We start from the raw sequence: 54,920 nt of genomic DNA on the forward strand, positions 1-54,920 counted from the left end.
TGTTCCGCGAGGTTTTTGTCTCGGGCCTGCGTGAATTTCTGGGCGATGTGGCGGGGACGCTGAAGGTTACGAAGCTGGCCAAGTGGAAGACCACAGCACAGATGGTCGCCATCGCGGTTCTGTTTTCGCAAGGTATCTTTGAACACTATGCCGTTATGGCGAGCTTCGGAATGGATGCTGAACTGGTTGAGCAGATCATCACGGGACAGGTTGAAGACGTGAACCATCTGCGCTGGAATGTCGAAGGCATGTATTGGGCTGGTCAGATTGGGCTGTGGCTGCTGTGGATCGCCGCAACGCTGACATTGATCACCGGTTATGACTACTTACGTAAAGCCATGCCGCATCTGAAGGAGAGCTAAGCGATGGATGTGTTGTACTTTGCATGGGTGCGCGAACGCATCGGTTTGCCAAAGGAAAAAGTCGAAACCAGCGCTGCCACGGTCAGCGATCTTGTGGCAGAGCTGAGCGCAAGGGAAGAACGTTACGCAGCGGCTTTTGCCGATTTGTCAGCCCTGCGCGTGGCATTGGATCAGGAGCTTTCAGATTTTGATGCCTCGCTGACCGGTGTGCGTGAGGTTGCATTTTTCCCACCGATGACAGGTGGTTAAGCGATGAAGATCTCCGTTCAGGAAGAGGCTTTCGATCTGGGCGCTGAGGCCAACGCCTTTGCCGCCGGGGATGATGCCAACGGTGCCATTGTCACCTTCACCGGCGTCGTACGCGATCTTGCAAGCGGTGATCTGGATGTGATGGAGATCGAACATTATCCGGGCATGACCGAACGTGCCCTGACCAAGATTGCTCAGGAAGCCAAGGATCGTTGGTCACTGGGTGATGTGTTGGTGATCCACCGCCATGGTCGCCTGGCCCCGGGCGAACGGATCATGATGGTGGCCACCGCAGCGCCGCACCGCAAGGACGCGTTTGAAGCGGCTGAATATCTGATGGATTACCTGAAATCCCGCGCACCCTTCTGGAAGAAAGAAATCACTGGGGCCGGTGCGGAGTGGGTTGCCGCCAAGGACGAAGACGAAGACGCACTAACCCGGTGGTAGGAGCGTCCGGCACCCAAGTTCAGGTGCCGGAGTTGAACACAAGACTTTAGCTGCTCTGTTCGGAATTACATGTGCGAGCGGCTTCAATGGCCTTCAGCGTTCCGTCCAGGCTTACAGTGAACGCGAACTCTTTTTCGGGGAACACTGTCATTTCGTATTTTTTCATAACGTCATCAACGAATTGCGCGTTGTTCGCCAAGATATAGCCTCCGGTATATCCTTCAGCCAAATGCTTGGTTTTCTTGCGTGCTTCGGCCTCATAAACGTTTCCGTCAAGTGACAAGAAGATTTTCTCCTTCTTACCTTTCAAGCCGATGTCATTTTGCGTGAAGACACCAAGATAGCCCATTTCCTGATCCTTGGTCAGGCCCATTTGAACGACATTGTTGTTCTCATCCACGCGCTCAATCAAGCATGATCCGCGGGTTTCATCGACAAAGATAGTCCAACCAGATTCTTCGCCCCATTTTGTAAAGGTGTCGTTCTCGGATGGTATAACATCGCTTGAGGCAAAAGCGGATGTCGCGAAAAGTGCTGTTAATGTTGCGGCAGTCTTCAATATTGGCTTGAGATACATAGTTCACTCCAGTTTTGTTGAATAGCGGACTTAAGTATGTGCAGGCAAAATCGCACCAATTCATATTATTGAATTTATTAATGAAGTTGAAGTCGAACTGGGCGTGTAGGCCAAAACACGCCGATCAATTCGTCTCTCGCCTATCGTTTGTTCAGAACTACAAATTAGCCTGTTCCGCTGATCCTTCCTCCAGTGTCGTAGTCTTCATGTTGGTCGACGTATTGAACCGCTATTGATGCTAAGCAAAAAGTGCGGGGTGAATGTTGTGGTCGTTTTTAAACTATACTTGGCACATTTCCCCTCTAGACGTTGGCGTTTGGGCTCACGCTTAATCCGATCAACCGGATCAAGAGGACATCCCCATGCAAAACGATTTGAGAAACAAGGGTCTTGCGACGCGCGCTATTCATGCGGGCGAAGAACCGGACCCGACCAATGGTGCATCTGCACCGGCTTTGCATATGTCCTCGACTTTTGTCACTGGTCAGGTGGCCGGGTTCTCGGCCCATGATCTCGAGGAAGAGGCCCCCTACCTTTATGGGCGCTGGGCCAACCCCAACGTGCGAACGCTTGAAACCAAGATCAGCGCCTTGGAAGGCACCGAGGATTGTATCTGTCTGGCGTCAGGCATGGCGGCTGCAACTGCGATTTTCCTGACCTTCCTGTCTGCCGGGGATCACGTGATCGTCTCTGACGTGTCTTATGCGGGCGTGGCCGAGCTGGCGCGGGACACGCTGCCGCGCTTGGGGATCGAGGTCAGCACCGTCAACATGTCTGATCTGGCGGCGGTGTCAGCAGCGATCAGGCCGAACACGCGGCTGATCCATACGGAAACACCGGTGAACCCAATCGGGCGATTGACCGATCTGGCTGCGGTTTCAGCCATTGCACAAGATGCCGGGGCTTTGTTGTCCTGTGATGCCACCTTTGCGTCTCCGCTTGGTCAACCCAGCAAAGATTTGGGCGTCGATCTGATCATGCACTCCGTGACCAAGTTCATAGGCGGGCATGGTGACGCCATCGGCGGAGCGGTAGCGGGCCGCAAAGAGTTGATCGAGAAGATCCGCAACGAGTCGGCCATTCATCACGGCAGCATCATGTCACCTTTCAACGCGTGGATGATCGCCCGCGGTATGGCAACTTTGCCGCTTCGAATGAAGGCGCATCAGGCGGGGGCCATGGCGGTTGCCGAATGGCTTGAAACACGCGGGGCCGTCACCAAAGTTGTGTATCCGGGCCTGAAATCACACCCACAATACGAACTGGCACAGCGGCAGATGCGGAATTCATCTGGCATGATCACCTTTCAGGTGGGCGACAATGCCACCGGAGAAGCACTGGCACAGCAGATGATCGACAAACTGAAGATCGTCCATTACGCCGTGTCATTGGGCCACCATCGCAGTCTGATTTTCTGGATGGGAACAGAGGCTTTGATGCAGACCTCATTCCGTTTGGAAGGGGCGCAGCTGCAAAGCTACCGGGATTACGCCGGGGATGGTGTATTCCGGCTGTCGGTTGGTCTGGAAGACCCCGAGGATCTGATCACGGATCTTGAACAGATACTGTGACCCGATCAGGTCGCGGGCGCATCAGTCAGCGTTGTTGATCCGCCCGCGCAATTCTTCGGCCTCTTGCCGTGCGGCACGCAGACCGTCCATGGCGGCGGCCAGCTCAGCCTCGGTCTGGGTCAGCTGATTGGTCAGCTCTGCCTCGCGCTGCTGAAGATAGGTGATGGCCTGATCACGGGTTTCTTCGGCCTCGTGCAGTTCCTGACTCATCCGGTCCAGATCGGCCACATCGCTTTGGCGGACGCGGGACAGGCGGTGTGCCAGCCAGTTGGCAAACCAGCCCATGCAGAAGGCCGCAAACAGAATGATGGCCGTGGCGATGATGAATTCTATTCTGTTCAACTTACTGGTCCTCTGCATCCGCATCTGATGCGGTCGTGTCGGTCTGGTCTGCTTCAGGCGCGTCAGCCTCTGCCTCAAGTGCTTCGAGACCCGTTTCATTGGCCTCGACAGGCTCGGGGCGGATCAGGCGGAATTCAATGCGACGGTTTTCTTCCCGGCCTTCTTCGGTGTCGTTATCCGCGATGGGCTGCGTTTCGCCGTAACCGACTGCCGTGTAGCTGCTGGTGGGAATGCGACGCCCGCGCAGTTCGTTCAGGATGGACTGGGCCCGAGCCTGACTGAGCTGCTGGTTCATCTCTTCCCGGCCCTGGCTGTCTGTGTGACCCTGAATCTCCAGCCGGATGGGGCCGCAGTCCCGCAGGATGTCTGCGATCTGGTTCACGGTGTCGCGTGAATCCGACGCAATCGTGGCCGATCCGGGTTCGAAGGCGATTTTGCTGGCGGCCTGGAGTTCAGCGATCTGTTGTTCACAGACTTCCGGGTCTGGCAGGGCGTCTTCGGGTTCCGGCGGAGGCTGATATGTGATCGTCAGAATGAATTCCTGCCCCTCGCCCAGCTTATCCGACAACTGACCTGCGATACGGGCCTTGGCGTCTTCTTCGTGGCTGAGCCCTGTCAACTCCACTGTATCAGGCGTCACGGTCAAAGCGCCATTATGCAGCTGCGCCAATGCTTCCAGCCCGGCCAGAACACGGACAGGCCAGTCCGAAGGCAGATCGGTCACGATGCGGGTGGCTGTGTAAACTTGATTGGACCCAAACGCGGCACGAGCATAACTGTCGACCATGTCACGCAGGGTTTCATCGCCCAGACGCCCGCGCAGCTGTACCAGGCCTTCGGGGCTGCGGGTGGCCGAGAACTCAACCGGGCCGGTCGCATCCGTGTCTTCGGGTTCCGGCAACACGGCATGCAATGCAAAGACAGGTGGCAAGGCGGTTTCAAGTTCACCCACAACCCGGTCAAACTGAGCAGGGTCCGTTCCCTGTGCGGCAACCAGCGTAATGTCTGCATCTGACAAGGTGACGGTACCCTTACCGATTTTTGACAGGGCCTGAATGCTTTGTTCGGCAGCTTCCGGCCAACGTGGCGAAGGCTCTCCCAGACCGATTGTGCACGTATAGGTGCCCTGCAACCCTGCATCACGTGCGGCGGCCACGATCCGGTCGCGCGCCTTTTCATCCTGCGCGGAACAGGCGTCAAACTGCCCGCCGTCTTCGTCGATCAAGAAACGCAGAGTGAATGGCGTGATGACGGGGCGTGGTGCCGAGATTGCCAATCCAATCCGCAGACTGGTCGGCGCGGCGCGCGTCAACTCTTGCTCGAGCCGTTGTTTTTCGTCCTGGCTGTCTGCAATCGCGGTGATCTTGACCAATCCCGAACTGGCGGAAATCTTGGCGCGAGGCAACCGCGCTAGGGCTTCGATGGCGAAGGACATCGCTGCATCCCAGCCGTCGGGCTTGGGATAATCTGCTGTTTCCATCAAATCTGAAATTGCAACGCTTCGGTCCAGATTGCTCAGCCGGTCGATCAGATCAGCCCTGTCCTCGCTGGCAGGGATCAGACCGATGATCGAGATACCGCTGTCGTTACGCAGGATCTCTGCCGAAAAGCGGGGTGGGGCCAGCGCCGAGGTGGCCGCGACCTCCATTTCGTCGATCACCCGGGATGTATCGACCTCGGTTCCGGCAGCGGTCAGCGCGTTGAAACGGGTGGCTTCATCCGGCGCGGTGCCTGTCAGCACCACACGCAGCCCGTCGGATTCGACCTCGGCCCAGTCATGTCCTTTAAGGTCCAGTGATCGACGCACAGCGAATTCGGATGTCTCTTCGATCTTTGTAACAGCGTAGCTGGCGGCCACGAGGGACAGTCCGGCCGAGACCAGAAAAATAAGCAATACAGCAATAAAGTACGGCAGACGCATGCTTGGGTTTGACACTCCTCAGGCGTTTGGGCCGATCTTTACAGCCCCCATTCGGCAGGTGCAATCAGAGCAGCAAAGCGACGCAAAGGAAGATCAGCGGAATCAAGCCGGTGTCGCGGTTGACGCGGAACAATTGCAGCAGCTTGGCATTGTCTTCCAGATCCAGACCGCGCAGCTGCCACATCATGTGCCAGCCCATCGCCCAAGGGCCGCATAGCGCAACAACCAGCGCCAGAATCGAAGCGTCCGGCACGCCTGCATCGATGATGGCCAGCCCCATAAATGAAATTGTTGCCACCAGAAAGTATTTCAGCCACTTCGCCGTATCTTTGCCGAACAGGCGCGCCGTGGACTTTATCCCGATCAACTCGTCATCCTCGGCATCCTGATGCGCGTAGATCGTATCGTAGAACAGGGTCCACGCGATGCCCGCCAGATATAGTGAAATTGCAGGCCACCCGACCGAGCCGCTATGTGCTGCCCAGGCCAAAAGCGCGCCCCAGTTGAAGGCCAGCCCAAGGAACACCTGCGGCCACCATGTGAACCTCTTCGCGTAAGGGTAGATTGTCACCGGCAGCAGGGACAAAACGCCCATTGCAATCGCCGCCTGATTGAAGCTGAGCAGGATTCCCAGCGCCAGCAGGCATTGCAGGATCATCCACACCGCAGCCTGTCGGACGCTGACCTGCCCCGAAGGGATAGGGCGTGAACGGGTGCGCTCAACCTGCCCGTCGAAGTCCCGATCCGTGATGTCGTTCCAGGTACACCCGGCCCCTCGCATCAGAAACGCACCCAGTGCGCATCCAACGGCAATCCACAGATCTTCCCAACGGGGCTGACCGTCGTGCAGGATGGCCAAGGCCAAGCCCCACCAACATGGAATCAGCAACAGCCACGTTCCAATGGGTCGGTCCGCTCGGCTGAGGCGCAGATAAGGGCGGGCAAAGGCCGGTGCATAAGTGTCGACCCAATTGCCGGTTACGGCATCGGCGACTTGACCGTCTGGTGTTGGGGCATTGCCTTGCATATGTAAGGTCTCATGAGTGCGAAGATCAGACTGTATGTAGAGCAGCCCTTGGGTCAGGGGCAATCGGTTCCTTTGACGCGCGACCAGGCGCATTACCTGTTTGGCGTGATGCGCCTGTCGGTTGGCGGGGCTGTGGCCTTGTTCAACAGCCGGGATGGCGAATGGTTGGCTGAAGTGGCCGAAGCGGGCAAGCGGGGTGGAATACTGACCTGCCTTGAACAGACCAAACCTTTGCAATTGCCGCCTGATCTGTGGTTCCTGTTTGCGCCGATCAAAAAGGCCCGCACCGATTTCATCGTCGAAAAAGCGACCGAGATGGGTGCGGCCCGCATCCTGCCCGTCCAGACCGAGTTCACCAATTCCGAACGTATCCGACAGGACCGATTGCAGGCCCATGCGGTCGAGGCTGCAGAACAGTGTGGCGGCACCTTCGTGCCCGAAGTCACCGATTTGCAGCGGCTGGATCGGGTTTTGGACAGTTGGCCCGAAGACCGTCAGTTGATGTTCTGCAACGAGGCCGAGGTCGGCTCGGCCCTGCGATTGGCCGCTAGTGAAAAAGGACGGCCATGGGCGATTCTCATCGGCCCCGAAGGTGGCTTTTCCGACAAAGAACGCGCCCGACTGACAGCATTGCCCTATGCGCATGTGGTCAGTCTGGGCCCGCGTATCCTGCGGGCGGATACGGCAGCCGTTGCAGCGCTGACCATGTGGCAGCAGGCGCTGGGGGATTGGGCGTGACACCACCGCCCCGATTGCACGTATTGACGGCTTTGGGGTCAGATCAGGCAGTTGTTTTGCGCCGCGGTCCGACCGACCATGTTGCCGTTTTGATGTGGGACCGCCGCACGGGTACTGTCAGACTTGGGCAATGGCTTGCGGCCCGAATCCACGAACACAGATGCGATCTGTCCCCGTCAGGGCAACATCTTGTTTACTTTGCGTGCAAGGGTGGTCGCTGCTGGACGGCCGTGTCCAAAGCGCCGTGGCTGACGGCTGTTGCGTACTGGCCGCAATCCGACAGCTGGCTCGGCGGTGGCGCATTCACGGCGGACGGCAGGCTCTGGTTGAACGGGGCAACGCCGACTGAGGACCTGCCGGATGATCTGAGAGCAGCCGAAACCGACCACTTCCCGCATTCGACTGACGGGTTTCACATGGGCGATCTTGTCGTGTCTCGCTTGCAGCAAAGGGGTTGGGTCCGCACGGGCGGCGAAAGATACGAGGTCGAGTTAAGGCTGAAACTCGCTGAAAACTGGACCTTGAGCCAGAAATTCACGGTCGGAAAAAAGGCCAGAGCACTAATATCCAGTCATTACACATTGTTGCCACCCAATGGTGGACAGGCAATGAATTGTTCGGGATGGGAATGGGCGGACCGCTTTGGCGACAGCGTGCAATGGGCGGAAAACGGCAAGTTATATCAGATGCGAATGTCCGATGTGGATGATATTGAAAATCGTCAATTGGTGCACGATTTCACGTCCATGCAGTTTGAGGCAATTCAGGCACCGTATTCGGGCGTTTCTGCAGGGGAATACAGATGAGTTTTTTTCGACCCGAAGCGAAACTTGCCCTGTGGCGTTGGCGCGAAGTTCTGGTTGCGGCATTTGTCCTGATTCTGGGCCTTAGCTGGGTCAGCGGGCCGGGTGGGTTGCTGGCTTGGGTAGGCTGGTTCCTGATCTTGGTGTCCGCGGCGCTGGCCGTCATTGGTGTGCAACGCGCCCGGTTCAGAACGGGTGCAGGCGGGCAGGGTGTGGTGACCGTCGACGAAGGTCAGATCACCTATCTGGGTCCTTTGGACGGCGGCATCGTTGCCACACGTGAGATCGAACGGCTCGCGCTTGATCCGACTTCGAACCCTGCGCATTGGGTTTTGGATCAGTCGGGACAGCCGGCGCTTCACATTCCTGTGAATGCAGAAGGGGCGGAAGCTTTGTTTGATGTATTCTCCAGCCTTCCGGGCCTGAAAACCGAACAAATGCTGTCAGAACTCAACGGCAAATCGCGGCATCCGGTTGTCATCTGGGAACGCACCCCATCGCGCCCGGCGCATATGCGGTTGCATTGACACTGGCGTCATTTACGACCACGACTGACCTTCAAGACAGACACATCAGGATCGGAGCACGGTTCATGTCCATCCCTCAGTCCGGCGGCGGTCCGATCGAACGCCATGAGCAACTGGCCGAATATCTGGAATCAGGCTGCAAGCCCAAAGAAGACTGGCGCATCGGCACCGAGCACGAAAAGTTCGGCTATTGCAAAGACACGCTGAAGCCGCTGCCTTTCGAAGGCAAACGCTCGATTGTGGCCGTGCTGGAAGGTCTGCGGGATCGCCATGGCTGGGGCGAAGTGCGCGAAGGCGATAAGCTGATCGGTCTGGAGAAAGATGGCGCGAATGTCAGCCTGGAACCCGGTGGCGCGCTGGAGCTGTCCGGTGCCCCGCTCGAGACGATTCACGAGACCTGCGATGAGGTAAACACCCACCTGCGTGAGGTGAAGGACATCGCCGACGAGATCGGCGTAGGTTTCATTGGTCTGGGCGCGGCCCCGATATGGACTCACGAGGAAATGCCCTTGATGCCCAAGGGGCGTTATCGGTTGATGAACGACTATATGGAAAAGGTCGGCACTATGGGCCGCGCCATGATGCGGCGGACCTGCACGGTTCAGGTCAATATCGACTTCGGGTCCGAGGCCGACATGGTGCAGAAACTGCGCGTTGCGCTGGCGCTTCAGCCTGTGGCGACGGCGCTGTTTGCCAATTCGCCCTTCTTTGAAGGCAAGCCAAACGGTCAGAAAAGCTGGCGCAGCCATATCTGGCGGCATCTGGATGATGCGCGCACGGGCATGCTGCCCTTTGTGTTCGAAGACGGCTTTGGATTCGAACGCTATGTGCAATATGCGCTCGATGTGCCGATGTATTTTGTCTATCGCGATGGCCAGTATATCAACGCGCTGGGCATGTCGTTCCGCGATTTCCTCAAGGGTGAGCTGCCTGCTTTGCCCGGTGAAACACCGACCCTCAGCGATTGGGCCGATCATCTGACCACGGCCTTCCCCGAAGCGCGGATCAAGAAATATATGGAGATGCGCGGGGCCGATGGTGGCCCATGGCGTCGCCTGTGTGCGCTGCCTGCCTTCTGGGTTGGTTTGACTTATGATCAGGGCGCGCTGGATGCGGCGTGGGATCTGGTCAAGGGCTGGGATGCGGAAACACGCGAAGAGCTTCGCGTGCAAGCTGCGGTCCATGGCCTTCAGGCGCAGGTCGGCGACATCAACATGCACGATCTGGCGCGTGAGGTTGTTGCGATCTCTGAGGCCGGGTTGAAGGCCCGCGCGCGCCCCGGTGCAGGGGGTCTGGTCCCGGATGAGACGCATTTCCTGAATGCGCTCAAGGAAAGTATCGACACTGGTAAGGTTCCGGCAGATGAGTTGCTGGATCACTACAATGGCGACTGGAATGGCGACCTGACCCGGATTTTCCCGGAATACAGCTATTGATCCGCACCGTCCCGCTTGCATTCGCAGGGCGGGGCCGATAGCAGGTTCTCGACCAAATTCAGAGGGCCGTCATGGACGATCTTAAGGCAAAATATCTGGGCCAAATCGCCGAAGCAGGCGACGAAAACGCGCTTGAGGCGATCCGCGTCGCGGCTGTCGGCAAAAAAGGCGAGGTCGCGTTGAAGATGCGCGAGCTGGGCAAGATGACGCCCGAGGAACGTCAGGTTGCAGGCCCCGCGCTGAACGCCCTGAAGGATGAGATCAACTCGGCCCTGTCCGCAAAGAAAGCCGCGCTGGCCGATGCTGCGCTGGATGAACGACTGCGTACCGAATGGCTGGACGTCACCCTGCCGACCCGCGCACGCCGTCAGGGCTCGATCCACCCGATCAGCCAGGCGACCGAGGAACTGACCGCGATCTTTGCTGAACTGGGCTTCTCGGTGGCCGAAGGGCCGCGGATCGAGACCGATTGGTACAATTTCGACGCCCTGAACATCCCCGGCCACCACCCCGCGCGGGCCGAGATGGACACGTTCTACATGCACCGTGCCGAGGGCGACAACCGCCCGCCGCACGTGCTGCGGACCCATACGTCCCCTGTGCAGATCCGGTCGATGGAGAAACAGGGCGCGCCGATCCGCGTGATCTGTCCGGGCGGCGTGTACCGCGCCGACTATGACCAGACCCACACGCCGATGTTCCATCAGGTCGAAGGGCTGGCCATCGACAAAGACATCTCGATGGCGAACCTGAAATGGGTTCTGGAAGAGTTCGTGAAGGCGTTTTTCGAGGTCGACGATGTCGAGCTGCGCTTCCGCGCCTCGCACTTCCCCTTCACCGAACCGTCGGCCGAGGTCGATATCCGCTGTTCCTGGGACAACGGTCAGCTGAAGATCGGCGAGGGTGACGACTGGATGGAGATTCTGGGCTCCGGCATGGTCCACCCCAAGGTGATCGCCGCCGGTGGGATTGATCCCGAGGTCTATCAGGGCTTTGCGTTCGGGATTGGGATCGATCGTCTGGCGATGCTGAAATACGGCATTCCGGATCTGCGGGCGTTCTTTGACAGCGATCTGCGCTGGCTGCGGCACTACGGGTTCGCGGCGCTGGATATGCCGAACCTGCATGGTGGTTTGTCTCGGTGAGCCAAAACTTGTTGAGGTATGCCTCTCAAGTGGTTTTCGGGCTTGTGCTTGGTGCAATCCCAAGCCTCTCCTCAGCAGAGCAAGTCGAAAAAGACCACCTATGTTTCAAGGTTTGGCAGGACACGGTTGCGGAGATCCGAAGTGCTTTCCCTGACGGGTTTTCATCGAACCAGGTTGTCTATTTTGCTGGGAGTGATGGCAGGACTTTTGACTGCCTAGATGTCAATGCTCCCTCTAGCGTTCTTGAAGAATCAGAGCGTTGGTCGCAGCAAATCGCACCGCACGCTGATGACATGGCGAGAGAGTCAGGTGAGATTTCTGTCAACTTCTGTAACCTAAGTCGCCAACGGATAGGTGGGTTTCAAGTTGTGAATGTACACTTGCCATATGAAACAGGGGAACTGACTTCGGCAATGTGCCAGAAGAGGCTTCGTGACCTCCCGGGCCGTATCAAAGACAGCTTCAAGTAATTAGGACGTGGTGCCTGTCGAAGCCAATGGGTTCATAGTTTTTGGCGCCGAGCAAAGACCGATAGGCCGCCGCGCCATCGCCAGACCGCCCGCACGGGCTGGCGATTTGTCTCCGCCAGCGCAACGCTCGAACAGCGCGCGGATTTGGCTGGCATAAAGTGTGCAGCACAACCCTTGGATCGCCACCCCGCGGTCTGGAAATGGCGCGGCTTGCGGTCTGATCTGATGTTGGGCGGGTGTAGGGCGGGCTTCAGCCCGCCATGTGCGATGGATGGGTGCCGGGCTGAAGCCCGGCCTACGCCCGATCAACGGCCTTCTACACTGATATGTTATGTGACAGCGCGGAAAGTCTCGCTAGGGTCACGCGTATGATCTATCGACTGCTTTGCCTTCTGCTGCTGACCGCCTCCCCCGCCTTCGCCATGGGGCCTTGGAACACCGACTGCCACGGCGATACGGCTTGTGAGGTCGGCGACCGCTCGTACCACGTGCTGGAGCCCGAGGGCTGGGACGGTGAAACGCCTATGCCCGTATTGCTGCATTTCCACGGCTGGGCGCGGCAGGGGACCGTGGTGGTGAACCACGAACGCATTGCCGGGGCCACGAAGCTGCGTGGCGTGTTGTTGGTTGCCCCGAACGGGCTGGGCAAAAGCTGGGATTTCTGGACCTCGGACACTGGCGATGTGCCTTTTGCCGATGCGGTGCTCAAGGATGTGGCCAAGCGCTATCCGATTGACCCTGACCGCATCTATGTCTCGGGTTATTCCTTCGGCGGCGCGATGGCGTGGCGCTATGTCTGCCAGTCGGGCAATGACATTGCCGCTTTGCTGGCCGTTGCGGGCAGCATCCGCCAGACCGAAAACTGCCCCGAAGGCCCGCGTGAGGCGCGCCATGTGCATGGCCTCAGCGATACGGTGATGGATTTTCCTTTTGGCGCAAATGGAGACACGACCTATCCGGTGGCCCTGTGGCGCGAAAAGTACAACTGTAACGGAGCAACACCGCGCGGTGATTGGAGCGTGGTGCCGATCCTGACGCTCAGCCGCGTGGAATGGACTGATTGCGCGCAGGGGCAGGTGGTGCTGGACACCCATCCGGGCGGGCATTTCATCCCGCATGGCTGGATCGGGTGGCAATTGGACGAGCTTTTGGGCCGCACCCCCACCTATCCGTGACGCACAGCGCTTGCACCTTGGTCCATTCTTTGCCATTGCCTGTGCCGACTGGATATCTGCCAAAAAAGGCCCCGTGCAATGAAATTCACTCTGTCCTGGCTGAAAGACCACCTCGACACTGACGCTTCGGTTGATGAGATCGCCGAGGCGCTGACCGACCTTGGCCTGGAGGTCGAAGAGATCGTGAACCCGGCGGACCGTTTGGCGGGCTTTACACTGGGCCATGTTAAACATGCCGAGAAACACCCCGACGCTGACAAGCTGCGGGTTTGCACGGTTGCGACGGACGAGGGTGATCTGCAGATCATCTGCGGGGCCCCGAACGCGCGTGAAGGCATCACCGTCGTGGTTTGCAAGCCGGGCATGTACATCCCCGGTCTGGATATCACCATCAGCGTCGGCAAGATCCGGGGCGTCGAAAGCTTTGGCATGATGGCCTCCGAGCGCGAGCTGGAGCTGTCGGAGGAGCATGACGGCATCATCGAGCTGCCTTCCGGTGAAGTTGGCGACAAATTTGTGGACTGGCTGGCCGAGAACGATCCGTCGAAGGTCGATCCGATGATAGAGATTGCGATCACGCCGAACCGGCCCGATGCGCTGGGCGTTGAGGGGATTGCCCGCGATCTGGCTGCACGCGGTATCGGCACGCTGAAACAGCGTGACTATGTGCCGGTTCCCGGGGATTTCGAGTGCCCGATCAAGGTCAGCATTGACGAGGACACGTTGGACGGCGCGCCGCATTTCACCGGGCGACTGATCCGCGGGGTCAAGAACGGCCCCAGCCCGCAGTGGTTGCAGGATCAGTTGAAGGCTATTGGCTTGCGTCCAATCTCGGCGCTGGTGGACATCACCAACTATATGACCTTCGACCACAACCGCCCGCTGCACGTGTTTGATGCGGATAAAGTGCAAGGCAACCTGCGGGTGCATCGCGCCAAAGGTGGCGAGACGCTGGTGGCGCTGGATGAGAAAGAATACACCTTACAGCCCGGTATGATGGTGATTTCGGACGACAAAGGCCCGGAATCGATCGCCGGCATCATGGGCGGCGAGGAAACAGGCTGCACCGAAGAGACGGTTAACGTCTTCCTCGAAAGCGCGTTCTGGGATCATGTGCAGATTGCCCTTACGGGTCGTGCGCTCAAGATCAATTCGGACGCACGCTATCGGTTCGAGCGCGGTGTTGATCCGGAATACACCCGCGAAGGGTTGGAACACGCTACGCAGATGATCCTGGATATCTGTGGCGGCGAAGCGTCCAATGTGGTCGAAGCGGGCAAGGCCCCGAACCACGGGCGGGCGTATAAGCTGGATGCGGCACGGGTGCAGTCTCTGGTCGGCATGGACATTCCGGAAAGCGAACAGCGTCAAACCCTGACCCGGCTGGGTTTCCGCCTTGAGGGTGAGATGGCTCATGTGCCTAGCTGGCGCCCTGATATCATGGGTGAGGCCGATCTGGTGGAAGAGGTTGCCCGGATCGCGTCGCTGACCAAGTTGCAGGGCAAACCGCTGCCGCGCGTGACGGATGGTATCCCCAAGGCGGTTATGACGCCAACGCAGCGCCGTCAGTCCATGGCGCGTCGGACCTGTGCCGCGCTGGGCTATAATGAATGTGTGTCCTACACCTTCATTGATCAGGCGTCCGCAGCGCTGTTCGGCGGCGGTGATGAAGCGACCCAACTGGAAAACCCGATCTCGTCCGAGATGAGCCACATGCGCCCCGACTTGCTGCCCGGCCTGTTGCAGGCGGCGGCCCGCAATCAGGCGCGCGGTTTTGCGGACGTTGCATTGTTCGAGGTTGGCCCGGTCTTCCATGACGGAGAGCCCGGCGATCAGAAAACCCAGATCACCGGCCTGCTGGTCGGTCGTGATGGGCCAAAGGATGTGCATGGCGCGTCTCGCCCGGTCGACGTGTTCGACGTCAAGGCGGATGCCGAGGCGGTGCTGGCCGCGATCGGCGCGCCCGTGAAGGTGCAGATCCTGCGCGACGGTGATGCCTGGTGGCACCCGGGCCGTCACGGCAAGATTTGTCTGGGCCCAAAGAAGGTACTGGGCGTGTTTGGTGAATTGCACCCGCGCATCTTGCAGGCCATGGACATCAAAGGCCCGGCGATGGCATTCACCATCTGGCCGGACGAGGTGCCCATGCCCCGTAAATCCGGTGCCACCCGCGCCGCGCTTGAGTTGCGTGACCTTCAAGCGGTTGAACGTGACTTTGCCTTTGTCGTCGATGAGGGCGTCGAAGCCCTGACGCTGGTCAATGCCGCAGCCGGTGCCGACAAGGCGCTGATCGAGGACGTGCGTGTATTTGATGAATTCATCGGCGGCAGCCTGGGTGAAGGGAAGAAATCTCTGGCCATCACCGTGCGGTTGCAGCCGACGGACACGACGCTGAAGGAAAAGGACATCGAAGCGGTGGCCGAAAAGATCATCTCGAAAGTCACCAAGGCGACCGGCGGCGTCCTGCGCGGGTAACTCAGGATCGCCTTCGGCGAGAGTATTTTTGAAAAGATGAAGGGGCGGCGGCGCCCTTTCTGTGTTTGCGGAGGACTGAAGATGCTGAACGTTTACCTCTCGGGCGAAATTCACACCGATTGGCGGGAACAGATCATTGAGGGGGCACAAGGATTGGATGTGACATTCAACAGCCCTGTGACCGATCATGCCGCCAGCGATGATTGCGGTGTTGCCATTCTGGGGACCGAGCCGAACAAGTATTGGCACGACCATAAAGGCGCGATGGTCAATGCGATCCGAACCCGTAAGGGGATTGCGGATGCGGACGTTGTGGTTGTTCGGTTTGGAGACAAGTACAAACAGTGGAACGCCGCCTTTGACGCGGGCTATGCGGCGGCACTTGGCAAGTCGATCATCGTTCTGCATGGCCCGGATCATCAGCACGCGTTGAAAGAAGTTGACGCGGCCGCGCTTGCCGTGGCGGAAGAGCCAGCTCAGGTGGTGGAAATACTGCGCTACGTACTGACAGGTGCGCTGCCTGGCTGAGACAAGCAAATAGGGTGCCACCACAGGCACCCTTGCAAGCATTCAATCGTTTAGCCGCGCGCGGGTATGTTCTTGCCGCGCTGCACCGCCGGGCGCTGCATGAAGCGGTCAACATAGGCGACGACATTGGCGTGGTCGTCCCAACCGACAACGTCTTTCGCGCCGTAGAAATCCAACGCATTCAGCCACGGCGCCAGGGCAATGTCGGCGATTGAATAGTCGCCTGCGATCCAGTCCCGCCCTTCAAGCTGGGTGTTGACCACGTTCAACAGGCGTTTGGCCTCGTTGATATAGCGGTCGCGGGGGCGGGGGTCTTCGATCTCGCTGCCCGCAAATTTGTGGAAAAAGCCCAGCTGACCGAACATCGGACCGACCCCGCCCATTTGAAACATCAGCCACTGGGTGATGCGGTGTTTGTCGGCTGCGCTCTGTCCCAGCAACTGTCCTGATTTCTCTGCGAGGTAGAGCAGGATCGCCCCGCTTTCGAACAGGGCAAGCGGTTCACCATCGGGGCCGTTGGGATCGATGATCGCAGGGATCTTGTTGTTCGGGTTCAGCGACAGGAACTCGGGGCTTTTGACGTCGGCATCCGCCAATGTCACCAGATGGGCCTCGTACGGCAGGCCGGTTTCCTCAAGCATGATCGACGCTTTGACGCCGTTTGGGGTTGGATACGAATAGAGCTGGATCTTGTCGGGGGATTGGGCGGGCCAGCGGGCCATGATCGGATGAGGTTTGTTGTCCAGCATTGGGGGCTCCTGCTTAAGTGTCTTTAGAAAGTTAGGTGTCAATGCGTGGTCATGTAAGCCCTTTGGGATGTGCATTTTCGGTCAGGCCGTGTTTTCTGACGAACAACGGGGAACTCCAGCCAAACTCGCACCTAGACCGGAACGCAATCTTGGCTCACAATCCGGTGACCCCCGCGAAAACCTCGCGGGTTTCTTGCTGTTGAAAGGAGATGCGCGTGGATGAGGTCGTAACACAGGTGGGTGCATACGCCCCGCTGATCATGAATGCGGTCAAGGCGCTTGTCGTTCTGATCCTGGGCTGGATTGTGGCTGGTGCAATCGGTGGCATGGTGCGCCGCCGGATCAATTCGACGCCACATATCGATCCCACCCTTGGGAACTTTATGGCGAGCCTTGTCAAATGGGCCATTCTGGCCATGGTTCTGGTTGCCGTTCTGGGCATCTTCGGGATCGAAGCGACAAGCATTGTTGCCATATTGGGTGCCGCTTCGTTGGCCATCGGTCTGGCGCTGCAAGGCACGCTCAGCGATTTGGCTGCCGGGGTTATGCTGGTCGTCTTCCGGCCCTACAAACTGGGTCAGTACGTGGATATTGGCGGTACAGCAGGAACTGTGAAGGATCTGAACCTGTTCACCACAGAACTGGTGACACCAGACAACGTGCAGATCATCGTCCCGAACGGTCAGTCCTGGGGATCGATCATCACCAACTTTTCGGCGCATGACACGCGTCGCGTCGATCTGGTGTTCGGTATTGATTATGGTGACAGTGCTGACAAGGCGATGCAGATCATCTTGGACGTGGCCAAAGCGGACGACCGCATTCACAGCGATCCCGAGCCTTGGGTCAAGGTCACCAATCTTGGGGACAGTTCAGTGGACCTGACGGCGCGGCTCTGGTGTGATGCGGCGGATTATTGGGATGCCAAATTCGAACTGACCAAAGCTGTGAAAGAAGCCTTTGACGACAAGGGTATCTCGATCCCTTACCCACACGCAGTGGAAATTCAGAAACAGGGGTGACGGATCCCGCCTGTCGATCGGGCAAGGAATATGCCCACCAACTGTTGGGCTGGGCACCGCGCGAACGCGCGGTGCCTTTTTGGTTTACAAACTGAGGTTTAAAACCATCCAAGCTTAGGATTTGACGACCACGTTGGGCGAAACCACGTCGATACCAAGGGCTTTGCCGACGGCATAGTACGTCAGCTGCCCTGCATGAACGTTCAGACCTTCCAGAAGATGCGGATCGTCCTGACACGCCTGTTTCCAGCCCTTGTCGGCCAGAGACAGCATGAAGGGCATCGTGGCGTTGCCCAATGCGATGGTCGAAGTACGCGCCACAGCGCCGGGCATGTTTGCCACGCAGTAATGCATGATGCCATCGACGTCGTAGATCGGGTCGGCATGGGTGGTGGCTTTCGAAGTCTCGAAGCACCCGCCCTGATCGATGGCAACGTCGACCAGAACCGCGCCCGGCTTCATCGTCGACAATTGAGCACGCGACACAAGTTTCGGAGCCGCAGCGCCTGGGATCAGAACGGCACCGATGACCATATCGGCATCCCGGATCAGCTCGGCCGTGGCACCCGCCGTGGAATATTGGTTCTTGAAGGTCCCACCAAAGACATCATCCAGATAACGCAGCCGCGGGAGAGAGCGATCCAGAACGGTAACATCCGCACCCATGCCAGCCGCGATCTTGGCTGCGTGCGTACCCACGACACCGCCACCGATCACAACGACTTTTGCCGGGCCAACACCGGGAACGCCGCCCATCAGAACACCGCGTCCGCCATTGGCCTTCTGCAGGGTCCAAGAGCCAACCTGAGGCGCCAGACGACCCGCAACTTCGGACATCGGCGCCAGCAGAGGAAGACCGCCATTGGCATCGGTTACGGTTTCATAGGCGATTGCTGTACAGCCCGATTCCAGCAGGTCATGGGTTTGTTCTGGGTCGGGTGCCAGATGCAGATATGTGAACAGCAACTGACCTTCACGCAGCATTTTGCGTTCGACAGCCTGCGGCTCCTTGACCTTGACGATCATGTCAGCGGTGGCGAACACTTCTTCCGCGGTGTCGATGATGCGGGCGCCTGCGGCAACATAGGCGTCATTGTCAAAACCAGCGCCAATGCCTGCGCCGGTTTCGATCAGCACTTCGTGACCGCGGGCAACCGCTTCCTGAGCGGCGTTTGGCGTCATGCCGACGCGGAATTCCTGAGGTTTGATTTCCTTGGGGCAACCGATTTTCATGGAGGTCTCCGTTCATAAACTGCTTAAATTATGTGCATTCCGGTGTGCAATTTCTGTGAAAGAAAACGTGCACGGGGAATTTTCTTTGGAAGAATCTCCTGTATAAGATGTAAATCCCGCAAAGGAATTGCACGAATGGCCTTGGATACGACTGATAGAAAGATTCTGGCCGCCCTCCAGAAAAACGGCCGGATGTCGAATTCGGAACTGTCCGAGCAGGTCAACCTGTCCCCGTCTGCCTGCCATCGGCGTGTTCAGCGTCTCGAGGTCGAGGGGTTCATCCGCAACTATGTGGCGTTGCTGGATGCCCGCAAGATGAACGTGCCTACAACCGTCTTTGTCGAGATTACCCTGCAAGGGCAGGCCGAAGAGGTGTTGGATTCCTTTGAAAAGGCAGTGGCGCGTATTCCCGACGTTTTGGAATGCCACCTTATGGCCGGGACAGCGGACTATATTCTGAAAGTGGTGGCTGAAAACACCGAGGATTTTGCGCGTATTCACCGGCAATATCTGTCGCGATTGCCCGGGGTGGCGCAAATGCAAAGCTCGTTTGCTTTGCGCACTGTGTTCAAGACCACTGCTTTACCGGTCTGACTTTCAGGCAGGGCCGGGATAGGTGAACAGCAGCAGGTGCACCAGATTGAACCCGAAATGCATCGCAACGGGCACCCAAAGACGCTGCGTTGCATAATACCCCAAGCCGCAGGCCAACCCGAGAATTGAGGCAAAGACCACCAGTGCCGGTCCGCCGCCAAAGTGAGCCAACCCGAACAGCAGGCTAGCCGCAATCACTCCTCCGACGGCGCCAAGACGTGAGGTGATGGCGGATTGCAGGTAGCCACGAAAGAAGGCTTCTTCCGTCAGGCAGGTCAAAAACAAGTTGGACAGGACAAAGACCAGCCACCACGGTGGGATCGAAAATTCTGGCTGTATCGCGCCGACGGCAAGACCCAATAGAAACAGCCCCGGCAACAGCAGCAGCCCTGCCGCCAGCGGGCCGAATTTGGTCTGAATGGCGGTTTGAAGCATCCCGGGCCAGGCCAGAAGAACGGCGAAGAAGACCATCGGTTTGTCCAGATTCAGATGCATTGTGAACCCAGTGCTGGCTGCACCAGCCTGCACCTGATCCAACACTTTCAGGTTCTGAAATCCGGGTAGAAGATGCGCACCCATGGCCAGACACCACAGGATCAAAAGCGCATGTCCTGTGACCGCGCGCCAACCTTTCAAGTACGGCAGCACGGCGGCTCCGGCCAGCCCACCGACCACAGCCGCAATTGCCAGAAGTGACATCAGCCCCGTTGCTGAGGCAATGCTTGCAAACAGAACCAGCAGTGACAGCGCGACCGCCTTGCGCCCCACAAGCGCAGTTACCTGCGCGGCGATCAGAATCGACCAAGGCCAGACCGCTGGTAGAAGAGAAAGAAAGAATGTCACGCGCTTTGCATCCCGTAAGTCCAGACAGTCTTGCCGTACAAAATCGAGGCAATGCAAGCATTCCGCACGCTGTGTGTTCTTATGTTCTGCCTTGCGTCAATTCTGACGCTTGTAACCTCTGGGTTGGGCGTTCACATTTGGGAGAAAGACCATAAGCCCGCACCGTCTGGATTTTCAGATGCTTCGGCAGCATTGGGCGTCGTCGTCTTGCATCAATTTATCTGATGACATCAGGCGGTTACACAGGCCCGATATGGTTCGAACCCGATAACAAAAAAAGGAGCTGACCTTGGCTTACGAAAACAACGGTGGACCCAAAGATTGGCTTGAGGCCGAATTGGAAGACACGTTGGACGAAGATTTTGAGATCGAGTTCAGCGAACCGATGCTGTCGATGGAAGTGCGGAAGATCTATCGGGAACAGCACCCGGATATGCTGGATCGCAAGGTTTATTTCCGCAACCTGCTGCGCCTGCAGGCTGAGCTGATCAAAGTGCAGGATTGGGTTCAGCACACCGGTGCCAAGGTCTGTATTTTGTTCGAAGGCCGCGACAGTGCCGGCAAAGGGGGGGTGATCAAACGGATCACCCAGCGTCTGAATCCGCGTGTTGCGCGTGTGGTCGCTCTGCCCGCGCCCAGCCGCCGCGAGCAAAGCCAGTGGTATTTCCAGCGCTACGTGCCGCATCTGCCTGCGGCGGGTGAAATCGTGTTGTTTGACCGGTCATGGTACAATCGAGCGGGCGTAGAACGGGTGATGGGTTTTGCGTCCGAGGATCAGGTCGAGCAGTTCTTTCAGGACGTTCCCGAATTTGAACGGATGCTGGTGCGATCAGGAATCATTCTGCTGAAATACTGGTTCTCGATCACGGATGAAGAACAGCAATTGCGATTCCTCATGCGTATTCACGACCCGATGAAACAATGGAAGCTGTCGCCGATGGATCTGGAATCCCGCATTCGCTGGGAATCCTATACCAAAGCCAAAGAGGATATGTTTTTCCGGACCAACATCCCCGAAGCTCCTTGGTACATCGTCGAAGGTAACGACAAAAAGCGCGAGCGGCTGAACTGTATCGAACATCTTCTGACCAAGATCCCCTACACGGACGTACCACAAGAAAAGGTCAATCTGCCCGATCGCAGATACAACCCGGACTATGAGCGCCGCGTGTTACCGGATGAGCTATACGTGCCAAAGATATATTGATTGGGACATACGGGGCGGACCAGCCGCCCCGTATTAATGGTCGTATCAGGCGGCTTCGGTCATGCAACCAGTGTCGTAGAAATTGAACACATAGATGTCCGCGCCCTCTGTTCCGTCTGCATCATAGCAAGTGGCAACGGGGTCTTCGACCGGATCCACATCATCGGTTTCGACGACCACCATGTCATCTTCGACTGCGTCCGACGGGTTCATGTCATCGGTTGCCCAATCGAACTGATCAATCTGCGCCAGAACGTTGTTGATGAAAGCTTCCAGCTCGGCAAGGAAGGCTGCCACGTCAAAGCACCCACCCGGTTCTTCTGTAACGGGAGTTTCAGGCGCAGGCTCGGCCACGTCTGTATCGGGTGTTTCGGCATCCGGATCCTCAGGCTCGGCTACATCAGTGTCTGGCGTTTCGGTATCCGGTTCCTCAGGCTCGGCTACATCAGTATCGGGCGTTTCGGTATCCGGCTCCTCAGGCTCGGCCACATCGGTGTCGGGCGTTTCGGTATCTGGCTCCTCGGGCTCGGCCACATCGGTGTCGGGCGTTTCGGCATCCGGCTCCTCGGGCTCGGTCACGTCAGTGTCTGGCGTCTCAGTACCCGGGTCCTCTGGCTCGGCCACATCAACGTCTGGCGTTTCAGTACCTGGGTCCTCAGGTTCCGCTACATCAGTGTCAGGCGTTTCAGTATCGGGATCCTGAGGTTCAGCCACATCGTCCACGGGCGGAACCGGCGCATTGCCATTATCCAGCATCACCGCACCGTCAGTGGCAGCGAAATTCTGAGTGACCATCACTGCGTCAAACCCTTGCATGTCGCCGGTTTCAATGCCGATGCCGATGTAATCGAAATCAGGGTTCAGAATGTTCGCACGGTGCCCCGGGCTGTTCATAAGATTTTGGTGCAGTTGGGCTACGTCATCGCTGATACCCGGCGCACCGCGCTCTGATTGCCAGGCGATGTTCTCGCCAGTGCGCCAACTGCCGGACAGATCAAAACCTGCGTCCTGCATACGCTCTGTCGCGCTGGAACCGCCTTCACCTGTATGGCTGAAAATGTCCGTTTCCAGCATCCAGCTGCTGTGATCTTCTGATGACTCGTTCAGCTGTCTTTCCAATTGCAGCGAATTGAGTCCACGGGATGTGCGCTCGGCGTTGATCAGCGCCAGCATTTCTTGCTCGATTGAACTTGCAGTCGACATGGTAGCCTCCGTCTGTAAGTGTCGTCCGATTGGACGTCGCCAGTTACAAGCGGCTTGGTGAGATCAGATAGAGGTGCAAAATTTTTAGGCGAATTCTGGCAGGGCAATGCTACCAATGCGGGATTCGCTGCGCTGCAAAATGCCGGGCAAAATGTTGCTGGTGGGGAAATGGCGGCTTGTCGCACACCCTGAACCACGAGTCGGCGGAATAAAACCGAACCCTGAAACGACAAACCCCCGGGCGTGGCCTCGGGGGTCGTCAAATAGTGTCATCCAAAGCCGGATGAGGAAAGTCTTACAGCAGACCTTCGCGCTGGGCTTTCTTGCGTGCCAGTTTACGGGCACGACGAATCGCTTCAGCTTTCTCACGCGCTTTTTTCTCGGACGGTTTCTCGAAATGTTGCTTCAGCTTCATTTCACGGAACACGCCTTCGCGCTGCAGCTTTTTCTTCAGGGCACGAAGCGCCTGATCGACGTTATTGTCGCGAACACTAACCTGCATGTGGTTGTCACCACCTTTCTAGATAGAGTTGCAAGGAAATTGCAGGAGTTGGCCGTATAGCAAAGCCGCCCTAACTTGTCTAGTACTGGGCCCGACAACCGGAGAACCGTCATGACGACCACATATGAAGATGCAAAACAGCAGCTTTTGGATGCGATGCTGATCCATGTTCCCTTCGACGGCTGGTCGGAAACCAGTTTTCGCGCGTCTATTTCCGATTGTGGCCTGGATAACGGTCTGGCCCGTGCGATTTGTCCGCGCGGGGCGGTTGATCTGGCGCTGGCCTATCACGCACGCGGCGATCAGGCGATGCTGGATCGCATCAAGTCCGAAGATCTGAGCGGGCTGAAATTCCGCGACAAGGTTGCCGCCGCAGTTCGGTTCCGGTTGCAGGCGGTCGAAGACAAAGAGCTGGTGCGCCGTGGCATGACGCTGTTTTCCCTGCCGACCCACGCGGCTGATGGGGCCAAGGCCGTTTGGCAAACCTGCGATCTGATCTGGGATGCGCTGGGCGACACATCGGACGATGTGAACTGGTACACGAAACGGGCCACTCTGTCGGGTGTCTATTCTTCGACGTTGCTGTTCTGGCTGGGCGATGACAGCCCCGATCATCAGCGAACGTGGGAATTCCTGGACCGCCGGATTGACAATGTCATGGAGTTTGAAAAGCTCAAGGCGCAGGTGCGCGACAATCCGGTGTTGAAACCGTTTCTGGCGGTTCCAAACTGGCTGGCCGGACAGGTGAAAGCGCCCATGAAAATGCGGGCCGATCTTCCAGGTATCCTGAACCCCCGAAAGTAGAACATCTTGGTGCTGGGCCTTGACCCATATGCCTGTTAGGCATTGGGCAAAGGAGGAGCCTATGACCCAGATGATGCGCGCTGTTGAGATCACCAAACCGGGTGGTCCCGATGTTTTGCAACTGACCGAACGCCCTGTTCCCGAGCCGGATGCCGGACAGGTGGTGTTGAAAGTCGCCTATGCAGGCGTGAACCGCCCTGATGCGTTGCAGCGCGCCGGGGCTTACGATCCGCCGCCCGGGGCCAGCGACTTGCCCGGGCTTGAGGCCTCGGGCGAGGTGGTTGCCATAGGCGCAGGGGTCGAGGGGTTGTCGATCGGAGATCAGGTTTGCGCGTTGCTGCCGGGTGGGGGCTATGCCGAATACGTCGCCACGCCGGCCGCCCATTGTCTGCCAGTGCCTGCGGGGATGGGAATGAAAGAAGCGGCGTGTCTGCCGGAAACCTTTTTCACCGTCTGGTCCAACGTATTCACCCGTGGCGGTCTGAAAGCGGGTGAGCGGTTTCTGGTTCACGGGGGCTCCAGCGGGATCGGCACAACGGCAATCCAACTGGCCAATGCTTTTGGTGCGCGTGTTTTTGCGACCGCTGGGTCCGATGAGAAATGTGAGGCTTGCGTCAAGCTGGGTGCGGAAAAGGCGATCAATTACCGTGACGAGGATTTTGTGGCTGCCCTGCGGGCCGAGGGCGGCGCGAACCTGATCCTCGATATGGTGGGCGGTGACTACATCCCGCGAAATGTCAAAGCGTTGGCCGAGGATGGCAGGCTGGTTCAGATCGCGTTCCTGCAAGGCCCCGTGGTCGAACTGAACTTTGCCCTGATGATGGTCAAACGTCTGACCCTGACAGGCAGCACATTGCGCCCGCAGAGTGATTTGGCCAAAGCACAGATCGCGCAAGACCTGCGCGAAGCCGCCTGGCCTCTGCTTGAGGCGGGAAAGGTTGCACCGGTTATGGACAGCGAATTTGAACTGGCCGAGGCTGCCGCTGCGCATGCACGCATGGAAAGCTCTGGCCATATTGGCAAGATTGTCCTCAAAGTCGCGGGCTGATTAATGAATGCGCGGAATTGTCCCGCGCGTTCACGCAACCGCGCGGCGGTACAGATGCCATGTGGCATGGCCCAGAACAGGCATCACCACGATCAGACCCAACAACATCGGCAATGCGCCCAGAAACAGCAGGGCCGCCACGATGAACCCCCAGGTCAGAATGACGCCGGGGTTCTCACGCAGAACGCGAAACGATGTCACAACCGCCACCGGCAGCCCCACCTTGCGGTCCAGCAGCAATGGAAAGCTGACAACGCTGACCGCCAATGCGCAAAGGGCAAACAGAAAGCCAACAGCGGTCCCGACGACAATCATCGCCCATCCCGCAGAAGTAGAGAACACCTGCGCAACAAAAGCACCAAGGGATGCGGGTACTTCAGGGCCCATTGTATAGGTGTGAATGGTCTGTGCGACCATCAGCCAGATCAAAAGCAGCATGACCAGGTAGAAACCAAGTACAAGAATTGCACCGAAAGACGGTGATCTGAAGACACCGAACGCATCCAGCCAATGCACTGCACTGCCCTGTTCACGCTTGCGGCTTATCTCGTAAAGCCCGACGGCGGCGACTGGTCCGATCAAGGCAAAACCGGCGACAAGCGGAGCCAGAAGCGGCACCAGATTCACATTTAAGGCAAAGCCGAACATCAAGAGCCCGGCGATCGGGTAGATCAACACAATGAACACGGCATCCGCCCGTGTTTCGAGAAAGTCGTCGTAGCCCGCGCGCAGACAGGCGCGCAGGTCTTGCAGCGTCAAGGTTTGCACCATTGGCAGCTCTTTGGTGTCCGCACTGCCCAGGCGCGAGACGCTTTCAGTGACATGATCACCTGCCGCCCCGAGATTTCGGGCGGTCCAGCTGATCGGGTTTCCGATTGTTTTGGCCATTTTCCTCCCCTTCCCTGGCGAAAACTGCGCCGCGGGGCGGATCCGGCATCACGTTGCCCGTGGCCGGACCAGCCGGCAACGCCTGGTTGCAGTATAGCACAGTTTTGCGAAATCCAGATCAATAGTCTGGCATCAGACGGATTGCCCTGAGTCGCAGTCATGTTAGCTTGAGGGCAGGCAAGAGGAGGTCAGGATGCAGAATACTGCAAAAACAGTTATGATTCATGAGTTTGGCGGCCCCGACGTTCTGCGGATCGAAGACCGGCCGCTCGGCGACCCCGGACCGGGGGAAATCCGAATTCGCCACGAAGCCTGCGGTCTGAACTTTATCGATGTATATCAACGGACTGGCTTGTATCCTCTGGACCTTCCGCACGCACTGGGCATGGAGGCCGCAGGGGTTGTCGAGGCTGTTGGTGAAGGGGTTACGCACCTGGAACCGGGACAGCGGGCTGCGTATGCCGCGGCGCCGTCGGGGGCCTATTGCGAGGCCCGTGTGATGCCAGCAGCGCAGGTTTGCCCCTTGCCAGATGACATTACATTTCAGACGGCTGCGGCGATGATGCTTAAGGGTCTGACGGTGGAATACCTGTTTCATCGAACGACACCGTTGAAACGCGGCGATACTGTCCTCTTCCATGCAGCCGCCGGTGGCGTTGGGCTGATCGCCTGCCAATGGGCAAAATCCGAGGGGATCACATTGATCGGGACGGCTGGAAGTGATGAAAAGTGCAGCCTTGCCCGTTTCAATGGGGCTGCGCATTGCATCAACTACCGGACTGAGAATTTCGCCGAGCGCGTGGCCGAGATCACCAATGGACAGGGTGTAGATGTGGTGATGGACTCAGTTGGGGCCGACACGTTCGAGGGATCGCTGGATTGTCTCAAACCGCTGGGAATGATGATTTCCTTCGGAAATGCTTCGGGCCCGGTGCCACCCTTCAATATCGGTGTTCTGGGTCAAAAGGGATCACTTAAGATCACCCGGCCCACGCTGTTCACGCATATCTCGGATCATGTGGTGTGTCAGGCAATGGCCCGAAGACTGTTCGGCAAAGTTGAAGGCGGTGAGGTCAAGATCCATGTGGATCAACGCTTTGCGCTGGATCAGGTCGCTGATGCGCATCGCGCGCTAGAGGCGCGGCAGACAACTGGCAGCACAATTTTGGATGTTTGAGAAGCGACCCGGCTGAAAAAGCCGGGTCCAACTTGCTTAACAGGTGAGCTTCAGAACCGATAAGAGGCTCGGATTTGAAACGTGGTTGCGTCAACGTCGACACTGCTTCCGTTGAAGTTGCTGAACTCGTGGTACAGCAGTTCACCACCGATGCTCACATTGGGTGCCACGATTTGCTCATAGCCCGCGCCGATGAACCAACCATCGTCGCTTCCCAGGTTGTCAGTTCCGGCTTCGGCATAACCGGCGGTTCCGTAAAGCAGACCTTGCGGGTTCACCTTGTACCCTGCGCGCGCTTTCAAACGCCACACGTCTTCGACGGTCACCGGAACATTGGACAAGCCAACATCGGCCCAGTCATAGTCGAAACCGCCGCCGACAACCCAGTCGCCCAGATCATAGTCGTAGCCCAGAATAATACCGCCGATTGCGCCATCTCCGTCGACGCCAGCCACGCTGGTGTCCACATCGATGTAACCCAACTGCAAACCACCGTAGAAGCCGGTCCAATTGCCCGAGGATTGCGCCAGGGCCGATCCGGCCGTCAATGTCGCGGCTGTTGCGATGAGAGCCAATTTCAACGTCATCTCATTTCCTTTCGTTCGAAACTAAGCATCAGTGAGAATGCGCTCACTTATGCAGACCGATACGATCCAGCTTGGTCACTGGATCATTGATTTCTACGTATTCCAGCCCGAAATCCGGCGCTTGCAAATACAGGCAAGCGCCTGTGCCCTGTTCAGCCGGGCACTTGGTATACTGAAAAGATAGGAAAGGATCAGAGGTCTTCAAACGATATGCGGCGGCGGAACATTCCGCCGCCGACACAGCATTGCGTTTCAGCGGATTATTGCGCCTGTAGCTCTGCAGGGGTTTTGTCGGCAATGGTTTCCCAGTTGGCGCTGGCGCTTTCGATGAAGCCCGGAATGTCGCCTTCCCAACGCTCCTGAATGTCTTGCGACAGGTTCAGGTACAGTTTGTTGTCAACGATTTTCCAGTGGTTCGGATCACCGTCGAACTTGAAGCCCATGGCCGCGCCGAATGCGCAGTAGCCACCGTATGCGGGCAAGTATGCTTCTGGGTTGGCTTCAAAGGCGGCTTTGTTTTCTTCTGACGAGAAACGGTACAGCGCTTCATCATGCAGCGTGGTGATGCGGTAGTCGCCCTTGGTTGCTTCACCGGCGGTGAAGTAGGCAACCGGATCATAGCCCTGCATCGCCAGGCCAGTTGAGCTTGCGTTGATTTCCACGCCTGCGGCCAAAGTCGAAGTTGCCAGTGCGACAGACAGGGCGACGCCGCCGATCAGAGATTTAAAAGTGTTCATTGCTTCACCTTTCGTGAAAGGAGCCTTGTCTTGGTGCAAGCACAGGCCCCGGTTGTTGTCCTGTGCGGCCCGTAATTGACCGTCACGACAGCGATCTGGGAAGCGGGGTGATCACGTTCAAAGCAATGAATTGTGATTGTGCAGCAGCAAAGATGTCGTGTTCAAAAATGCAGAGCCTAGCCGATTTGGTCGGGCACAAAGCCCAGTACAAAACTGATAACTTTGCTGGCGGGCATTTCACAGGGCCGCAGCAACGCCCCGCTGTTGCGGGTCTGGTACAGGTTCAGGCTGATATAGTCCGCGCCGCCCCGCTCATGGGCGACCAGTTTGTGCGACTTGCCACCAGCCATCCGCTGCCGCACGACAACATAGCTGCGCCCGTTGGAAGTGCCGGTAAAGCTGCCTTCAGGCAGTGCCAGAAACGCAGACAAGAACGCGTCCGGTGCTGTCACGGTTTCCCGATTTTCGGTTCTGTCCCGGCCTTGATCCGCGCCACGTTCGAGCCATGACGCCAATAGATCAGAAGCGTCAGGATGATCCCCAGAATGAAGCTCGATCCGTTTGTGAGCACCAGTACCCAGGTTGTCGACAGCGCCGCTGCGGCCAATGCGCCGACCGAAGAAATCCGCCAGATTGCGGCCGCGACCAGCCAGCTCAGGCAGCAGGCCACACCAACGCGCCAGTCCAGAGCCAGCCACAGCCCCAGAAAGGTTGCCACGCCTTTGCCGCCCTTGAAGCCCAGCCAGATCGGGAAGCAATGGCCCAAAAATGCCATAAGCGCTGCGATTTGGGCTGCATCTTCACCCGCATAAGCACGCGCAACAAGAACGGCCACAGCCCCTTTGGCGGCGTCAAACAGTAACGTCAGGGCTGCGGCAGCCTTGTTTCCAGTACGCAGAACGTTCGTGGCCCCGATATTGCCCGATCCTATTTCGCGCAGGTTGCCCAGCCCCATAACCTTGGAAAGGATCAACCCAAAGGGAATGGATCCCAACAGGTATCCAATCAATGCCCACAAGAGCAAATCCTCTGCCGAATTTCCGATTATGGGCATTAAGGTCTCCGGAACACTTCTTGGCCTGCAACATAAGTCGCAACGACCTTACCTTGCATCCGTTGACCGTCAAATGGCGTGTTTTGCGATTTGGATTTTAAGGCAAACCGATCAAGCAAAAAGGGCACATCCGGGTCGAAGAGAACCAGATCAGCCGGGGCGTCATCTGCCAATCGGCCGCTCTCCAGTCCCAACCGTTTTGCAGGGTTGAGCGCCATAGCCCTAAAAAGGGTCGGCAGGTCCAGTTGATCTGCGTGATACAGGCGGAGTGCAGCAGGCAGCAGCGTTTCCAAAGCCACCGCACCCGAGGCCGCCTCTTCAAACGGCAGGCGCTTGCTTTCTTCGTCCTGCGGTGTGTGCATCGAACTGATGATGTCGATCAGCCCTGTTCGCACGGCCTCGATCACGGCTTGCCTGTCGTCCTCGGACCGCAGCGGCGGCTTGACCTTGAAGAAGGTGCGATAGTCGGCAACGTCCAACTCGTTCAGGGTCAGATGGTGGATCGATGTACCAGCAGTGATGTTCAGCCCATTGCGCTTGGCCCGTTCCAGCGCAGGCAGGGCGCGCGCGGTGGTGATCTGATCGGCGTGGTAGGCCGCTCCGGTCATCTCAAGCAGGGCAATATCACGGTCGAGGCCCATGCGTTCCGCCATGGGCGATACGGCAGGCAGGCCGCGCAACGCTGCGAACTTGCCGCTGGTCGCCGCCGCCCCAGCGCTGAGCCCGGGTTCCTGAGGGTGTGCGATCACCAGCGCGCCACAGGATTTTGCGTAAGTCAGCGCACGGGAAAACACCTTGGTATTGGTGATAACGTGATCGCAATCGGTGAAGGCGACGGCACCTGCGTCCTGCAAGAACCCGATCTCGGTCATCTCGCGCCCTTCGCGCCCTTTGGTCAGTGCAGCCATCGGCAGCACGTTGACAGGCGCATCCGCCTGCGCGCGCCGGGTCGCGAATTCCAACGTCTCAGGTGTATCCACTGCTGGCAGCGTATCGGGACGGGTGACGATGGTAGTCACACCTCCAGCAGCTGCGGCCAGACCTGCAGACTTATAGCTTTCCTTGTGACGCTCGCCCGGTTCACACACCTTGACGCCGATATCGACGATGCCGGGGGCAAGGCACTTTCCGTTGCAATCGATGATCTGACCGTCAGAACCCGGTGCGCTTCCTTCCCCTCGTGCAACAATCCGGCCATGGGCCACCTGTAGCCAGCCGGTTGTGTCCGTTCCGGCCTCCGGGTCGATCAGACGGGCGTTGGTGAAGAGAACGGTGCTCATGGCATGGCCCTTTCGATAGCGGCTTTGGTGGCGGCAGGGTCGGCTTGGTATTTGATCAGGTGCTTGTCACCGTCCTTGGTGACGATCTGGACAAAGCTGCCCATGGTGTTGACCGCCTGGATCTGATTAAGCGGCACCTTGCGCGGACCGGGGCCGGTCAGGATGCTGTCCGACATCTCCCAGTTTGCGACCAGCTCTTCCGAGGCCAGATACCAGGCGCGAATGCCAATGGCAGCCAGACCTGCAGGTGCTCCGGTCCATATGTACGGATTTCCGATCAGCCACAGAACGACCATGGCACCAGCCATCGCGACGGCAGCCAGCCAAGCGTTGGTGCGGATATAGGCCCCTTTGTCCGGGGCGAAGATCACAGGATCAGCCATATGACGCCTCCGATGACCAAAAGCGCGGCCAGCGCCAGGATGGCTGACCCGGTACGGCGGGGGTGGTCATCCGGTGGAGTGGCCTGAGGGGCCGAAAAAGGCTTGGCGCTTTCGGTTTCGATGACCCCTCCGGTCCAGTTCGTCGCCTCTTCCGTGAATAAACCGAACAGACGCAGACGCGGATCGGGCTTGAGCGTCGCCGGGCGTCCCTGGAAGGCCGCGCTGCGCAAGACCATGACCCAGCCGTTTATCGCGGCCAGAGCGTCCTGATCCAACTGATCCGGGGAGACGCCGCAACCTTCGGTCAGATAACCATACAGCCCGAGGTCTTCGAGGTCGGAGACCGGGAAGATATCGATCTGCTCAGGATCCAGCCCGTCGACCCCAAGTACTTGGTCGGCAGCGCCGGGCTCGCGCAGGAACTTCGCCTCTTCCGGACGCATGTCCAGCGTGAACAGGCGCAAGACACCGCGTTCGTGGGGTGCAACGGTCAGATCGCTCATGCGGCCTCGCGCAGGTTGCGGGCCAGCAGATCCATCGCGGCCATACGAACGGCGACGCCCATTTCCACCTGTTCCTGAATAACGGACCGGTTGATGTCGTCGGCCAGCGTGCCGTCGATCTCAACCCCCCGGTTCATCGGGCCGGGATGCATGACGATCGCGTCTGGTTTGGCCTGCGCCAGCTTCGCGGCATCCAGGCCATAGCGGTGATAGTATTCGCGTTCCGAGGGGATGAACCCGCCATCCATCCGCTCTTTCTGAAGACGCAGCATCATGACGACATCGACGTCCTTTAATCCCTCGTTCATGTCGTCATAGATCTCGGCCCCAAACTCGGCGAACTGGCTGGGCACCAGTGTCGGCGGGCCGATCAGGCGAATACGGTTTTCCATCTTGCCCAGCAGGATCAGGTTTGACCGCGCGACGCGGGAATGGGCCACGTCTCCGCAAATCGCGATGTTCAGCCTGTGCAGGCGGCCTTTGGCGCGTCGGATGGTCAAGGCGTCCAGCAGGGCCTGCGTAGGGTGTTCATGCTTGCCGTCGCCCGCGTTCAGAACAGCGCAATTGACCTTTTGTGCCAGCAGATCGACTGCGCCGGAATGCGGATGCCGCACGACCAGAAGATCCGGGTGCATCGCGTTCAAAGTCATCGCCGTGTCGATCAGGGTTTCACCCTTTTTGATCGAACTTGCCTGCATCGCCATGTTCATCACATCGGCACCCAGACGTTTACCCGCCAGTTCGAAACTGGCTTGCGTGCGGGTCGAGTTTTCAAAGAACATGTTAATCTGGGTCAGCCCCGACAGAACGTCCGAATGCTTGGTCGACTGGCGGTTCATGTCGACATAGGTTTCGGCCAGATCCAGAATTTCGGTGATATCGGATTGGGACAGATGCTCGATGCCAAGAAGGTGACGATGGGCGAAACGCATGGGCGGGCTCCTGTCTGACAATCGGGCCGCTTATAGGAAGCTGTGCAGCGCAAGGCAACCTAAGGTTCCGTGCCCTCTGGCAGTTTTTCGCAGCCGCCCTCGGGCAGGCATTGTTCGCCCGGCTTGCACCATTTGCCATAGCCGCAGTCGATGGCCTTGATCGGCACGCAGCCCTGATGGGCCGAACATTTGAAGCCGGGGCGGCATTGCGAGCCAGTTTCTTCGCACAAGAACCAACCCGGACGGGAACAGCCTCCGCCGGGCAGGCAGGACGAGCCACGCGCGCAGGTACGCCCGTCATCGCAAGTTTTGGGCGGTGTTGTGTCCAGATCAGGTGTGATCCGTTCGCATTCGCCGCGCCCATTGCAGAAACTCCCGCCCGGACAATCCAGACGAGACGTGCATTTGTTCGCGCCTGCGGGTGCACATCTGGTTCCACCGGCCACGCAACGTTCGAACGGGCCGCAGGTGCGCCCACCGCCGCAATAGGTGCCGCCCAGCGGTATACAGTGACCATCAAAGCTGCATCTTTGCCCGCCCGAACAGCAGGTGCTGCCACATTTGAACTGCCCCGCGCGGCACTGTCCCTGAGTGTTGTGGAACGTTGCCAGAGCCGGATCGCCGGTCAGGGCCACCACAAGCCCGAGCAGGAGGAATCGCAGGGTTCTGAGCATCTCGCCCCGATGGTCGGCGCGACAGAGCGACCGATCAAGCCCTATTCGCTTTCCCTCAGCCCTCAGGCGGGTAAATTATCCGTATGGAATCGGGCTTGGACTACTACTCTGCACGGGCGCTGCTGGAATGGCAGATCGAATTGGGAGCAACCGAGGCAATCGGGGATGCGCCGATTGACCGGTATGCATTGCCCGATACGTCGCCCAAACCCAAGAAGGCGGAAGCAACCCCTGTGGCCCCGGAAAAACCCAAAGGGGTTGACCCGGTTGCGGTCGCGCAAGCGGCATCTAAGGGGGCGGGTTCGCTGGACCAATTGCGCGCGGCGATGGAGGCTTTTGATCATTGCGAGCTAAAGCGCGGGGCACGACAGTTGGTTTTTGCCGACGGCACCCCCGGCGCAAAGGTGATGATCATCGGCGAAGCGCCCGGCCGCGACGAAGACCGTGAAGGCAAGCCCTTTGTCGGTCGCGCCGGTCAATTGCTGGACCGGATGCTGGCGGCAATCGATCTGGATCGCACGCAAAACGTCTACATTACAAACGTGCTGCCATGGCGACCGCCGCAAAACCGCGATCCCAAGCCCGAAGAAATCGGGATGATGAAACCCTTCCTCGAACGGCATGTGGCGCTGGCCAAGCCCGAAGTTCTGGTGGTGATGGGCAATATCAGTTGTCAGGCGGTGCTGGGAAAACGGGGCATCACCCGTTTACGCGGCAATTGGGATCAGGCGATGGATTTGCCGGTCATCCCGATGTTCCACCCGGCTTACCTGCTGCGCCAACCACAGATGAAACAGCAGGCTTGGGCGGATCTGTTAGAGCTGAAAGCGCGGCTGAGAGGTGGTGCATGAAGGTTCTGGCCTTCTCTGATTTGCATATGGCACGCAATCGCGCCGCAGATCTGGTGGCGGCCAGTGTTGAGGCGGATCTGGTCATTGGCGCTGGTGATTATTGCAACATGCGTCAGGGTCTGGATTCGGCGATGCAGATGCTGACGGGCATATCTGCCCCACTGGTGTTGATACCCGGAAATGCAGAAAGTGCCGAAGAACTGAGTGATGCCGCCCCGGAAGGTATCCATGTCCTGCATGGATCTGGCATGACTGTTGATGGCTTGCGCCTGTTTGGCCTTGGCTATGGCGTGCCGCCCACGCCGTTCGGCGACTGGTCCTGTGACCTGACCGAAGGTGAGGCGACCGAGATGCTCGACCGGTGCGACGCGGCTGATATCCTGATCGTGCATTCTCCGCCCAAAGGCTATGGGGATCAGACCTCTCAAGGCCTGTCAGTCGGGTCGACGGCCGTGCGCGACGCCATAGAGCGGCTGCAGCCGGGTCATGCGGTCTTTGGACATGTACACGAAAGTTGGGGCTATCGCGGAACTCTGGGCCGAACTCAACTGGCCAATCTTGGGCGGAAACTGAATTGGTTTGAGGTAGAGCCATGATCGATACCATCACTTTGCTGGCCTTCATTCCCGCTGCCTTGGCGCTGAACTTCACACCGGGGGCGGATATGATGTTTTGCTTTGGTCAGGGGTTGCGGTCCGGCCCACGGCCTGCGGTATCGGCCAGTGCCGGTGTATCTGTCGGGTTGATGATTCATGTTCTGCTGGCCGGTCTGGGTCTGGGCGCTGCAGTCGCGGCGCTGCCGTGGCTGTTCGACGTGATCCGCTGGATGGGCGTGACATATCTGCTCTATCTGGCCTGGGGCGCGATCCGTAACGGAGCGATCACCGAAGATGCGCCGGTCCGCCCGACGCATCTGGCATTTCGGGACGGGATGCTGGTCAACTTGACCAACCCCAAGGTCATCCTGTTTGTGCTGGCCTTCATCCCGCAGTTTGTGAACCCCGCTACGGGCTCTGTTCTGCTTCAGTTTCTGACCTTTGGTGTGATCATCGCGGTTGGAGGGTTTGTGGTGAACGGGCTGGTGGGCATATTCGCGGGCGGTGCGGGGCGGGTGCTGGTTGGCAACCCACGCGCCTCTCGCATTATTGGCTGGGTTACAGGCGGTATTTTTGCCGCGCTTGCCATCCGGCTTGCGATTATGGAAAGGGCTTGACGCCAGATGTCGCGCATTGACGAAAATAAAGAGTTCATCCCGGTCAGAATTGCCGTTCTGACCGTGTCGGATACACGGTCGATGGACGAAGATCGCTCGGGCCAGACTTTGGTGGACCGGATCGAAAAGGCGGGTCACGTGGTGGCTGATCGTAAGATCATTCGCGACGAACGTGATCAAATTGCCGATCAATTGCGCGCCTGGGTGGCAGATGATCACATCGATGTCGTGATCTCGACCGGAGGCACCGGTTTGACCGGGCGCGACGTAACCGTCGAGGCGCACCGGGATGTCTATGAGAAAGAGATCGACGCCTTCGGCACCGTGTTCACCATTGTCTCGATGGAGAAAATCGGCACTTCGGCGGTGCAGTCCCGTGCAACGGGCGGTGTCGCCGGTGGCACGTACCTGTTCGCGCTGCCGGGCAGCCCCGGAGCCTGCAAGGATGCGTGGGACGGGATACTCGAAAAACAGTTCGATTATCGCCATCGCCCCTGCAATTTTGTGGAAATAATGCCCAGATTGGACGAACACCTGCGACGGAAGTAGACTGGTCATACGTTCAATTCCGTGTAACCGCTTTGTGGCTTGGCATAATTCGCGATCCAGCTACATGTTGGGTACGGCAGCGTGGTGCAACCGGGGTAACTGAGTGATGCGATTTCTGCGGCAAAGCCTTGTCGGTATTTTCCTGGCGTTTCTGACGCTGGCTTTGCTGTTTGTTGCAGCGCAGATCATCATTGGTGCGGTGCAGGATGTTCTGGCACGCGACGACACAACACCACCTTCGCGCGAAAGGGTTTTCGCGGTTTCGGTGCAACAGGCCGAGGCTGAAACGGTTACTCCCTATCTTGAGGCGTTTGGAGAGGTCCAAAGCCGCCGCAGGCTGGAATTGCGCGCAGCATTGGGCGGGCGCGTGATCGCGCTGGCCGAAGACTTTGAGGATGGCGGCGCAGTCTCGGCGGGAGAGGTTCTGGTCGAACTGGATCCGGCGGATGCGCAATCTGCGCTGGATCGGGCCAAATCCGATCTTTTAGATGCTCAGTTTGAAGAACGCGATGCCGAACGGTCTTTGCTGTTGGCTCAGGACGAGTTGAAGTCGGCTGAGGCACAGGCGGACCTGCGCGAAAGAGCGCTTCAGCGTCAGCGTGACCTGCAATCCCGTGGTGTTGGCGCCGCAGCCAGTGTGGAAGAAGCTGAACTGGCTGCGACATCGGCGCAGCAAGCGGTTCTGGCCCGCCGCATCGCGCTGGCCCAGGCGGAATCCCGCGTTGATCAGGCAACAACTTTGCAGGCCCGCGCGGTGATCGCGTTGGAAGCGGCCGAGCGCGACCTTGAAGACATGACCATTCGGGCCGGCTTTGGTGGCACACTGACCGATGTGACACTTGTGGAAGGGCGATTGGTGTCTGCCAACGAAAAGCTGGCGGAACTGGTTGATCCCAACGCCCTTGAAGTGGCGTTCCGTGTATCGACGGCGCAATATGTCCGCCTGCTGGATGAAACCGACCGACTGATCAACGCCCCGGTTACAGTGTCGCTGGAAGTCACCGGCGCTGATCTGACTGCTACGGGTCAGGTCAGTCGCGACAGCGGTTCGGCCGGAGAAGGACAGACCGGGCGGTTGATCTATGCCCGTCTGCAAGAGGCTTCGGGCTTTAAGCCCGGCGATTTTGTGACTGTTTCGGTCCAAGAGCAGCCGGTCGCAAATGTCTACCGCCTGCCGTCCTCAGTGCTCGATTCGTCGGGTACGGTTCTGGTTCTGGGTGCGGACGATCGTCTTGAAAGTCTTCCGGTGCAGTTGGTTCGCAGGCAAGGGGATGAAGTCCTGCTGAGAGGCGACGGGCTGGAAGGGCGCGAAGTTGTCATCGGGCGTACGCCGCTGCTGGGCTCGGGTGTGCGGGTTCGGCCGTTGCGGGTTGAGGCCGGTGCAGACCCGGATATGGTCGAGCTTAGCCCCTCGAAACGGGCCGCACTTGTGGCGCAGATTGAGGCCAGCGAGACAATGCCACAGGACGAGAAATCGCAGCTGCTTGGCCAATTGCAGGAAGCGCGCGTACCAGCCGCTCTGATACGCCGTCTTGAAACCAAGGCCGGAGGCTGAGCGCCATGATGCGCGAGATACCCGGCGCAGCGGGCGGCATTCTCAGTTACTTCACACGCCATCGGACAGTTGCCAATCTTCTATTGCTGGTGATGCTGGTTCTGGGCGCGGCGGCCATTCCCAACATGCGGGCACAGTTCTTTCCCGACGTTGTGTTGGAACGCGTCGATGTCACCGTCTCGTGGGAGGATGGTGGACCCGAAGATATGGATGCGGGGATTGTCCAGCTTCTGGAACCTGCGCTTTTGGCAGTGGAAGGTGTAACAAGCACAGAGGCCAGCTCTTACCCCGGCTGGACGCGGATCAGACTTGAGTTTGAACCAAACTGGGATGTATCCCGCGCGGTCGAGGATGTCAGAACTGCGGTGGATGGCGTCTCGGACCTGCCTGAAGACGCCGAGGAACCTAAAATCCAACGTGGGGTCTGGCGTGACAGGGTAACGGATCTGATCATCAGCGGCCCAACAGACACGGCGCAACTGGCAAAGCTGACTGATGAGCTGATCAACCGCCTTTTCGCTGCCGGTGTCACCCGCACCAGCATCCGAGGTATTGCCGCACCGCAGATTGTTGTCGAAGTGACAACGGCACAATTGATTGCAAATGACATCACAATGGCCGAAATCGCCTCGGCCATCGGGGCCGAAGTCAATACGGATCCTGCAGGTGAAGTGGAAGGCGCGGGGGCGCGCATTCGGGCCGGGACGGAAAAGCGCAGACCCGAACAGATCGAAGCCATTGCACTGCGGACCAATGATGACGGGTCGAAACTGCGGGTTGGTGACATAGCCCGCATTCGGGTTGAGGGGGTTACGCGCGACCGCAGCTATTTTGTCGGTGACCACCCGGCCATGTCGATCCGGGTTGACCGGTCAAACCAGGGCGATGCCATCGAAATCCAGCACACAGTTGAAGATGTCGCCCGCGAGATGCAGGCCAGCGTGCCCGAAGGCGTGAAGATCGAGTTGATCCGCACCCGGGCCCAGGCCATCACCGACCGCCTGAATATCCTTGTCGACAATGGTCTGATGGGTTTGGGCCTTGTGGTCTGCCTGTTGTTCCTTTTCCTGAATGCACGCATCGCTTTCTGGGTTGCGGCCGGTATTCCTGTGGCGATGTCGGCTGCCATTGCGCTGATGTACCTGGGTGGGTTGTCGCTGAACATGGTCTCGCTGTTTGGCCTGATCATTACCCTCGGCATCGTGGTGGATGACGCCATTGTGGTGGGTGAACACGCTGATTTCCGCGCCCGCCGTCTGGGCGAACCGCCTGTAGTGGCGGCGGAACGGGCTGCCCGGCGAATGGCGATGCCGGTTTTGGCAGCAACTGTCACGACGGTGATCGCGTTCTTCGGTCTGACATTGGTAGGTGGTCGCTTCGGAGAGCTGATCCGCGATATTCCTTTCACGGTGATTGCGGTTCTGATCGCGTCGCTGGTTGAATGCTTCCTCATTCTGCCCAACCATATGGCACACGCGATTGCGCATTCCGCCAAGGAACACTGGTATGATCTGCCGAACCGTGTTGTGAACCGGGGCTTCCGTTGGGTGCGGGATCATCTGTTCCGCCCGTTGATCGCCTGGGTGATCTGGGCGCGATACGCTGTTGTGGCTTTGATGATCGCGATTCTGGCCAGTCAGGTTGCCTTGTTCATCCGTGGCGATGTGAATTGGCGCTTCTTCAACGCGCCGGAACGCAGCTCAGTCAGTGGTGGGTTCATCATGCGCGAAGGCTCGACCCGGTCGGATACGCTGGAAATGATGCGCATTCTGCAGAACGCCACCGACGAGCTGGGCCAGATCTATGAAGAGCGTTATGGCCAGAATCCGATTGAATTTGTTCTGGCCGAGGTCGGGGGCACCGCTGGCCGTGGTCTGGCAGCGGCAGACGGCAAAGGCGGCGATGTTCTGGGCGGGATTTCGATCGAATTGATTGACGCCGACCTGCGGCCCTATTCCAGTTTTGAATTTGTGGGCGAATTGCAGGACTTCGTGCCGCGGCACCCGAATGTCGAAGTGCTGACCTTCCGGGGCTGGCGGTCCGGCCCCGGCGGCGATGCCATTGATGTGCAATTTTTTGGATCGGACGTGAATGTTCTAAAGGCGGCGTCTGAGGATCTGCAGACTGCATTGTCGAGATTCCCCGAGGTTTCGGCGCTAGAAGACACTCTGGCCTATGACAAGGAAGAGTTCATTCTGGACCTGACAGCTCAGGGGCAGGCACTGGGCTTTCGGATCGAAACGCTGGGCCGCGCGCTGCGCAACCGTCTGAACGGGGTCGAAGCGGCCACCTTCCCTGACGGCCCGCGCAGCACTGAGATACGGGTTGAATTGCCCGAAGGTGAGTTGACGGCAGATTTTCTTGAACGCACCCTTATGCGTTCGCCGGATGGGGTTTATGTGCCGTTGGCCGACATCGTTTCCGTTGAGCGTAATTCAGGTTTTTCGATTGTGCGGCGCGAAAACGGCATTCGGGTTGTTTCGGTCACGGGAGATATCTCCGAGGATGATCCGGCGCGCGCTGCTGAAATCGAACGGATGATGCAGGACGAAATTCTGCCAAACATCGCAGCCGAACGTCAGGTTGAATGGCGCATGTCGGGTCTGAGTGAGCAAGAAAACGAGTTTCTTGCCGAAGCGCGTACCGGGCTGATCCTGTGTCTGACCGGAATTTACCTTGTGCTGGCCTGGGTGTTTGCAAGCTGGTCGAGGCCGTTGGTGGTTATGGCGATTATCCCCTTTGGCCTCGTCGGCGCGATCTGGGGCCACTACATCTGGGATGTGCCTCTCAGTATGTTCACGGTGGTCGGATTGTTGGGTATGACCGGGATCATTATCAACGACTCTATTGTGCTTGTGACCACGATAGATGGGTATCAGCAGGATCGCGGTCTGGTGCCGTCAATTGTTGAGGGCACAGCCGACAGGCTGAGGCCCGTTATGCTGACCACACTGACAACGGTTCTTGGGCTTGCGCCGCTGCTCTACGAGGGATCGCAACAGGCGCAATTCCTGAAGCCGACCGTGATCACCTTGGTCTATGGGCTTGGGTTTGGGATGCTTCTGGTTCTGATCCTCGTGCCTGCCCTGCTTGCGATCCTCAATGATGTCGCGCGCCCGATGACCGCCATGCGCCGCGCGGCGCGCGCGCCGGACCGGGTGGTTCGGGGCGCTCTGATGAGTACAGCCGCCGCCTTGGCGGTTTGGTTTGCTCTGACGATGATCTGGCCAACTGTGACCGGTGCGCCAATTGGTATTTTCCAGGGTCTTTACGCTGACGCAGAAGGTATCCCGGTACTGCAGATGGGGCTGGGCGCGTTCCTGGCCGGAGCCCTGCCGATTCTGGTGCTGAGCATGGTGCTGTCCGGGTTGCTGTATGGCCGGCTCACCCGATCAGCAGGAACCTAAACGTCACGCAGAGCGTATTCCATGAGATCGGCAACCCGCGCGCTCATCGGCAGGCTGCCTTCACGTATCTGGTCGATTGGAAACCAACGTGCATCCAGTGCGTCGTCGCCAGCTTCGGGCGCGCCAGAGAGATACGTGCAGGCGACACCAACCAGCAGGTAGTGGGACAGGACCTGCCCATTGGGATCGTGCCGCAGAAGATCCAGATTTTTTAGATAGTGTGACGGTTCTGCAATCACCGAGGTTTCCTCACGCAACTCGCGCTGGGCCGCTTGCAGAACGGTCTCCCCCCATTCCACATGGCCGCCTGGAAAGCCCCACAACCCGACATCCGGCTGTTTGCTGCGTTGTACCAGAAGAACCTGATCCTGATGCAGAACAACCGCCAGAGCGCCGATTTTTGGAGTTCGGCTCACACCCTCAGCCCGCGCTGCAACCCAGAATATCGACGGCGTGATTGGCACCCAGAACGGTGATCCGGATCTCGGACCGGTCCAGCGCGAAAGGTGCCCCGGACGCGTTGATGACTTCGGCCTGCGCCACCAGCGTATCACCTTCGCGCTGCGACACCGGTTGCGATGCCCAGAGAACGGGGTTTCCGGGCTCGATCACAGCGACTTCGCGGCCCCCTGCGGATGGCATCGTGACCCGAGCTTCGATTTGTATCCCGTCTTGCGTTGGTGTGAGACTACAGGTGGCTTTGCTGACGCGGGCTTCCTGCGCCGAGTAGGGACGTTGCGCCAGAGCCGCTGCAATAGCGGGGTTTCGGCCTGCTTCAGCGTCCAGTGTGTGGTCAAAATCCAATCGTTCGGGGATGCACACATCCTTGCAAACGCCCAGATCCATCTCGCCTTGCAGGCGGACGGGTTTGGCAGGGTTTTGCGGTGTAATTTCAATCGGCAGAATCAGCTGGTTTTCGTAACCAATCGACTGTAGGCCATTCTGGTCAAAAACCTCGGGCGCGGGCCAGGTGATGTCCACATGCCCAACGTTTCTTGAGCGTTTCCAGTCGAATTGGGGCGGGATGCCAGCATCACCGGGTGCGCGCCAATAGGTTTTCCAACCGTCTTTGAGGGTTAGCCTCAGGGCGCTCAGATACGTGCCGTTTGCGGTTCGACCGCCATCCAGAACGTCCAGTTGCACCACATCATCCAAACTCTGAGAGGTGGCCGGAGAGGACAAAGTCAGGCAGGTAAACGCAATGGCGGCTGTGGATTTGATCGACATCTTCATTCCTAATACATGCGCGGGCTGCGGCCGGATTCCAAGTCACGATCCGGTCACTGCAATGAAATCTGTCGAATTACCCGTTGTTCTCTTGCAAACACCGGGGTGGCGGGGCCATTGTTGACGGAGGTGAGAAAGAGATATTGGCCCATGGATTTAACCGGAAAACTGTTGATTGCGATGCCCGGTATGGGCGACCCGCGATTCGACCATTCGGTGGTTTACATGTGCAGCCATGGCGATGACGGTGCGATGGGGCTGATCGTCAACAAACCTTCGGACCTGCGCATCAAGACTTTGCTGGGTCAGCTCAACATCGCGTGCCGTATTCCGGTTATTGGCGAACGGCTGGTCCATTTTGGCGGCCCTGTCGAGATGTCGCGCGGCTTTGTTCTGCACAGCGCGGATTATGAGGCCAACTTGCATTCGATGCAGATCTCGGAAGAGTTCAGCATGACCGCGACGCTGGATGTGCTCGAAGACCTTGCCTCGGGCACCGGGCCGCTGAATTCGATGCTGGCACTGGGTTATGCCGGTTGGGGTCCGGGCCAGCTTGAAGACGAAATCGCCATGAATGGCTGGCTGACCACTGAAGCAGCTTCCAAACTGGTCTTCGACGTGCCTGATGATGAAAAATGGGAGGCTGCGCTGGCAACTTTGGGCGTGGATCCTTTGACTCTGTCCGCCAGCGCTGGCCGGGCCTGATCAGCAGTCGCGTGGTGCTGCCGCGCGGCGTAGCCGGTCGTTTATCGCTGTGCCCAGTCCGGTATCAGGCACCGGAGAAACCGCAATAGGTCGCCCGGTTTTGTTCAACTCGTGCAGCGATGCAAAAAGGTTTGCGGCGGCCTCGGTCAGATTGCCGTCCAAGGACAGGTTCAAATCACAATCCACCGGGCCAAAGCCAAGCAAGACCTCATCGCCCTGACGGGACGCGGCATTCAGGCGGACTGGCGCGTCCGGCGCATAATGCGATTGAAGTTGCCCCGGAGCGGTGAGCAGATCACCGGATTGATGCAGGTGCAGATGCACCCCCAGTTCCTGTTCGATCTGTTCCAGCGCGACGCCGCCGGGTCGTAGCAATGTGGGCTCTCCGGCCAGTCCGACGATTGTGGATTCCACACCAACGCCGCACGGCCCGGCATCCAGAATTGCGGCGATCTTGCCCCCCAGACCCGACCATACGTGATCTGCTGTTGTGGGGCTGATCTGACCTGACGGGTTTGCCGAAGGCGCTGCAATCGGCCCATCGAATGCAGTCAACAAGGCGCGCGCGGTGGGATGCGCAGGCACCCGAACCGCAAGCGTGTCTAACCCGGCAGTCACAAGCGAGGATATTCCGTGCCCCTCGCGCAGCGGCAAAACCAAAGTAAGCGGACCGGGCCAGAAGGCGTGCGCCAGTTGCTCGGCCTGATCGGACCATTGCACAAACCTCTGCGCCGCGCTGACTGAGGCGACATGGGCGATTAACGGGTTGAAGCTGGGCCGCCCCTTGGCCTCGTAAATTGACGCGACGGCCTTTCCATTGCGGGCGTCTCCGCCGAGCCCATAAACCGTCTCGGTTGGCAGGGCGACAAGAAGGCCCTGACGCAACAAATCTGCCGCCCGCGCGATGCCGTGGGGATCAGCCGTCAGTTCCTGAGTGCCGGATGAGATCATATCTGGTGACGCCGCGTTTTGGTTGCCTGAAACAAGAGGAACGGTAGGTAATCGATCAAGACCCATACGCTTAGCGGCGCTTGTCCGTGATTCCAAGCCCGTCGACGTATTCTGATCCTCTAGACGTTCGAGAGTTGTCATGCCCTATCGCGCCCCAATCTCAGACTATCAGTTTCTGCTGGACCACGTGGTCGGGTTTGACCAGATCGCTGCGACCGAAAAGTTTGCCGAGGCCAGCGTCGATGTCGTGACCGCAATCCTGACCGAAGCAGGTAAGATGTGTGAAGAGGTCATGGCCCCGTTGCAGCGCTCTGGTGATCTGGATCCCGCACGACTTGAAAATGGGGTAGTCAAAAGCCCCGAGGGATTTGCAGCAGGCTGGAAGGCGATAGCCGACGGGGGCTGGATCGGCATGAGCGGTGATCCCGAATACGGTGGAATGGGCCTGCCGATAACGATCGCAACAGCCGTGAACGAGATGATGAGCGCAGCGTGCCTGTCCTTGCAGGTCGCTCCGTTGATGAGCCAGGGCCAGATTGAGGCGCTGGAACATCACGCCAGTGACGAGCTTAAGGCCCTTTATTTGCCCAAGATGATGTCGGGCGCGTGGTCGGGAACAATGAACCTGACCGAACCACAAGCCGGTTCGGATGTGGGCGCATTGACCTCCAAAGCTGAGCCGAACGGTGATGGGACATATGCGATCACAGGGCAAAAGATTTACATCTCGTGGGGTGACAACGACTTTGCCGAGAATGTCTGCCATCTGGTGCTGGCCCGTTTGCCGGATGGTGTGCCTGGTACAAAAGGAATATCCCTGTTCCTGGTGCCAAAATACCTGCCGGATGCTAATGGGAACCCTGGCGTGGCCAATGACCTGCATGTGGTATCTCTGGAACACAAAATGGGCCTTCACGGCTCACCCACCTGCGTGATGCAGTACGACGGAGCCAAAGGCTGGCTTGTCGGGCAAGAGCATGGTGGCATGGCCGCAATGTTCACCATGATGAACAACGCCCGTCTGGGCGTGGGCGGGCAGGGCGTTGGTGCAGCGGAAGGCGCTTATCAACATGCGCTGGCCTATGCGCAGGAACGCAAGCAAGGCAAAACGCCGTCGGGCGCGATTATCGATCATGCGGATGTGCGCCGCATGCTGATGGACATGCGGGCTGATGTTTTCGCAGCGCGTGCCATTTTGATGGCTAATGCTGCCGCGATAGACATGGCCGAGGCCACCGGAGACGCAGACTGGGCTGCGCGCGCGGCCCTGTTGACGCCGATTGGCAAAGCGTTTGGAACGCAAACAGGCATACGCGTGGCCGAAACCGGTGTTCAGGTGCATGGCGGTATGGGGTATATCGAAGAAACCGGGGCCGCGCAGTTCTATCGCGATGTCCGGGTGACTGCGATTTACGAAGGTACAAACGGAATTCAGGCGATGGATCTTGTCGCACGTAAGATGATGGATGGGGGCGAGGCCGCGTCAAATCTTCTCGACGAGATTGAGGATCAGGCTGAGCGCGCCCGCGCCACTGTACCGGATCTCGCCGGCCCGGTCTGGGAGGCCACTGAAACACTGCGCGAGGCGACCGAATGGCTGGTGGCGCAGGACAACATGAATGACCGCTTTGCGGGTGCAGCGGCGTATTTGCAGGCATTTGCCCGTGTGCTGGGTGGGCATTACCACCTGACCGCAGCTCTGGCCGACCCTGATGGACCACGGGCCAAGTTGGCGCGATACTATATCAACGCCTTGCTTCCCGAGCATTCTGGTCTTTTGGCCCGTGCTCAGGGTGGGGCGGATGATCTTTTTGCGCTGAGCGTGGACGAGTTGGCAGCCTGATGGACGGGGATCGCGTATTGGGAATCAGATATCCGTGGGACGAACCGCCCGCGACAGGCCAAGCCATCCAGATTGCCGACGGGGTTCTTTGGATGCGCCTGCCGCTGCCAATGGCCCTGGATCACGTCAACATCTATGCTCTGGACGATGGTGATGGCTGGACGGTAATCGACACCGGTCTGTCCTCGAACAAGACACGGCGCATCTGGCAGACCCTGATGGATGGCCCTTTGGCGGGCAAACCGATAAAACGCGTGGTTGTCACGCATCATCACCCCGATCACGTGGGCAATGCCGGGTGGTTTCAGTCGGAACACGGGGCTGAGCTGGTGACCAGCAGAACCTCATGGTTGTTTGCACGGATGCTGACGCTGGATGTGCAAGAGACATGGCCGCAAGAGACGCTTGATTTCTATCGCAGTTCTGGCATGGCGTCCGAGATTCTGAATGCGCGGATGCAGGATCGTCCGTTCAATTTTGCCGACACGGTCTATCCCATGCCCTTGGGCTTTACCCGGATACAGCAGGGCGATGTGATCCGCATGGGCGGGCGCGATTGGGATGTGCATATGGGCAACGGCCACGCCCCGGAACATGCCACGTTCTGGAGCCGCGACGACAATCTGGTGCTCAGCGGTGATCAGATCCTCAGCTCGATCAGCCCTAATTTAGGCGTTTATGCAACCGAACCCATGGCCGATCCGGTCTCGGCCTGGATGGAGGCGTGCGAGCGACTTCAGACGCTGGCCCGGCCGGATCATCTGGTTCTGGGCGGGCACAAATTGCCCTTTACCGGGCTGCCTTTGCGCATGAAACAGCTGATCGACAACCACCAAAGCGCGTTGGAGCGTTTGCTGGACCATCTGGACGAACCCAAAGCCGCCGCCGACTGTTTTCTGCCGCTGTTCAAACGTACAATCCGCGAAGGCGAATATGGGCTGGCGCTGGTCGAGGCGGTTGCACATATGAATCATCTCTACCACATTGACGCTGTGACCCGAACGCAGCGCGCGGACGGGGCTTGGCTGTATCAGCGCAAAGGGTAGAAAAGAATGCAGGACCAGATTGAAACCTCGGCCGAGGCTGCCGAAGCCGCCGCCTTGCCGCGCTGCCACGAGGTTCATGCCGATCCAAAAGCCGAGTCCGGTACCAAAACCCTTCCTGAGCCTCTGAACAAGCCGGTGGAAAACAAAAGCCCCGCGCAATGGGCTTATGAACGACTGATCATGTATATCCAGAACTTTGAAAAAACACTGGATGGTGATCACGAGGTCGCAATGGGCTTTACCGGTGGGGATGCCGGTGTGATGCGGATCGAAGGTATGGGATATTTCGACCCCGACATGATCACATTCTATGGATCTGACGGGGCAGGGGCCCGCACGCAATTGGTGCAGCATGTCAGCCAGTTGAACGTGATGCTGCGGGCATTGCCCAAATCGGTCGAAGACAAGCCCGCCAACCGCATCGGATTCCGTCTGGCTGCTGATCTGGAAGACAGCTGACTTGCAATTCACGCTTGCGCGCCTTTGAATGAGTGCATCATTTCGGAGGCCGCCGCGTGAGCAGATTTTTTCAAGCCGTTTCACATGCCTATGCCGGGTCCTGGGCCCGGCGTATGGTCTTTGTCCCGATCTATGTTGCTGTGCGTTTGCTGCTGGTGGCGCTGATCGCGCCGGGTGTCGCGGTGGCGGTCAACCTGGCGGTTTCTTTGTCGGATCAGACGGCGCTGACGGATCAGGACATTGCAATGTTCCTGCTGTCTCCGGCCGGGTTCATTGCTGGTATCGCCGTGCTAAGCCTGTTTTTGCTGGCTGAGGTTTTTGTGTTCTCTGTCATGGCCGGGTCTTTGCGCATGGGCGAAAGCGACCCTTGGCGCGCGGGCAGCGCAGCGCTGGCGCTGAACCTGTCCCGTTTTCCGGCGCTGTTTGGGTTTGCGGTGCGGTTTATTCTGCGTGTTCTGCTGCTTGCGCTGCCATTTGTGGCCGTCGCGGGGCTGATCGCGTGGTGGACGCTGACGGAATATGACATCAACTACTACCTGACCTTCCACCCCCCTGCCTTTCAGGTGGCAGTTGTCCTGATCGGATTGGTCGTTCTGGCGCTGGCGTGGGTATTGATCCGACGTCTATCCGGTTGGGCACTGGCCCTGCATCTGGTTCTGTTTGAAGGTGCGTCGCCCCGTGCGGCTTTCTTGCAAAGCGAGCAGAGGATGGAAGGCCAGCGTGGGCGATTGAAGATCGAACTTGCTCTGTGGCTGGCGACACGGCTTGTCATTGCGGCTTTGATCGCAGGGGTGGCCAGTCTTTTGTTTGCGCTGGTTCCGATACAAGAAGGTGGCAGCCTCAGGCTTGCGCTGATTTTTAGTCTGATCATCGCAGCGCTTTGGTCTTTGGCGGGGTTGGTTCTGGCGGCGACTGCACTGGGCGCACTTGCGGTTTTGCTGGATGGTTTTTTTGATGCAGATGCCAAGGATATTGCCCACCCCGAACCCCGAAAAATCCGCGCGCCTGTGTTTGTGACAGTTGCAGCGGCTTTGGCCGCGCTGGGTATTGGCGTTTGGTTCGGCCAGGGCCTGTTGGAACGTGTGCAGGCGCCGGATCATGCCGACGTCATTGGCCACCGGGGCGCTGCGGCCATACGGCCTGAAAACACCATGGCTGCGGTGTTGAAGGCGATTGAGGATGGCGCGGATTGGGTCGAGATTGACGTTCAGGAAACGGCCGATGATGTGGTGATCGTGGCCCATGACAGTGACTTCATGAAGCTGGCTGGCGTCAACCTGAAGGTCTGGGACGCCACCATGGAGGATGTGGCCGACATCGACATTGGCAGTTGGTTCGGGCCGGAATATGCCTCGGAGCGCACGCCGACCCTGCGCGAGGTACTGGAAGCAGCCAAGGGTAAGTCCAAGGTGCTGATCGAACTGAAATACTACGGTCACGATGTCGATCTCGAAAACCGGGTGATCAATCTGGTGGAAGAGCTTGGGATGCAGGATGATATTGCGACCATGTCGCTGAAATATCCGGCAGTGCAAAAGATGAAGAAATTGCGACCGGACTGGCGGACTGGCGTTTTGGCGGCCACCGCCGTTGGGGATCTTTCTGGGTTGGAAGGCGAATTTGTGGCGGTCAATGCGGGGATGGTGACTCCGGGTTTGATCCGCAAGGTCCAGGACGCGGGTAAAGATATCTACGTCTGGACGGTGAACGACCCGTTGCAGATGTCCAAAATGGCCTCGATGGGTGTGGACGGGCTGATCACCGACCGCCCTGCCATGGCCAACGAAGTTTTGCGCGTGCGCGCCGAAATGGGGCCGGGCGAGCGGCTGTTGCTATGGCTTGCCACAACGTTTGGATTGCAGGTCGATACTGAGGCAATGCGCGATGAAAGCCCTTGAACTGACGCTGATTCTGTTGCTTTCACCACTGGCTGCGTCTGCTCAGGATTTCATGCGCAGTTTTGAGATGCCGTCGCACCGTGCGCTGGTGGATCAAAGCATGGACGCGGAATTGACTGCGTTCGAAACGGATGGCTGTTCGGGCGGTTTGTCGGCCAGTTGGCGCTGGGTGGCCAAGCAGTTTCCACAAGTTGGTGAGTTGTATGAAGAGCACCCACCGTGGGAATATTGTTGCGTAGCCCATGACCAAGCCTATCACAACGCAGGCGGTGCGCTGTCGGCAGAGGAAAGCTATGACGCGCGCCTGACAGCGGATGATGCTCTGCACGCCTGTGTCGTGGAGCACGGAAAGCGTTATGCGGAAGACTATGCCGCCCGTTACGACATGACTTCTGACCAGATTCGCACCGTACACGCGATTACCGCAGACACGATGTACGGAGCCGTGCGGTTCGGTGGCGGGCCGTGCAGTGGTTTGCCCTGGCGGTGGGGGTTTGGGTATCCGGGGTGCTCGGTTCTAAAGTAAGCACACCCTGCGCGCGAATGACGTGGTGACAGGCGTTTGGTTTTCTATTATCCAACAGATCAAACACGCGAACTGGGATTCTGAGACTCATGGCTGAACACAAGCACGGCGAGATGGACATCACTGTCCAAACCAAAACTTTCAACGGTTTCATCAAAGCCACAACATGGTGCGTGGTCGCGATTGCCTTCCTGTGCCTGTTCCTGGCGGTTTTCGCCTCGTAAGCGTTTCGGGGGCAACGTTGTTCAGGGTTTTGATCGCCTGCCTGTTGGCAGCAACAGTCGCTGGCTGCGCTGTTTCGAACCGTCCGCAGGCGGATCGGGCTGAAATTGTTGCTCGATCCTATAGTGACCCTGGGCAGTCCACTCTGACGCTGTACACAATGATCAACACGCGCAGCGGGTCCGGTGCGCATACGTCGTTGATGATTTCGGGCAGCGAGCGCGTGATCTTTGACCCGGCCGGTTCATTCCGGGCCGATATCGTGCCGGTGAAGGACGATGTCCTGTATGGCATTACCCCAGCGGTCGAGCAGGCCTATCGCAGCTCGCACGCGCGGGAAACGCATTATGCCCGTATCCAGACCGTTCAAGTCACACCGCAGCAAGCTGAAATCGCCCTGCAGCTGGCAAAACAATCCGGCCCTGTCGCCGGGGCATTCTGTGCCAACGCCACTGCGCAGTTGCTTAAGCAGGTGCCGGGGTTCGAGCAGATCGATGTGACCTTCTACCCGATCAAATTGTCCGAGCAATTTGCACAGCTGCCGGGTGTTGTAACCGAAGAATACCGCGAAAGTGACGATGCCGACCTTCAAAAAGGTCTGGCCGCCAATAACGCGCGCCTCAATCAGCTGGACGCGGCGCTATCCCAATAGGTACAGCAATCCATACAGAGTGGCGGCCCCTGAAAAGATCGCCGCCAATACGTTCTTGCTGATCAGACCCACAATCAGTGCCACGGCTGCCGCCGACATACGGGGGATGTCCGGTTGTCCGCCGGTTGCAGAGGGCCACACCACCAAAGGCGCAATCAGTGCGGGCAGGATCGCAACAGCCGTATAGCGCAGATGCCGCAGCAGCCAGGGCGGCATAGGGCGATCGCCAACAAGCCCGATAAAGGTAAATCGCAGCGCATAGCTGCCCACCGCCAGGCCCACAATGATGATCCACATGGTGGTTGGGTCGATCTGGGTCATGACGACCTCCGTTCCAGCATGAGTTCGGCCTGTGCACCGGCCATCATCCCCGCCGCACCGGCAATCAGCAGGCCCAGATTGTACGGCACACCCACTGTCAGCAGCGCGACGACTATGGCGACCAACGCCGCGATCACATGTGCCAAGGTGCGCATCATCGGCCCGACCATAGCCAGAAAAGTAATCGGCAGAGCAAAATCCAGCGCCCAGCTTTCCGGGATTTGCGCCCCAAGGACAGCGCCGATGATGGTCGCCAAGATCCAAAGCGGCGTGATCGGCGTAACCGAGCCAAAAAAATACGCCATGCGCTGTGGGATCGTCAGGTCAGGTTCTTTCTCGAACCGCACGATCGAACAAGCATAAGACTGATCGACGATCAAATAGGCGGCACAGGCGCGCTGCCACAGAGGGGCCGCACCCAGATAGGGCGTAAGAGATGCGGAATACATCGCGACCCTCAGGTTCACAGCCAGCGCCGAGATCAATACGATTATCGTTGGCGTCTGATCCTGCAAAAGTTGCAGCGCCGTGAACTGGGCGGCTCCGGCGAACACGGTCGCCGAAAAGGCGATGGTTTGAACAATATCCAACCCGGCTTCGGTCGCGAAAACGCCGAACAACAGACCAAAGGGGACGGCGACAAAGACAAAGGGCGTTCCGTCCCGAAAACCTTTCCAGAAGTATGACTTGGATGTGGCAGCGGCCATGGCTAAATCCTATGGTAATGCGAGCAGCAGTAACTGTCTTGAGAAGGGGTTGCAATTGGCCACGGAATTCGACCTGTCGGACTATCTTATCGCGCCTGATCCGAGGGCAACTCGCCTGACCCGGGCGGTTGAGGGTGTGGACCAGAACGGCGAGGTCAGCCAGATCTCGGTGGTCGAAGAACGCCCGTTGACGATCTTCCTTAATTCTCAGGAAATCGTGACGGCGATGACGATTGGTGACTATCCCGAATATCTGGCGCTGGGCTTCCTGCGCAATCAGGGGATGCTGCTTGCGGATGATCAGATTACCCGTGTGGAGTATGACGATGATCTTGAGACCGTAATTGTCCGCACGGCGCGCGAGACATCATACGAAGACAAGCTGAAGAAAAAGACCCGCACCAGCGGATGTGCCGTTGGAACGGTGTTCGGTGACATGATGGAGGGGCTTGAGGACGTGCAACTGCCGCAGGTTCAGGTGCGGACCTCTTGGCTGTACGATCTGGCCTCTAAAATCAATCGCACCCCGTCGCTGTATCTTGAGGCGGGGGCAATCCATGGCACGGTCCTGTGTAAGGAAAACCGCCCGCTGGTCTATATGGAGGATGTGGGCCGCCACAACGCCGTCGACAAGATCGCAGGTTGGATGCTGTCCGAAGGCGAGGGTGCAGCGGACAAGATCCTTTACACCACAGGTCGCCTGACATCCGAGATGGTCATTAAAACGGCGATGATGGGTATCCCGGTTCTGGCGTCGCGCTCAGGCTTTACCGCCTGGGGCGTCGAAATCGCGCGCGAGGTTGGGCTGACCCTAATCGGCCGGATGCGCGGGCAACGCTTTGTCTGCCTGTCGGGCGAGGATCGCCTGCTGCGCGACGTGGATCCGTCAACCGTTGCGGTCGAAGACAAGAAACATCGTCGGAAGAGTGCCAATGGGTGACGTGATGAAAAAAACCCTCGGCATTATACTCGCAGGTGGGCAGGCAACCCGAATGGGTGGTGGCGACAAGGGCTTGTTGCAGATCGATGGGCAAAGCCTGTTGTCCCATGTGATCGAACGCCTGTCGCCACAGGTCAGTGGGCTGGCGCTGAATGCCAATGGTGATCCTGCGCGGTTTTCCGACCTGAACCTGCCTGTGCTTCCTGACACAATCGAAGGGTTCGCGGGGCCTTTGGCCGGGGTGCTGGCCGGGCTCGATTGGGCGGCAGAACAAGGGGCAGACAGCATTGTGACCGCCGCTGCAGACACACCATTCTTCCCGCGCGATTTAGTGGTGCGATTGCAAGATGCGGCAGAGGGTCAGGTGCACCCTCTGGTTCTGGCCACAACCCCGCGCACCGGCGACGAGGCGCTGAAATCCGGCGGCGGCAGACGGGTCAACCGGCATCCGACATTCGGCCTCTGGCCCGTCGCGCTGCGCGATGATCTGCGGGCGGCGCTGACGGACGGGTTGCGCAAGGTGGTGTTATGGACAGACAAACATGATGGGCGTGAGGCGTTGTTCGATGCCGATCCGTTTGATCCGTTCTTCAACGTCAACACGCCCGAAGATCTGGATCACGCCCGGACATTGTTGGAGCAGGCATGAGGGTCTTTGGCGTCACCGGCTGGAAGAATGCTGGCAAAACCGGACTGATGGAACGGCTGGTGGCCGAGATCGCAGGCCGGGGCTTTACGGTTTCGACTGTCAAACATGCGCATCACAGTGTCGATGTGGATCAACCCGGCACCGACAGTCACCGCCACCGCGTCGCAGGGGCCAGCGAGGTACTACTTGCCTCAGGTCAGCGCATTGCCGTGATGCAAGAGCTGCGCGGCGCGCCCGAGCCGCCATTGGCTGATCTGCTTGCACGGCTTGCCCCGGTCGATCTGGTGCTAATCGAAGGTTTCAAGCGCGAAGGCCACCCCAAGATCGAAGCTTTCCGTGCTGAGGCGGGCCATGCGCTGATGGCCCCAAAGAACACGACCATTCTGGCAGTGGCCAGCGACACTCCGCTAGATCTGGACCGCCCGGTTTTCGACTTGAACGACACTGCCGGGATTGCGGACTTCATCCTGAAAGAGGTCGGTTTGTGAGCCTGTTCCAGACCTTTGCCATGGTGGATTGGTCTGGCGGAAACGATACCGGACCGACCCCGCGCAAAGACGCAATTTGGGCCTGTACTGTGCGCGAAGGGCAGGTTTTGCAGCCCGAATACCTGCGCAACAGGGTGGTTGCAGAAGAATGGCTTGAGGCTCTGATCCGTGCCGAGCTTGAGGCCGGTCGCCGCCTGTTTTTGGGATTCGATTTCCCGTTTGGCTATCCAACGGGGTTTGCCCGGGCGGTGACGGGTTCGGACGACCCCCTGGTTTTGTGGGACTGGTTCGAGCGGCATATTGAGGATACGCCCAAGGCGAATAACCGATTTGATCTGGCAGGCCGGATCAACCTGAAGTTTGGCGGAAAAGGCCCGTTCTGGATGAACGGATTGCGACGAGACATCGACGGTCTGCCGCGCAGGAAAACGGACTATTCCAACCCTTTCCCGGACCGCCGCATTGTTGAAACCTTGGCAAAAGGCAGCTTCACCTGCTGGCAAATGGCAGGCGCGGGGGCAGTCGGCGGGCAGGTAATGATGGGGCTGCCGGTTCTGAACCGCCTCCGCCACCGGTTTGCGGGAAAGATCGCGATCTGGCCATTTGAAGCGCTGGATAGGCCAGTTGCTTTTGTGGAAGTCTGGCCCTCGCTCAATTTAGGCAAACCTCCGCAGGGAAGGATCAAGGATGCCTGGCAGGTCGAACAGGTCGCCTTGACTCTGTCGCGTTTGACAGAGCAGGAGTTGGATGCGCAATTGAATGTCTCAGCGGCAGAGGAAGGTTGGATATTGGGTGTAGCTCAGGACAAGCCGAACATAGCCCCACCCCCTTTGCGAAACGATTGTTTCGCGTTGCCTGCCGGGGTGGAGTGGACACCTGTGGACGAGGCGTTGGCCTATCTTCGCGACAGATTGCATCCGATCACGTCAGTGGAAACGCTTGCGCTGACCAAGGCAAGTGGCCGCATTCTGGCCGAAGATGTGATCGCCCGACGCTCCAATCCGCCCCAGCCCAACACGGCTGTGGACGGGTTTGGGTTTGCGGGCCCCGCACCGGATGGCACGCAGGTCATGCCGCTGATGGATGGGCGCGCGGCGGCGGGAATCCCGTTTGACGGCCATGTGCCCGAAGGTTGGGCTTTGCGTGTCCTGACGGGCGCTGCACTGCCTGATGGTGTGGATACGGTCATTCTGGAAGAGGATGTCACGGTCAAAGACGGCCATATTGCCTTCCGAGGCCCGTTGAAAAAAGGCGCGAACACGCGGCGCGCGGGTGAAGATGTGGTGGCAGGTGATATGGCTTTGCCCGCCGGGCGCCGGTTGACTCCTGCCGATCTTGCGTTGCTGTCTGCGGTGGGTATCGCGCAGGTGAATGTGCGTCAGCCGCTGCGTGTGGCTGTGGTCTCGACAGGGGATGAGTTGATCGAACCCGGAGATAGCGCGGTTCCGGGACAGATTTTCGATGCCAACCGCCCGATGCTGCTTTCGTTGATCGAACG

61 protein-coding genes (1 of these 61 running past the window's edge) are annotated in these 54,920 nt (G+C 58.6%); 37 read left to right on the forward strand and 24 right to left on the reverse strand.

The genetic code is table 11. From position 1 onward, the window contains the following. The 3 genes from AC2FNU_RS01490 to AC2FNU_RS01500 form a co-directional block, all read left to right on the forward strand. Nucleotides 1-362: CDP-alcohol phosphatidyltransferase family protein (locus AC2FNU_RS01490; protein ID WP_496784386.1), on the forward strand; the 362-nt coding region annotated here is incomplete at its 5' end. A 3-nt stretch (nt 363-365) separates the two neighbouring features. Then, nucleotides 366-611: a molybdopterin converting factor subunit 1 gene (gene moaD / locus AC2FNU_RS01495; RefSeq protein ID WP_171093853.1), complete on the forward strand. Its 246-nt coding sequence runs from the start codon at nt 366-368 to the stop codon at nt 609-611. Between the two features lie 3 nt (nt 612-614). Beyond that, on the forward strand, nt 615-1,058 hold the full coding sequence (locus AC2FNU_RS01500; RefSeq protein ID WP_496784387.1) for a molybdenum cofactor biosynthesis protein MoaE: 444 nt from the start codon (nt 615-617) through the stop codon (nt 1,056-1,058). 46 nt (nt 1,059-1,104) lie between these two features. Here the strand turns inward: AC2FNU_RS01500 and AC2FNU_RS01505 are convergent, their stop codons facing one another. Then, nucleotides 1,105-1,635, reverse strand: coding sequence for a hypothetical protein (locus tag AC2FNU_RS01505; protein WP_496784388.1), 531 nt, complete (start codon nt 1,633-1,635; stop codon nt 1,105-1,107). Between the two features lie 362 nt (nt 1,636-1,997). On the opposite strand from AC2FNU_RS01505, the gene AC2FNU_RS01510 reads away from it, so the two are divergent. Then, a complete protein-coding gene (locus AC2FNU_RS01510) occupies nt 1,998-3,206 on the forward strand; it encodes a trans-sulfuration enzyme family protein (protein WP_496784389.1) in 1,209 nt (402 codons plus the stop codon). 21 nt (nt 3,207-3,227) lie between these two features. On the opposite strand, the gene AC2FNU_RS01515 is transcribed toward AC2FNU_RS01510, so the two are convergent. The 3 genes from AC2FNU_RS01515 to ubiA all read right to left on the reverse strand — a co-directional run bounded on the left by AC2FNU_RS01515 (nt 3,228) and on the right by ubiA (nt 6,496). Further along, a complete protein-coding gene (locus tag AC2FNU_RS01515; protein ID WP_170446384.1) occupies nt 3,228-3,548 on the reverse strand; it encodes a hypothetical protein in 321 nt (106 codons plus the stop codon). A 1-nt stretch (nt 3,549) separates the two neighbouring features. Further along, nucleotides 3,550-5,469: an OmpA family protein gene (locus tag AC2FNU_RS01520; RefSeq protein WP_496784390.1), complete on the reverse strand. Its 1,920-nt coding sequence runs from the start codon at nt 5,467-5,469 to the stop codon at nt 3,550-3,552. Between the two features lie 64 nt (nt 5,470-5,533). Next, nucleotides 5,534-6,496: a 4-hydroxybenzoate octaprenyltransferase gene (ubiA, locus tag AC2FNU_RS01525; protein WP_496784391.1), complete on the reverse strand. Its 963-nt coding sequence runs from the start codon at nt 6,494-6,496 to the stop codon at nt 5,534-5,536. 12 nt (nt 6,497-6,508) lie between these two features. Here ubiA and AC2FNU_RS01530 point away from each other — a divergent pair, with 12 nt between their 5' ends. The 8 genes from AC2FNU_RS01530 to AC2FNU_RS01565 all read left to right on the forward strand — a co-directional run bounded on the left by AC2FNU_RS01530 (nt 6,509) and on the right by AC2FNU_RS01565 (nt 15,793). Further along, complete coding sequence (locus tag AC2FNU_RS01530; protein ID WP_496784392.1) at nt 6,509-7,234, forward strand: 16S rRNA (uracil(1498)-N(3))-methyltransferase; 726 nt, start codon at nt 6,509-6,511, stop codon at nt 7,232-7,234. Next, the gene (locus AC2FNU_RS01535; RefSeq protein WP_496784393.1) at nt 7,231-8,040 is read left to right on the forward strand and encodes a hypothetical protein; all 810 of its coding nucleotides are present in this window, start codon (nt 7,231-7,233) and stop codon (nt 8,038-8,040) included. The genes AC2FNU_RS01530 and AC2FNU_RS01535 overlap by 4 nt, the downstream gene beginning before the upstream one ends. Beyond that, nucleotides 8,037-8,564, forward strand: a complete 528-nt coding sequence (locus AC2FNU_RS01540) for a hypothetical protein (protein WP_496784394.1) — start codon at nt 8,037-8,039, stop codon at nt 8,562-8,564. The genes AC2FNU_RS01535 and AC2FNU_RS01540 overlap by 4 nt, the downstream gene beginning before the upstream one ends. A gap of 65 nt (nt 8,565-8,629) precedes the next feature. Beyond that, the gene (locus AC2FNU_RS01545; protein ID WP_496784395.1) at nt 8,630-10,000 is read left to right on the forward strand and encodes a glutamate--cysteine ligase; all 1,371 of its coding nucleotides are present in this window, start codon (nt 8,630-8,632) and stop codon (nt 9,998-10,000) included. A gap of 71 nt (nt 10,001-10,071) precedes the next feature. Next, on the forward strand, nt 10,072-11,145 hold the full coding sequence (gene pheS / locus AC2FNU_RS01550) for a phenylalanine--tRNA ligase subunit alpha (RefSeq protein ID WP_171179000.1): 1,074 nt from the start codon (nt 10,072-10,074) through the stop codon (nt 11,143-11,145). 838 nt (nt 11,146-11,983) lie between these two features. After that, nucleotides 11,984-12,790, forward strand: coding sequence for a CE1 family esterase (locus AC2FNU_RS01555; RefSeq protein WP_496784396.1), 807 nt, complete (start codon nt 11,984-11,986; stop codon nt 12,788-12,790). Nucleotides 12,791-12,868: 78 nt separating this feature from the next. After that, nucleotides 12,869-15,265, forward strand: a complete 2,397-nt coding sequence (gene pheT, locus AC2FNU_RS01560) for a phenylalanine--tRNA ligase subunit beta (RefSeq protein WP_496784397.1) — start codon at nt 12,869-12,871, stop codon at nt 15,263-15,265. An 81-nt stretch (nt 15,266-15,346) separates the two neighbouring features. Continuing rightward, nucleotides 15,347-15,793, forward strand: coding sequence for a YtoQ family protein (locus AC2FNU_RS01565; RefSeq protein ID WP_496784398.1), 447 nt, complete (start codon nt 15,347-15,349; stop codon nt 15,791-15,793). A gap of 50 nt (nt 15,794-15,843) precedes the next feature. Here AC2FNU_RS01565 and AC2FNU_RS01570 read toward each other — a convergent pair whose 3' ends face one another. After that, the gene (locus AC2FNU_RS01570) at nt 15,844-16,542 is read right to left on the reverse strand and encodes a glutathione S-transferase family protein (protein ID WP_496784399.1); all 699 of its coding nucleotides are present in this window, start codon (nt 16,540-16,542) and stop codon (nt 15,844-15,846) included. 209 nt (nt 16,543-16,751) lie between these two features. On the opposite strand from AC2FNU_RS01570, the gene AC2FNU_RS01575 reads away from it, so the two are divergent. Continuing rightward, complete coding sequence (locus AC2FNU_RS01575) at nt 16,752-17,564, forward strand: mechanosensitive ion channel family protein (protein ID WP_216600425.1); 813 nt, start codon at nt 16,752-16,754, stop codon at nt 17,562-17,564. A 114-nt stretch (nt 17,565-17,678) separates the two neighbouring features. Here the strand turns inward: AC2FNU_RS01575 and ald are convergent, their stop codons facing one another. Then, on the reverse strand, nt 17,679-18,797 hold the full coding sequence (ald, locus tag AC2FNU_RS01580) for an alanine dehydrogenase (protein ID WP_171093821.1): 1,119 nt from the start codon (nt 18,795-18,797) through the stop codon (nt 17,679-17,681). A 135-nt stretch (nt 18,798-18,932) separates the two neighbouring features. On the opposite strand from ald, the gene AC2FNU_RS01585 reads away from it, so the two are divergent. After that, entirely contained in the window at nt 18,933-19,391 is a 459-nt protein-coding gene (locus AC2FNU_RS01585) for an Lrp/AsnC family transcriptional regulator (protein ID WP_171093819.1), read from the forward strand. 3 nt (nt 19,392-19,394) lie between these two features. Here the strand turns inward: AC2FNU_RS01585 and AC2FNU_RS01590 are convergent, their stop codons facing one another. Further along, complete coding sequence (locus AC2FNU_RS01590) at nt 19,395-20,234, reverse strand: CPBP family intramembrane glutamic endopeptidase (protein ID WP_496784400.1); 840 nt, start codon at nt 20,232-20,234, stop codon at nt 19,395-19,397. Nucleotides 20,235-20,523: 289 nt separating this feature from the next. Here AC2FNU_RS01590 and ppk2 point away from each other — a divergent pair, with 289 nt between their 5' ends. After that, entirely contained in the window at nt 20,524-21,441 is a 918-nt protein-coding gene (ppk2, locus tag AC2FNU_RS01595) for a polyphosphate kinase 2 (RefSeq protein WP_496784401.1), read from the forward strand. Nucleotides 21,442-21,486: 45 nt separating this feature from the next. Here ppk2 and AC2FNU_RS01600 read toward each other — a convergent pair whose 3' ends face one another. Further along, nucleotides 21,487-22,644: a CAP domain-containing protein gene (locus tag AC2FNU_RS01600; protein WP_496784402.1), complete on the reverse strand. Its 1,158-nt coding sequence runs from the start codon at nt 22,642-22,644 to the stop codon at nt 21,487-21,489. A gap of 295 nt (nt 22,645-22,939) precedes the next feature. After that, on the reverse strand, nt 22,940-23,146 hold the full coding sequence (gene rpsU / locus AC2FNU_RS01605; RefSeq protein ID WP_005614280.1) for a 30S ribosomal protein S21: 207 nt from the start codon (nt 23,144-23,146) through the stop codon (nt 22,940-22,942). 111 nt (nt 23,147-23,257) lie between these two features. Here rpsU and AC2FNU_RS01610 point away from each other — a divergent pair, with 111 nt between their 5' ends. Next, complete coding sequence (locus tag AC2FNU_RS01610) at nt 23,258-23,950, forward strand: COQ9 family protein (RefSeq protein WP_496784403.1); 693 nt, start codon at nt 23,258-23,260, stop codon at nt 23,948-23,950. Nucleotides 23,951-24,011: 61 nt separating this feature from the next. Then, entirely contained in the window at nt 24,012-24,998 is a 987-nt protein-coding gene (locus AC2FNU_RS01615) for an NAD(P)H-quinone oxidoreductase (protein WP_496784404.1), read from the forward strand. Between the two features lie 30 nt (nt 24,999-25,028). Here the strand turns inward: AC2FNU_RS01615 and AC2FNU_RS01620 are convergent, their stop codons facing one another. Further along, the gene (locus AC2FNU_RS01620; protein ID WP_496784405.1) at nt 25,029-25,886 is read right to left on the reverse strand and encodes a DUF2189 domain-containing protein; all 858 of its coding nucleotides are present in this window, start codon (nt 25,884-25,886) and stop codon (nt 25,029-25,031) included. Nucleotides 25,887-26,079: 193 nt separating this feature from the next. Between AC2FNU_RS01620 and AC2FNU_RS01625 the strand changes: the two genes are divergently transcribed. Continuing rightward, nucleotides 26,080-27,063, forward strand: coding sequence for a quinone oxidoreductase family protein (locus tag AC2FNU_RS01625; protein ID WP_496784406.1), 984 nt, complete (start codon nt 26,080-26,082; stop codon nt 27,061-27,063). A gap of 50 nt (nt 27,064-27,113) precedes the next feature. Here AC2FNU_RS01625 and AC2FNU_RS01630 read toward each other — a convergent pair whose 3' ends face one another. Next, entirely contained in the window at nt 27,114-27,650 is a 537-nt protein-coding gene (locus tag AC2FNU_RS01630) for an outer membrane protein (protein ID WP_496784407.1), read from the reverse strand. Nucleotides 27,651-27,699: 49 nt separating this feature from the next. Here AC2FNU_RS01630 and AC2FNU_RS01635 point away from each other — a divergent pair, with 49 nt between their 5' ends. Then, nucleotides 27,700-27,834 (forward strand): hypothetical protein, encoded by a 135-nt coding sequence (locus tag AC2FNU_RS01635; RefSeq protein WP_496784408.1) that lies wholly within the window; start codon nt 27,700-27,702, stop codon nt 27,832-27,834. Nucleotides 27,835-27,910: 76 nt separating this feature from the next. Here the strand turns inward: AC2FNU_RS01635 and AC2FNU_RS01640 are convergent, their stop codons facing one another. From AC2FNU_RS01640 to AC2FNU_RS01675, 8 genes are all read right to left on the reverse strand, one after another. Continuing rightward, entirely contained in the window at nt 27,911-28,387 is a 477-nt protein-coding gene (locus AC2FNU_RS01640) for a YHS domain-containing (seleno)protein (protein ID WP_171093801.1), read from the reverse strand. Between the two features lie 176 nt (nt 28,388-28,563). Then, the gene (locus tag AC2FNU_RS01645; protein ID WP_496784409.1) at nt 28,564-28,839 is read right to left on the reverse strand and encodes a hypothetical protein; all 276 of its coding nucleotides are present in this window, start codon (nt 28,837-28,839) and stop codon (nt 28,564-28,566) included. Continuing rightward, a complete protein-coding gene (gene plsY / locus AC2FNU_RS01650; RefSeq protein ID WP_496784410.1) occupies nt 28,836-29,441 on the reverse strand; it encodes a glycerol-3-phosphate 1-O-acyltransferase PlsY in 606 nt (201 codons plus the stop codon). The genes AC2FNU_RS01645 and plsY overlap by 4 nt, the downstream gene beginning before the upstream one ends. Further along, nucleotides 29,441-30,721, reverse strand: coding sequence for a dihydroorotase (gene pyrC, locus AC2FNU_RS01655; RefSeq protein ID WP_496784411.1), 1,281 nt, complete (start codon nt 30,719-30,721; stop codon nt 29,441-29,443). The genes plsY and pyrC overlap by 1 nt, the downstream gene beginning before the upstream one ends. Continuing rightward, entirely contained in the window at nt 30,718-31,104 is a 387-nt protein-coding gene (locus tag AC2FNU_RS01660; RefSeq protein WP_496784412.1) for a hypothetical protein, read from the reverse strand. The genes pyrC and AC2FNU_RS01660 overlap by 4 nt, the downstream gene beginning before the upstream one ends. Then, the gene (locus AC2FNU_RS01665) at nt 31,089-31,607 is read right to left on the reverse strand and encodes a hypothetical protein (protein ID WP_496784413.1); all 519 of its coding nucleotides are present in this window, start codon (nt 31,605-31,607) and stop codon (nt 31,089-31,091) included. The genes AC2FNU_RS01660 and AC2FNU_RS01665 overlap by 16 nt, the downstream gene beginning before the upstream one ends. Further along, complete coding sequence (locus tag AC2FNU_RS01670; RefSeq protein ID WP_171093790.1) at nt 31,604-32,539, reverse strand: aspartate carbamoyltransferase catalytic subunit; 936 nt, start codon at nt 32,537-32,539, stop codon at nt 31,604-31,606. Before AC2FNU_RS01670 ends, AC2FNU_RS01665 begins: the two co-directional genes overlap by 4 nt. 59 nt (nt 32,540-32,598) lie before the next feature. Further along, nucleotides 32,599-33,213 (reverse strand): scavenger receptor class F, member 2, encoded by a 615-nt coding sequence (locus AC2FNU_RS01675; RefSeq protein WP_496784414.1) that lies wholly within the window; start codon nt 33,211-33,213, stop codon nt 32,599-32,601. Between the two features lie 83 nt (nt 33,214-33,296). Between AC2FNU_RS01675 and AC2FNU_RS01680 the strand changes: the two genes are divergently transcribed. From AC2FNU_RS01680 to AC2FNU_RS01705, 6 genes are all read left to right on the forward strand, one after another. Further along, nucleotides 33,297-34,064, forward strand: a complete 768-nt coding sequence (locus tag AC2FNU_RS01680) for a uracil-DNA glycosylase (RefSeq protein ID WP_496784415.1) — start codon at nt 33,297-33,299, stop codon at nt 34,062-34,064. Next, nucleotides 34,061-34,660, forward strand: a complete 600-nt coding sequence (locus AC2FNU_RS01685; protein WP_496784416.1) for a metallophosphoesterase family protein — start codon at nt 34,061-34,063, stop codon at nt 34,658-34,660. The genes AC2FNU_RS01680 and AC2FNU_RS01685 overlap by 4 nt, the downstream gene beginning before the upstream one ends. After that, nucleotides 34,657-35,277, forward strand: coding sequence for a LysE family translocator (locus AC2FNU_RS01690; RefSeq protein ID WP_496784417.1), 621 nt, complete (start codon nt 34,657-34,659; stop codon nt 35,275-35,277). The genes AC2FNU_RS01685 and AC2FNU_RS01690 overlap by 4 nt, the downstream gene beginning before the upstream one ends. 6 nt (nt 35,278-35,283) lie before the next feature. Further along, nucleotides 35,284-35,826 carry a molybdenum cofactor biosynthesis protein B gene (moaB, locus tag AC2FNU_RS01695; RefSeq protein ID WP_496784418.1) on the forward strand — a complete coding sequence of 181 codons (543 nt, stop codon included), beginning with the start codon at nt 35,284-35,286 and terminating at the stop codon, nt 35,824-35,826. 106 nt (nt 35,827-35,932) lie between these two features. After that, nucleotides 35,933-37,381: an efflux RND transporter periplasmic adaptor subunit gene (locus AC2FNU_RS01700; RefSeq protein WP_496784463.1), complete on the forward strand. Its 1,449-nt coding sequence runs from the start codon at nt 35,933-35,935 to the stop codon at nt 37,379-37,381. A 5-nt stretch (nt 37,382-37,386) separates the two neighbouring features. Next, complete coding sequence (locus AC2FNU_RS01705; protein ID WP_496784419.1) at nt 37,387-40,788, forward strand: efflux RND transporter permease subunit; 3,402 nt, start codon at nt 37,387-37,389, stop codon at nt 40,786-40,788. Here AC2FNU_RS01705 and AC2FNU_RS01710 read toward each other — a convergent pair. Both AC2FNU_RS01710 and AC2FNU_RS01715 read right to left on the reverse strand, forming a co-directional pair. Further along, nucleotides 40,785-41,204 carry an NUDIX hydrolase gene (locus AC2FNU_RS01710; protein WP_496784420.1) on the reverse strand — a complete coding sequence of 140 codons (420 nt, stop codon included), beginning with the start codon at nt 41,202-41,204 and terminating at the stop codon, nt 40,785-40,787. The two genes, AC2FNU_RS01705 and AC2FNU_RS01710, sit on opposite strands and share 4 nt — an antisense overlap. Before the next feature lie 4 nt (nt 41,205-41,208). Beyond that, nucleotides 41,209-42,021, reverse strand: a complete 813-nt coding sequence (locus AC2FNU_RS01715; RefSeq protein ID WP_496784421.1) for a protein-disulfide reductase DsbD domain-containing protein — start codon at nt 42,019-42,021, stop codon at nt 41,209-41,211. 144 nt (nt 42,022-42,165) lie between these two features. On the opposite strand from AC2FNU_RS01715, the gene AC2FNU_RS01720 reads away from it, so the two are divergent. Next, entirely contained in the window at nt 42,166-42,720 is a 555-nt protein-coding gene (locus AC2FNU_RS01720) for a YqgE/AlgH family protein (protein WP_496784422.1), read from the forward strand. On the opposite strand, the gene AC2FNU_RS01725 is transcribed toward AC2FNU_RS01720, so the two are convergent. After that, nucleotides 42,721-43,671, reverse strand: coding sequence for an L-threonylcarbamoyladenylate synthase (locus tag AC2FNU_RS01725; protein WP_496784464.1), 951 nt, complete (start codon nt 43,669-43,671; stop codon nt 42,721-42,723). 139 nt (nt 43,672-43,810) lie between these two features. Between AC2FNU_RS01725 and AC2FNU_RS01730 the strand changes: the two genes are divergently transcribed. From AC2FNU_RS01730 to AC2FNU_RS01760, 7 genes are all read left to right on the forward strand, one after another. After that, entirely contained in the window at nt 43,811-45,514 is a 1,704-nt protein-coding gene (locus AC2FNU_RS01730; RefSeq protein WP_496784423.1) for an acyl-CoA dehydrogenase, read from the forward strand. Further along, entirely contained in the window at nt 45,514-46,560 is a 1,047-nt protein-coding gene (locus AC2FNU_RS01735) for an MBL fold metallo-hydrolase (protein WP_496784424.1), read from the forward strand. The genes AC2FNU_RS01730 and AC2FNU_RS01735 overlap by 1 nt, the downstream gene beginning before the upstream one ends. 6 nt (nt 46,561-46,566) lie before the next feature. Beyond that, nucleotides 46,567-47,019 carry a DUF6173 family protein gene (locus AC2FNU_RS01740; protein WP_171093764.1) on the forward strand — a complete coding sequence of 151 codons (453 nt, stop codon included), beginning with the start codon at nt 46,567-46,569 and terminating at the stop codon, nt 47,017-47,019. A 56-nt stretch (nt 47,020-47,075) separates the two neighbouring features. Continuing rightward, complete coding sequence (locus AC2FNU_RS01745; protein ID WP_496784425.1) at nt 47,076-48,917, forward strand: glycerophosphodiester phosphodiesterase family protein; 1,842 nt, start codon at nt 47,076-47,078, stop codon at nt 48,915-48,917. Then, nucleotides 48,904-49,443, forward strand: coding sequence for a hypothetical protein (locus tag AC2FNU_RS01750; protein ID WP_496784426.1), 540 nt, complete (start codon nt 48,904-48,906; stop codon nt 49,441-49,443). Before AC2FNU_RS01745 ends, AC2FNU_RS01750 begins: the two co-directional genes overlap by 14 nt. An 89-nt stretch (nt 49,444-49,532) precedes the next feature. Next, nucleotides 49,533-49,667 (forward strand): aa3-type cytochrome c oxidase subunit IV, encoded by a 135-nt coding sequence (locus AC2FNU_RS01755; protein ID WP_050604020.1) that lies wholly within the window; start codon nt 49,533-49,535, stop codon nt 49,665-49,667. 17 nt (nt 49,668-49,684) lie between these two features. After that, nucleotides 49,685-50,317, forward strand: a complete 633-nt coding sequence (locus tag AC2FNU_RS01760) for a hypothetical protein (protein ID WP_496784427.1) — start codon at nt 49,685-49,687, stop codon at nt 50,315-50,317. Here the strand turns inward: AC2FNU_RS01760 and AC2FNU_RS01765 are convergent. Together AC2FNU_RS01765 and AC2FNU_RS01770 are read right to left on the reverse strand one after the other, a co-directional pair. Next, nucleotides 50,306-50,638 carry an AzlD domain-containing protein gene (locus AC2FNU_RS01765; RefSeq protein ID WP_496784428.1) on the reverse strand — a complete coding sequence of 111 codons (333 nt, stop codon included), beginning with the start codon at nt 50,636-50,638 and terminating at the stop codon, nt 50,306-50,308. The genes AC2FNU_RS01760 and AC2FNU_RS01765 overlap by 12 nt on opposite strands. Further along, complete coding sequence (locus AC2FNU_RS01770; RefSeq protein ID WP_496784429.1) at nt 50,635-51,345, reverse strand: AzlC family ABC transporter permease; 711 nt, start codon at nt 51,343-51,345, stop codon at nt 50,635-50,637. The genes AC2FNU_RS01765 and AC2FNU_RS01770 overlap by 4 nt, the downstream gene beginning before the upstream one ends. On the opposite strand from AC2FNU_RS01770, the gene AC2FNU_RS01775 reads away from it, so the two are divergent. The 4 genes in view from AC2FNU_RS01775 to AC2FNU_RS01790 are tightly spaced (at most 20 nt apart) and all read left to right on the forward strand, a layout consistent with a single transcriptional unit that may run on beyond the window. Further along, the gene (locus AC2FNU_RS01775; RefSeq protein ID WP_496784430.1) at nt 51,344-52,285 is read left to right on the forward strand and encodes a formate dehydrogenase accessory sulfurtransferase FdhD; all 942 of its coding nucleotides are present in this window, start codon (nt 51,344-51,346) and stop codon (nt 52,283-52,285) included. The two genes, AC2FNU_RS01770 and AC2FNU_RS01775, sit on opposite strands and share 2 nt — an antisense overlap. 4 nt (nt 52,286-52,289) lie before the next feature. Continuing rightward, nucleotides 52,290-52,934: a molybdenum cofactor guanylyltransferase MobA gene (mobA, locus tag AC2FNU_RS01780; RefSeq protein WP_496784431.1), complete on the forward strand. Its 645-nt coding sequence runs from the start codon at nt 52,290-52,292 to the stop codon at nt 52,932-52,934. Continuing rightward, nucleotides 52,931-53,422 (forward strand): molybdopterin-guanine dinucleotide biosynthesis protein B, encoded by a 492-nt coding sequence (gene mobB, locus AC2FNU_RS01785; RefSeq protein WP_496784432.1) that lies wholly within the window; start codon nt 52,931-52,933, stop codon nt 53,420-53,422. The genes mobA and mobB overlap by 4 nt, the downstream gene beginning before the upstream one ends. A gap of 20 nt (nt 53,423-53,442) precedes the next feature. Continuing rightward, nucleotides 53,443-54,920 carry the 5' portion of a molybdopterin-binding protein gene (locus AC2FNU_RS01790; RefSeq protein WP_496784465.1) on the forward strand. Its footprint extends 568 nt past the window's final position, so the window shows 1,478 of its 2,046 coding nt (coding positions 1-1,478); its start codon is at nt 53,443-53,445; the stop codon falls past the right edge of the window.

The sequence above is a fragment of the Ruegeria sp. BHSB064 genome, assembly GCF_059613205.1.

Bases quoted from the DNA above. Each gene is read 5' to 3' on its own strand.
- pheS (WP_171179000.1), top strand. From the start codon at position 10,072: ATGGACGATCTTAAGGCAAAATATCTGGGCCAAATCGCCGAAGCAGGC.
- AC2FNU_RS01530 (WP_496784392.1), top strand. From the start codon at position 6,509: ATGAGTGCGAAGATCAGACTGTATGTAGAGCAGCCCTTGGGTCAGGGG.
- AC2FNU_RS01660 (WP_496784412.1), bottom strand. From the start codon at position 31,104: ATGGCTGATCCTGTGATCTTCGCCCCGGACAAAGGGGCCTATATCCGC.
- AC2FNU_RS01635 (WP_496784408.1), top strand. From the start codon at position 27,700: ATGCAGACCGATACGATCCAGCTTGGTCACTGGATCATTGATTTCTAC.
- rpsU (WP_005614280.1), bottom strand. From the start codon at position 23,146: ATGCAGGTTAGTGTTCGCGACAATAACGTCGATCAGGCGCTTCGTGCC.
- AC2FNU_RS01755 (WP_050604020.1), top strand. From the start codon at position 49,533: ATGGCTGAACACAAGCACGGCGAGATGGACATCACTGTCCAAACCAAA.
- AC2FNU_RS01740 (WP_171093764.1), top strand. From the start codon at position 46,567: ATGCAGGACCAGATTGAAACCTCGGCCGAGGCTGCCGAAGCCGCCGCC.
- AC2FNU_RS01575 (WP_216600425.1), top strand. From the start codon at position 16,752: ATGCGCGTGGATGAGGTCGTAACACAGGTGGGTGCATACGCCCCGCTG.
- AC2FNU_RS01555 (WP_496784396.1), top strand. From the start codon at position 11,984: ATGATCTATCGACTGCTTTGCCTTCTGCTGCTGACCGCCTCCCCCGCC.
- AC2FNU_RS01665 (WP_496784413.1), bottom strand. From the start codon at position 31,607: ATGAGCGATCTGACCGTTGCACCCCACGAACGCGGTGTCTTGCGCCTG.
- AC2FNU_RS01720 (WP_496784422.1), top strand. From the start codon at position 42,166: ATGGATTTAACCGGAAAACTGTTGATTGCGATGCCCGGTATGGGCGAC.
- AC2FNU_RS01505 (WP_496784388.1), bottom strand. From the start codon at position 1,635: ATGTATCTCAAGCCAATATTGAAGACTGCCGCAACATTAACAGCACTT.
- AC2FNU_RS01730 (WP_496784423.1), top strand. From the start codon at position 43,811: ATGCCCTATCGCGCCCCAATCTCAGACTATCAGTTTCTGCTGGACCAC.
- plsY (WP_496784410.1), bottom strand. From the start codon at position 29,441: ATGCCCATAATCGGAAATTCGGCAGAGGATTTGCTCTTGTGGGCATTG.
- AC2FNU_RS01620 (WP_496784405.1), bottom strand. From the start codon at position 25,886: ATGGCCAAAACAATCGGAAACCCGATCAGCTGGACCGCCCGAAATCTC.
- AC2FNU_RS01565 (WP_496784398.1), top strand. From the start codon at position 15,347: ATGCTGAACGTTTACCTCTCGGGCGAAATTCACACCGATTGGCGGGAA.
- AC2FNU_RS01770 (WP_496784429.1), bottom strand. From the start codon at position 51,345: ATGGCCGCTGCCACATCCAAGTCATACTTCTGGAAAGGTTTTCGGGAC.
- moaD (WP_171093853.1), top strand. From the start codon at position 366: ATGGATGTGTTGTACTTTGCATGGGTGCGCGAACGCATCGGTTTGCCA.
- AC2FNU_RS01545 (WP_496784395.1), top strand. From the start codon at position 8,630: ATGTCCATCCCTCAGTCCGGCGGCGGTCCGATCGAACGCCATGAGCAA.
- mobA (WP_496784431.1), top strand. From the start codon at position 52,290: ATGAAAAAAACCCTCGGCATTATACTCGCAGGTGGGCAGGCAACCCGA.
- AC2FNU_RS01520 (WP_496784390.1), bottom strand. From the start codon at position 5,469: ATGCGTCTGCCGTACTTTATTGCTGTATTGCTTATTTTTCTGGTCTCG.
- pyrC (WP_496784411.1), bottom strand. From the start codon at position 30,721: ATGAGCACCGTTCTCTTCACCAACGCCCGTCTGATCGACCCGGAGGCC.
- AC2FNU_RS01685 (WP_496784416.1), top strand. From the start codon at position 34,061: ATGAAGGTTCTGGCCTTCTCTGATTTGCATATGGCACGCAATCGCGCC.
- AC2FNU_RS01500 (WP_496784387.1), top strand. From the start codon at position 615: ATGAAGATCTCCGTTCAGGAAGAGGCTTTCGATCTGGGCGCTGAGGCC.
- AC2FNU_RS01725 (WP_496784464.1), bottom strand. From the start codon at position 43,671: ATGATCTCATCCGGCACTCAGGAACTGACGGCTGATCCCCACGGCATC.
- AC2FNU_RS01640 (WP_171093801.1), bottom strand. From the start codon at position 28,387: ATGAACACTTTTAAATCTCTGATCGGCGGCGTCGCCCTGTCTGTCGCA.
- AC2FNU_RS01735 (WP_496784424.1), top strand. From the start codon at position 45,514: ATGGACGGGGATCGCGTATTGGGAATCAGATATCCGTGGGACGAACCG.
- AC2FNU_RS01715 (WP_496784421.1), bottom strand. From the start codon at position 42,021: ATGAAGATGTCGATCAAATCCACAGCCGCCATTGCGTTTACCTGCCTG.
- ubiA (WP_496784391.1), bottom strand. From the start codon at position 6,496: ATGCAAGGCAATGCCCCAACACCAGACGGTCAAGTCGCCGATGCCGTA.
- AC2FNU_RS01585 (WP_171093819.1), top strand. From the start codon at position 18,933: ATGGCCTTGGATACGACTGATAGAAAGATTCTGGCCGCCCTCCAGAAA.
- AC2FNU_RS01600 (WP_496784402.1), bottom strand. From the start codon at position 22,644: ATGTCGACTGCAAGTTCAATCGAGCAAGAAATGCTGGCGCTGATCAAC.
- pheT (WP_496784397.1), top strand. From the start codon at position 12,869: ATGAAATTCACTCTGTCCTGGCTGAAAGACCACCTCGACACTGACGCT.
- AC2FNU_RS01630 (WP_496784407.1), bottom strand. From the start codon at position 27,650: ATGACGTTGAAATTGGCTCTCATCGCAACAGCCGCGACATTGACGGCC.
- AC2FNU_RS01675 (WP_496784414.1), bottom strand. From the start codon at position 33,213: ATGCTCAGAACCCTGCGATTCCTCCTGCTCGGGCTTGTGGTGGCCCTG.
- mobB (WP_496784432.1), top strand. From the start codon at position 52,931: ATGAGGGTCTTTGGCGTCACCGGCTGGAAGAATGCTGGCAAAACCGGA.
- AC2FNU_RS01765 (WP_496784428.1), bottom strand. From the start codon at position 50,638: ATGACCCAGATCGACCCAACCACCATGTGGATCATCATTGTGGGCCTG.
- AC2FNU_RS01510 (WP_496784389.1), top strand. From the start codon at position 1,998: ATGCAAAACGATTTGAGAAACAAGGGTCTTGCGACGCGCGCTATTCAT.
- AC2FNU_RS01670 (WP_171093790.1), bottom strand. From the start codon at position 32,539: ATGCGTTTCGCCCATCGTCACCTTCTTGGCATCGAGCATCTGTCCCAA.
- AC2FNU_RS01775 (WP_496784430.1), top strand. From the start codon at position 51,344: ATGGCTAAATCCTATGGTAATGCGAGCAGCAGTAACTGTCTTGAGAAG.
- AC2FNU_RS01700 (WP_496784463.1), top strand. From the start codon at position 35,933: ATGCGATTTCTGCGGCAAAGCCTTGTCGGTATTTTCCTGGCGTTTCTG.
- AC2FNU_RS01625 (WP_496784406.1), top strand. From the start codon at position 26,080: ATGCAGAATACTGCAAAAACAGTTATGATTCATGAGTTTGGCGGCCCC.
- AC2FNU_RS01750 (WP_496784426.1), top strand. From the start codon at position 48,904: ATGAAAGCCCTTGAACTGACGCTGATTCTGTTGCTTTCACCACTGGCT.
- AC2FNU_RS01610 (WP_496784403.1), top strand. From the start codon at position 23,258: ATGACGACCACATATGAAGATGCAAAACAGCAGCTTTTGGATGCGATG.
- AC2FNU_RS01540 (WP_496784394.1), top strand. From the start codon at position 8,037: ATGAGTTTTTTTCGACCCGAAGCGAAACTTGCCCTGTGGCGTTGGCGC.
- AC2FNU_RS01570 (WP_496784399.1), bottom strand. From the start codon at position 16,542: ATGCTGGACAACAAACCTCATCCGATCATGGCCCGCTGGCCCGCCCAA.
- AC2FNU_RS01705 (WP_496784419.1), top strand. From the start codon at position 37,387: ATGATGCGCGAGATACCCGGCGCAGCGGGCGGCATTCTCAGTTACTTC.
- AC2FNU_RS01680 (WP_496784415.1), top strand. From the start codon at position 33,297: ATGGAATCGGGCTTGGACTACTACTCTGCACGGGCGCTGCTGGAATGG.
- AC2FNU_RS01690 (WP_496784417.1), top strand. From the start codon at position 34,657: ATGATCGATACCATCACTTTGCTGGCCTTCATTCCCGCTGCCTTGGCG.
- moaB (WP_496784418.1), top strand. From the start codon at position 35,284: ATGTCGCGCATTGACGAAAATAAAGAGTTCATCCCGGTCAGAATTGCC.
- ald (WP_171093821.1), bottom strand. From the start codon at position 18,797: ATGAAAATCGGTTGCCCCAAGGAAATCAAACCTCAGGAATTCCGCGTC.
- AC2FNU_RS01615 (WP_496784404.1), top strand. From the start codon at position 24,012: ATGACCCAGATGATGCGCGCTGTTGAGATCACCAAACCGGGTGGTCCC.